The following is a 54,238-nucleotide window of genomic DNA, read 5'->3' as shown; positions in this document are numbered from 1 at the left end:
GGGCGGGGCTCGGGGGGGGGGGGTGCCGGTGTTTGGGGTGGTGGTGGGCGGGGGGGCCCCCCGGCCCCCCCCCGACGAGGGCGCTCACTTCGGGGGCATCCGGATGCCGCCGTCGACGCGGACCGTCTCGGCGTTCATGTAGGAGTTGGTCAGGCACTCGACGACCATCGACGCGAGCTCGTCGGGGGTGCCGAGCCGCTTGGGGAACAGCACGCTCTCGCCGAGCTTGGCCTTGAACGCCTCCGACTCCGGGCCCTCGCCGTAGATCGGGGTCTCGATCAGGCCCGGGGCGACGGTGTTGAGACGGATCGCGGCAGCGGAGAGGTCGCGGGCGACCGGCAGGGTCATCCCGACGACGCCCCCCTTCGAGGCGGAGTACGACGCCTGCCCGATCTGGCCGTCGAACGCGGCGACGCTGGCCAGGTTGACGATCGCGCCGCGGTCGCCGGACTCGGTCGGCTCCTGGGTGCTCATCACGGTGGCGGCCTGGCGGACCACGTCGAAGGTGCCGACCAGGTTGATCGCGACGACCCGCTTGAACGAGTCCAGGTCGTGGGCGGACTCCAGCTGGCCGTCGCGGCCGATGGTGCGCTGGGCCCAGCCGATGCCGGCGGAGTTGACCACCGAGCGCAGCGGCGCGATCTCGGCGGCCGCCTTGACGGCCGCGGCGATCTGCTCGGTGCTCGTCACGTCGACCTGGGCGAACACGCCGCCGATCTCCGCGGCGAGCGCCTCGCCCTTCTCGGCCTGCAGGTCGGCGACGACGACGATCGCCCCGTGCGCGGCGAGCTGGCGGGCGACCGCGGCGCCGATGCCGGAGGCGCCGCCGGTGACGATGGCACTGGTTCCCTTGATGTCCATGCCGCGGAGCATAGCCACCGCGACAGTGATGCTGTCAGGGTCGCGATCGCGGCGGGCCGTCGTACTTCTCGGGGGATCCCGGACGTTCCCGGGGGATGCTTTGCCCAGGAACGTCCTACTTACCCGGTGATCCGGGGAAGTAGGACACCCCCCGGCTCAGAGGTCCGTGACGCCCCGCGCCACGATGACGGCCGGCCCGGTGAGCAGGACCCGGTTGGCGGCGGTCCAGGTCACGGTGAGGGTGCCGCCGGGCACGTCGACCCGGTACGACGTGTCGCCGGCCGGGGCGTCCCCGGCGACCAGCCCGTCGCGGAGCGCCGCTGCGACCATCACGGCGCACGCGCCGGTGCCGCAGGACCGGGTCTCGCCCGAGCCGCGCTCGTGGACCCGCATGGCCACGTGCCGTTCGTCCCGCTCGACGACGAACTCGACGTTCACGCCGTGCGGGTAGACCGCCGCGTCGTGGACCGGCGCCTCCAGCAGCGGCCCGGCGTCGTCGAGCGAGGACACGAACGCGACGGCGTGCGGGTTGCCCATGTCGACGTGCCGGGCCGTCCAGGTGCTCGGCCCCACCGAGACCGGGGACTCCCCCAGCACCCGCGGTGTGCCCATGTCGGCGGTGACGAGCTCACCCTCGACGCGCAGCACCTTCACCCCGTCGCGGGTGCCGACGGCGAACGGCTGCGAGCCGTCGACCAGGCCCTCGTCGACCAGGTGGCGGGCGAAGACCCGGATGCCGTTGCCGCACATCTCCGAGAGCGACCCGTCGGAGTTGCGGTAGTCCATGAACCACTGCTCGCCCTCGCGCACGACGCGCAGCACGCCGTCCCCGCCGATGCCGGCCCGGCGGTCGCACAGTGCGCGCACCCGCTCGGGCGACAGGTCGCCGTGGACGCTGCCGTCGTGGTCGGGCAGCAGCACGAAGTCGTTCTCGGTGCCGTGCCCCTTCAGGAACGGGTAGTCAGGCATAGAGGCCCTTGCTGTACGTCGCGTCCGAGTAGTAGTCGTCGAGCTGCTCCAGGCTCATCCCGGTCGGCTCGACCCGCTGGGTCACCACCGCCCGCCGGGGCACGACGCCCTCCGGGTCCCAGGTCTCGGGCCTCCACAGGCCCGAGCGCAGGAACGCCTTGGCGCAGTGGAAGAACAGCTCCTCGATCTCCACGACCACCGCCAGCACCGGCCGGTGGCCCTTGACCACCATCTCGTCGAAGAACGGCGCGTCGCCGACCAGCCGCGCGCGGCCGTTGACGCGCAGGGTGTCGCCCCGCCCGGGGATGAAGAAGTTCAGCCCCACGTGAGGGTTCTGCAGGATGTTCTTGTAGCCGTCGGCCCGGCGGTTGCCGGGCCGCTCGGCCAGCGCGATGGTCCGGTCGTCGAGCACGTGCACCAGCGACCCGGCCGGGTCGCCCTTCGGCGAGGCGTCGCACTCGCCGGACGCCGAGGCGGTGGCCAGTACGCAGAACGGCGACGCCGCGAGCCAGTCGCGGTCGACGTCGAGCAGGGCCGGGCGGGCCTTGTCGCGGGCCCGCTCGGTGGGCAGGCCGAGCAGCGTCACGAGCTCGTCGACGGTCGTGATCTCGGTCCAGGCGGTGGTGGTCGACACCCCCCAACGATACGTGGGATGCCGCCGCTCCCGTTGGTTGAGGAGGGACGAAGTCCCGTCTCGACACCTCGTCAGCCGGGAGTCGGCCTCGATCGACGCCGACTCCTGGCATGACGGGTTTCGAGACGGTTGCTGCGCAACCTCCTCAACCACCGGGAGGGGTGGTCAGCGCTTGCGGGGTCTCACGACCCCGGCCGCACCGCCGCCGCGTCGGTCCGGCTCGGCGACCGCGACCAGCCGACGGCCGCGGATGCCGATCGCGGTCGCGGCCCCGATCTCGGCCTGGCTGGTGAACGCGTCGCCGGCGGGCACCAGCGAGTGGCCGTAGGCCTCCAGCGCGGCGCCGTACCGGGTGATGAAGGCCGGCTCTGCCGTCACGTCCGCGGTGTTGCGCTGGGCGGCCCGCGGGGCGGCGATGGCCTGCGGCAGGCTCATCCCGAGGTCGAGCCGGTTGACGAGCATCTGCAGCACCGTCGTGATGATCGTCGAGCCACCGGGCGAGCCGAGCGCGAGGACCGGCCTGCCCTTCTTGGTGACGATGGTCGGCGACATCGACGAGCGCGGGCGCTTGCCGGGCTGGATCCGGTTGGGGTCGTCGGCCTCGTAGACCGTCGAGAAGTCGGTCAGCTCGTTGTTGAGCAGGAACCCGCGTCCCGGGACGACGATGCCGGAGCCGCCGGTCTGCTCGATGGTGAGCGTGTACTCGACGACGTTGCCCCACTTGTCGACCACGGTGAGGTTGGTCGTGGAGATGTTCTCGGTGTCCTCGGCCGGCTCGGCGGTGGCCGGCGCCGACGGCCCGCACTTCCCGTCGTACGACGAGACGTCGCCGGCCGCGGTCGGCTTCGGCAGCGCCTGGTCGGCGTCGATCGCGCAGGCCCGCTCGCGGGCGAACCGCTGGCTGAGCAGGTCCTTCAGCGGGACCTTCGTGAAGCGCGGGTCGCCGACGTACTCGCCCCGGTCGGCGAACGCGAGCGCACTGGCCTCCAGGTAGCGGTGCAGGGCGGCGGGCCGCTGCAGCTTCGCGAGGTCGGAGCCCTCGAGGATGTTGAGCGCCTCGCCGACGGTCGAGCCGCCGCTGGACGACGGCGGCATGCCGTGCACCTGGTAGCCGCGGTAGGCGACCCGGGTGGCCCGGCCCGCGACGGTGCGGTAGCGCTTCAGGTCGCGGGCCGTCATGAAGCCCCGCGGGACCGGCAGCGTCGTGCCCGTGGTCTTCGGGGGCTTGCGGACGGTGCGCGCGATCTGCCGAGCCAGCTTGCCCTCGTAGAACGCCCGGGTCCCGCGCTTCGCGAGCAGGTCGTAGGTGTCGGCGAGGTCGGGGTTGCGGAACGTCGAGCCGACCCGCGGCGCCCGACCCTTCTTCAGGAACAGCCGCTTGGTCGTTCGGAATGCTGCGAAGCGCTCCTGGTTGTCGACCGTCTGGTCGCGGAACGTCTTGTCCACACGGAAGCCCTTCCGGGCGATCCGGGTGGCCGGCGCGAGGGTCTCGGCCAGCGACCAGGTGCCCCAGCGGTCCAAGGCCCGCTCCCAGGTGGCCGGTGTCCCGGGCACGCCGACCGAGACGCCGCTGGTCACCAGGTCGGGGGTGAACGGGTACGGCTCGCCGGTCTTCGGGTCGACGAAGGCGTCGCGCGGCATCTTCCGCGGAGCGGTCTCGCGGCCGTCGATCGTGCGGACCTGGCCGGTCTTGGCGTCGTACACGACGAAGTAGCCGCCGCCACCGATGCCGGCGCTGTAGGGCTCGGTCACGCCGAGCGCGGCGGCGGTCGCGACCGCGGCGTCGACGGCGTTGCCGCCGGCCTTCAGGACGCGGAGGCCGACCTGCGTGGCGTACGGGTCGACGGACGCGACCGCGCCGCCGGACCCGCGCGCGGTCGGCTTCTTGGGTACGGCGGCCGCGGGCGCGGCGCTCGTCGCCACGAGCGCGCCCGCGGGCAGGGCGAGGGTGAGGAGTACGGCGGGGAGCCGCCCGAGAGAACTGGTCATCTGTCGCCGTTACCCCGCAACCCGGGGTCCCACCACCTCGTAGCGTGCGCACAGGAAGGCCCCGTTCACGCCGTGCTCGACCAGCCGCAGGTCGAACGGCCGGGTGAACAGGGGCCGCCCGGAGCCGAGGGTGACCGGCGCGATCGACAGCACCAGCTCGTCGAGGAGCCCGGCCGCCGCGAACTGCGCGGCCAGGTCGCCGCCGCCCACGACCCAGAGGTCCTTCCCGCCGGCGGCCTCGACCATCGCCGTGTGCACCTCGCGCACGTCGCCCTGCGCGAACCGCACGTCGGCACCCTCGATCACCGGCAGGTCGGCGTGCGTCATCACCCAGGCCGGCATGTCGTAGGACCAGGACTCGCCCTCGCTCTCGAGGTGGTCGCGGACCCACTCGTAGGTGGTACGCCCCATCACGATCGCGCCGACGTCCTGGATGAACTCGTCGTAGCCCATCGGGCCGTCCTCGTCCTGGGGCTGGCTCAGCAGCCAGTCCAGCGAGTCCTGCGCGTCGGCGATGAACCCGTCGAGGGTGGTCGCGGTGTAGAAGGTGGTCCTCACTGGTCTCCTCCGCTGCGCTGCCGCAGCCACATGATCGGATCGCCCGCCGGCCACTCGCTGCCGAGCAGCCGCCGAGCCTGGAGCCGCCCGTGGGCGGCGTAGGTGAGCACGTGCGCGAGCACGCTGCCGAGCACGAAGCTCTCGGGCGGGTCGCAGAGCGCGTCGACGAGCCGGTCGCCCCAGGCGCCCCGGCGGTCGACGTCGCGGACCATCGCCAGCCACCGGGGCGCGACGGCGTCGTACCGCTCAAGGAGGGCCGGTACGTCGCCGCCCGCCATGCTCGGTTGGTCGTGGCCCTCGATCGCGGCGAGCCAGACCTCCTTGCTGCCGACCAGGTCGGTCAGCAGCCCGAGGAGCTCCGCGGTGACCTCGGCCCCCTTCGCCAGCTCCAGCAGCTCCCGGGTGTCGTCGAGGTCGTGCTCGACCATCAGCGCCGTCACGGTGCCCGCGGCCGGCTGGGCGGCCGCCCCGGTCCCCTCGATCCACAGCGAGGTCGGCGGGTGGAAGTGGATGCCGTTCGGGGCCGGCAGCCAGTGCTGGCCGGGCCCGCGCGGGACGGAGCCGGGCGACTCGCCGTACGCCCGCTGGAAGGCGCGGCCGAACCCCTCGACCGACTCGTAGCCGGCCGCGAACGCCGCGTCCGTCACCGAGCTGCCCTGCCGCAGCTGCCAGGCCGCCCGCTCCAGCATCACCCGCCGCCGCATCGCCACCGGCGGCTCGCCCGTGCCCCGGCTGAGCTGACGGCTGAAGTGGTACGGCGACGCGTAGGCCCCGCCCGCCATGTCTCCCAGCGTGCGGTGGTCCTCGTCGAGCACCGCGTCGAGCAGCTCGCGCAGCCGGTCCCTCCCGGTCTCGGTCATGGCTCCAGTCTGGACCGGCGGACCACCGCGACGCCCGACCGATCTTGCTCCGATGAGTCTCGTCCGTGGTCCCGGTCGGTCTCGGTATGGGTCGGATCATCGGAGACATGACCCTCTCGCTCGACGGCTTCGTCAGCGGCGAGGGGGCTGCCGTGGAGACCATGCACGCCTGGGCGCTCACCAGCGAGGACCCGGTCGACGCCGCGGTGCTCGCGTCGGTCGCGGCGGCCGGGGCGGTGGTGATGGGCCGCGGCACCTTCGACGTGGTCGACGGGCCGGACGGCTGGCGTCCCGGTCACGGGTACGGCGCCCGCCACGACACCCGGCCGCCCTTCGTCGTGGTCACCAGCAGCGAGCCGGCGCTGGTGCGGCTGACCGAGACCCACCGCTTCTCGTTCGTGGCCGAGGGTCCGGCGGCTGCCCTGGCCACCGCGCGCGAGGCCGCGGACGACGGCGACGTGCGCGTGATGGGCGGTGGGATGCTCGTCGGCTCCTGCCTCGGTGCCGGGCTGCTCGACGTGCTCCAGGTGCACGTGGCGCCGGTCCTCCTCGGACACGGCACCCCGCTCTTCGAGGGCTCCGCCCACCGGCTCGCCCGGCGCAGGGTGGAGGTCGGTGCCGAGGCCGTCCACCTGACCTACGACGTGCTCAGCTGAGCGCCCGCACCAGGCGCAGCCCGAGGTCGTCGACACTGCGGGCGCGCGCCGACAGCACGACGACCGCGTCGCCGGTCTCGGGCAGGACGGCGGCGAAGCTCCGGTGGCCACCGGTGCCTCCGTTGTGCCACAGCACGTCGTGGTCGAACCGGAAGCGGGCCGGCCCCGCGCCGCCCGCGATCCGCAGCCAGGCCAGGCCGACGCCCATCACCGGGTTGGCTCGGTGTCTCGCCACTGCCGTCTCGGCGGCGGCCTCGGCCAGCGGACCACGGGCGTCGGGACCCCAGAGCGCCAGCAGCCCGAGCAGGTCCGTCGCGGTCGAGACCAGGCCCCCGGCCCCGGCCAGCGAGGCCAGGTCCCACCTCTCGGTGCGCCGCCCCCAGCGACTGCGACCGGCGGCGAGCCGGTCCGCTGCCCCGACCGGCGTCGAGACCGCGGTGTCGAGCAGACCGAGCGGGCCGGCCACCCGCGCGGCCACCAGCTCGTCGTACGACGTGCCCGCGGAGCGGGCCAGCGCGTACCCCAGCAGACCGGCGCCGTAGTTGGAGTACGCGAACCGCTCCCCCGGCGGCCGGGTCGGCCGGGTCTCACGGATTGCCTGCATCATGCGGTCGTCGTCGAGGCGGGCGTAAGGGTTGCCGCGGTCCCGGGTCATCCCGGCGAGCAGCATCCCGGCGGGCAGCCGGGGCAGCCCGGAGTGGTGGGTAGCGAGGTCGACGAGAGAGATCGGGCGACCCACGATCGACGGGGCCACCGGCAGCAGGTCGGCCACCGGGTCGTCGTACCGCGCCGGACCGGAGCGCACCAGGTCGGCCAGCAGCAGAGCGGTGACGACCTTGGTCACCGAGCCGATCTCGAACAGCGACGACTCCCCGTCGGGCAGCTCACCTCGCGCCCAAAGCCGGGTCGAGCCCCCGCTCCGCACGCCCACCACCGTCGGCCGACCCCGGAGACGGGAACCGGCCAGCACCTTCTCGATCTGCTCCATGCCGCCAGCCTGCCGGTCACGCCGACGCGTGCCATCGGACGCCGGTCGATCCGGACACCCGACGAAAGTCGCTGCTCCGGTCAGAGGTCCGTGATGGCCGCCAACGACCGCTCCACCCGGTCTGGGTCGTCGTAGTCGACCCAGACGATCCGCGGGTCCTTGCGGAACCACCCGTCCTGGCGCCGGGCGAACCGGCGGGTCGCGAAGACCGTCCGGTCCCGCGCCTCGGCGAGCGTGAGCTCGCCGCGCAGGTGAGCCGCCACCTCCCGGTAGCCGATCGCCACGGACGCCGTCCGGCCGTCGGCCAACCCCTCGGCGAGCAGCCGCTCGACCTCGGCGACGAACCCGTCGGCGAACATCGCGTCGACCCGCTGCTCGATCCGCGCGTCGAGGGTCGGCCGGTCGATGTCGACGCCGATCTGGACGGTGCGCGGATCGGCGTACTCCAGGGTCGGGAGGGAGGCGCTGTAGGGCCGACCGGTGAGCTCGATGACCTCGAGCGCGCGGACCGTACGGCGACCGTTCTCGACGAGCATCCGCGAGGCCGCCTCCGGGTCGAGCGAGCGCAGCCGCTCGAAGAGGACCGCCGGCCCGACCGCGGCGAGCTCCGCCTCCAGGCGCGCCCGGACCCCCTCGTCGGTCGCGGGGAACTCGAAGCGGTCCAGGATCGCCCGGGTGTAGAGCGCCGAGCCGCCGACCAGCACCGGCGTCGTGCCGCGGCCGCGCAGGTCGGCGACGCAGTCGCGCGCCCACCCCTGGAACTCCGCGACGGTCGCCGAGTCGCGCACCGAGCGGGTGTCGAGCAGGTGGTGCGGGACGCCCCGACGCTCGGCCGGCGGCAGCTTCGCCGTCCCGACGTCCATGCCGCGGTAGACCTGCATCGCGTCGGTGTTGACCACCTCGCCACCCAGCCGCTCGGCCAGGTCCAGCGAGAGCGACGTCTTACCCGACGCGGTCGCGCCGACGACGGCGACGATCGGCACGTCGACGGGGTTCGGCACGTGGCTAGTGTGGCAAGACGGGTACGGGACCCGCACACCGACCGTTCAGCGACAGGGGAGGGAACGATGAGCTTCTTCGACAAGGCCAAGGACAAGCTGTCCGACGCCGTGGACAAGCATGGCGACAAGATCAGCCAGGGCATCGACAAGGCGGCCGCCGAGGCCGACAAGCGCACCGGCGGCAAGCACGCCGACAAGATCCGCAACGCCTCCGCCAAGGCCAAGGACGCGCTCGACAAGCTGGACAAGAAGGACGACGGCGACCTCGGACCCGGCAGCACCCCGGGGAACCCTGGGACGCCGCCGCGATGAACCAGAAGCAGCACGACGACCTCGACGCGCCGACCCCGCCGGGCGGGCCGCAGCGCACCGACGCCCCCGACGGCCGTGACACGCCCGGCGAGGCCGCGACCGCGCCCGCACCGAGCACGCCCGCCGCCGGCACCGACGTGCCCGAGCCCTCCGGCGACCGTCCCGAGCAGGACGCCGCCGAGCGCGACGCGCAGGAGGAGAACGCCGAGACCTCCCTGGACCAGCCGTCCCAGTGACCGACGAACCAGTGACCGAGGAGCGTTTCGTCGTCGTCCCGGCGGCCTACGTCTACCTGCTCCGCGACGGGGTCGGCGGCCCCGAGGTGCTGCTCCAGCTGCGCCAGGGCACGCCGTACATGGACGGGCACTGGGCCGCGGCCGCCGCCGGCCACGTGGAGCGCGGGGAGACGGCGTACGACGCCGCGCACCGCGAGGCGCTCGAGGAGATCGGGGTCCGCGACCTCGACCTCCGGTTCCTGACCACCATGCAGCGCACCCGCGGCGGCGAGGCCATCGACGAGCGGGTCGACTTCTTCTTCACCGCCCGCTCCTGGACGGGCGACCCGCGGGTGGTCGAGCCGACGAAGTGCGCCGAGATCCGCTGGTTCCCCCTCGACGCCCTCCCGGAGCCGGTCGTGCCGCACGAGCGCGCCGTGTTGGAGCTGATCGGGCCGGGTACCGCTCCGGCGTACACCACGTTCGGCTTCTGAGGAGGATGCGTTGAGCGACGACACGACGACCGACCTGGGCCCGAAGCCCGAGGCCGAGATCGAGCCCGGCGAGCCCAACCCCGGCGGCGTCGACGCCGTCCCGGAGACCGAGGACGCGCTGCCCGCCGACCTGACGACCGCGCAGAACCCGGCGGTCGACACCGAGACGATGCCCGACGAGGTCCAGGCCGGCGAGGACACCTCCACCGAGGCCACCAAGGAAGGCCAGGAGGGCCAGGACGTCCCGGCCGAGGAGGAGTCCCCGGCGTGACGTCCGAGGAGCCGCGCGACGGCGACATGGGCGTCAGCAGCGAGCGGGTCGGCCCGACCGGACCCGGTCAGGTCGGCTCCAGCGGTGTCCGCGACGTGACCCCCGCCGAGCCCGCCGACGACGCTCCCCCGGAGCAGTCCTCCGGCGGCCCCGAGAGCAACCCGGATCCGCCGGTGCCGCCCCGGGGCGGCTACTCCAGCAAGGACCCGCGCTCGGGCTGAGCGCTCAGCGGCAGGCCGGCGCGTCCGGCAACGGCGCGGGGACGCCGATCGACGGCATGCCCAGCCCGACCCCGGCCGGGGTGGCGGGCGCGGCGTTCCGCTGCTCCCACGCGTCGCCCGACCGGGTACGCCGGACCGCGAGGACCGGCCCGTCCGCGACCAGGTGGTGCGGGGCGCCGTACGTGACCTGGACGGTGACCATGTCACCCGGCCGGACCCCGTCCGCGCCGTCGGGGTTGAAGTGCACGAGCCGGTTGTCGGGTGCGCGGCCGGAGAGCCGCAGGGTCGCGGCGTCCTTGCGGCCCTCGCCCTCGGAGACCATCAGCTCGAGGGTGCGACCGACGATCCGCTTGTTCTCCGCCTCGGCGATCTCGTTGACCAGGGCGACCAGCCGGCCGTAGCGGTCCTTCACGACGCCCGGCGGCACCTGCTCGTCGAGCGTCGCGGCCGGGGTGCCGGGGCGCTTGGAGTACTGGAAGGTGAAGGCGCTGGAGAAGCGGGACTCGCGCACCACCCGCAGCGTCTCGAGGAAGTCCTCCTCGGTCTCGCCCGGGAAGCCCACGATGATGTCGGTGGTGATCGCGGCGTCGGGCATCGCGGCCCGGACCCGCTCGATGATCCCGAGGTACTTCGACGAGCGGTAGGAGCGCCGCATCGCCTTGAGCATCCGGTCGGAGCCGGACTGCAGCGGCATGTGGAGCGAGGGCATCACGGTGGGCGTCTCGGCCATCGCCTCGATCACGTCGTCGGTGAACTCGGCCGGGTGCGGCGAGGTGAAGCGGACCCGCTCCAGCCCCTCGATCTCGCCGCACGCGCGCAGCAGTTTGCTGAACGCCTGCCGGTCACCGAACTCCACGCCGTAGGCGTTCACGTTCTGACCGAGCAGCGTCACCTCGGTGACGCCCTCGGCGACCAGCGCGCGGACCTCGGCCAGCACATCGCCCGGGCGGCGGTCCTTCTCCTTGCCGCGCAGCGCGGGGACGATGCAGAAGGTGCAGGTGTTGTTGCAGCCGACCGAGATCGAGACCCACGCGGCGTACGCCGACTCGCGCTTGGTCGGCAGCGTCGAGGGGAAGACGTCGAGCGACTCGAGGATCTCGACCTGCGCCTCCTCCTGCACCCGAGCCCGCTCCAGCAGCACCGGCAGCGACCCGATGTTGTGGGTGCCGAAGACCACGTCGACGTACGGCGCCTTCTGGGTGATCGTCGAGCGGTCCTTCTGGGCCAGACAGCCCCCGACGGCGATCTGCATCCCGGGGTTGGCGGCCTTGACCGGCGCCAGGTGCGACAGGTTGCCGTAGAGCTTGTTGTCGGCGTTCTCGCGCACCGCGCAGGTGTTGAACACGACCACGTCGGCCTGCTCACCCGCGGGCGCGGCGGCGTACCCCGCGTCCTCCAGCAGGCCGGTGAGCCGCTCGGAGTCGTGGACGTTCATCTGGCACCCGTAGGTGCGGACCTCGTACGTGCGCGCCATGACCCGACGAGGGTACGGCTCCGTCCCCGGACGAGTGAAAAGCAGAGCCGGCCGCTAGCCGGGTCCGATCAGCTCGTCGACCGCGGTGGCCACCTGCGGACGCAAGGACCGGACGAACGTCGCCGTCAGGTGGTGGGTGTCCCACAGCGTGATCACCCCACCGACCGCCGCACGGCAGATGTCGTCGGGGCACAACCAGGGCCGGAGGTCGAAGACGCCCACCCCGTCGTCGGTCCTGGCCATCTCGGCGGCGACATCGCCCTCCGGGTCCCAGACGTCGGCCTCGGCGAGTGGGCGGTCGCAGGCGGCGAGGTCGTCCGGGTGGAGGTCGATGCACTGCGGGACGGTCTCCTTCTCGTGGCGTCGGGGGTTGTCCCGCATCACCAGGACCCTGCTCCCGGCGTCCCGCCACGTGGTGATGATCCGGCGGTACGACGCCTCGGTCTCGCGCTGGTTCTCGTCCTCCTGGTCGTCGCCGTCCAGTCCGACGAGCGGGATGAGGGTGCGGTTGGCCAGGACCACCAGGTCGAAGTCCTGGTCGGCGACCTCGGAGATCGCTCGCTGGTTGAACGTCTCGCAGTTGTCGGTCTGGACCTTCTCCGGGAAGGCCACCGGCCGGTCCGAGGTGTGGCACTCGAAGGCGAAGTACGTCGTGAGGCTCCACCCCCGCTGCCGGGCGATGGCCCGGAAGACGGGCAGCCAGTGCGCCCCGTGGGAGTTGCCGACCATCGCGACCTGGAGGGCGCCCGGGTCGTCGCTGCCGTAGTGGCAGGCCGGGTCGGCCAGCAGCCCGGTGGTGCTGGACATGCAGTTCCGGTCCCGGACGGCCTTGTTGTCCTCGGACGCGAAGACGGTCGAGGTCGCCAGCTCCTGGCCGTCCAGGTCACACTCGTTGGTCACGGCGCGAGCCCCGAAGCACGGGTCATCGCGGTCGGCGCTGGCCGGCGGCCGCACGGCCTCCTGGGCCTGGTCCCGCAGCGCGACAGCACCGCCGGTGACCAGCAGCGCCCCGACCAGCGCGAAGACGAAGCTGCGGCGCAGCGGAAGCCCGAGCGGTCGCTGACCACGCAGGGGGTCCTCCACGAGCACCTTGGTCAGCTGGGAGAGCAGCAGGACCACCGCCAGCGCCACCACCAGCTGCCAGGTCGCCGGCTCGCTCTCGAGTGCGAACGGGAGCAGGACCACGACGGGCCAGTGCCAGAGGTAGACGGCGTACGACACGTCGCCGAGGGCCTGCACGGGTCGAAGTCCCATCACCCTGAGCGGCGACAGCGGGCCACGTGGGACCGCGGCCGCGATCACTAGGGCCGCGCCGAGCACCGGGAGCAGGGCGGCGAAGCCGGGGAAGGCCGTGGCACCGTCGTAGGTGACGGCCGCGACCGCCATCATCGCGAGGCCCGACCAGACAGCGACGATCCGCACCGTCCGGCCGAGTCCGCCGAGCAGAGGAAGGACCACGGCCACCAGGCCACCGACCCCGAGCTCCCAGATCCGGGTCCAGGTCACGAAGTACGACGCAGCGTCGTCACGGCCCAGGACCGACCAGACGAGCGACACCCCGAGCACGACCGCCACCGCGACCCCCACGCACGCCCTGACGCTGCGGCCGGAACGCCGGGCCACCAGGGCGGCCACCAGGACGAGGACCGGCCACCCCAGGTAGAACTGCTCCTCGATCGACAGCGACCAGTAGTGCTGGACCGGGGTGGCGACGTTGTCCGCGGCGAGGTAATCCACCGACTCCTCCGCCAGCACCCAGTTCTGCACGTAGAGCGCCGATGCCACGGCCTGCTTCGCGGTCGCTGCCCACATGCTCGCCGGCGCGAGCCACCAGGTGGCGGCCAGGGTCGTCAGGAGGACGGTGAAGGCGGCGGGGAGCAGCCGCCGGATCCGGCGCCCCCAGAAGGCGGCGAGGTCCCTGACGCTCGTCGGCGGCCGCTGGAGCAGGTGGCTGGTGATCAGGAACCCGGAGATCACGAAGAACACGTCGACCCCGACGTAGCCACCGGTGAGCGACGACGGCCAGAAGTGGAAGACCACGACCAGGGCGACCGCGATCGCTCGCAGCGCCTGGATGTCCTGACGGAGCCCTCGCGAGGGCGCTTCCCTCGTCGTCACGGTGTCCCGGGGACGCGGGTCCGTTGCGTGCGCAGATGCCGAGGTCACTGGCAGAAGTATCCACACCGGGTCGCCCAGACGGGATTTCTGGTGCCCGAGGCGGATCGCGTCCTACGCTGCCGCCATGTCCTCGCACCTGTCGGTCGGTTCCCGACGCTCGGTGCTGTCCTTGTGGTCCGACGGCTCGGCTCTCTCGATCGCGAGCACCGGGTCGGTCCTCTCGGTCGGGAGCGTGGGCTCGTACGCCTCGTTCTTCTCGATCGGCTCCTCGATGTCGCTCGGGTCGGTGCTGTCACACCAGAGCTCGTGGTCGGTCCTGGCCCACCAGAGCTCGTGGGCGGTGCTGGTCCGCCCGGGACGTCGTACGGCGGCGGTCGTCGCCACCGCCGCCGTCCTTCTCGCGGTGCGCGCCCGCCGCTGACCTGCCACTGACCCGGTTGGTCACAGGTCGGTCTCAGTCCGGCCACCCCAGGTCGGGGATGGTTCAAGTGGGTCAGGTCGGGATAGGTTCCCCGGTCATGACGGGTGCACCGCTGGTCGTTCTCGACCATGTCGACAAGTGGTTCGGGGACCTGCACGTCCTGCAGGACATCAACCTCACGGTGGACCGCGGCGAGGTCGTGGTGGTGATCGGACCGTCCGGCTCCGGCAAGTCCACGCTCTGCCGGGCGATCAACCGGCTCGAGGTGATCCAGCAGGGCTCGATCACCCTCGACGGCCAGCCGCTCCCCGCGGAGGGCAAGGAGCTGGCCAACCTGCGCGCCGAGGTCGGCATGGTCTTCCAGAGCTTCAACCTCTTCGCCCACAAGACGATCCTCGAGAACGTCACCCTCGGCCCGATCAAGGTCCGCGGCGTCAAGAAGGAGGCGGCCGAGACCCGCGCCCGCGAGCTGCTCGACCGGGTCGGCGTCGGCCACCAGGCCGCCAAGTACCCCGCCCAGCTCTCCGGCGGCCAGCAGCAGCGCGTGGCGATCGCCCGCGCGCTGGCCATGGAGCCGAAGGTGATGCTCTTCGACGAGCCGACCTCCGCCCTCGACCCCGAGATGATCTCCGAGGTCCTCGAGGTCATGGTCGACCTCGCCGAGCGCGGCATGACCATGGTCGTCGTCACCCACGAGATGGGCTTCGCCCGCACCGCGGCCGACCGGGTCGTCTTCATGGCCGACGGCGCCATCGTCGAGGAGAACACCCCCGACGAGTTCTTCACCAACCCCCAGAGCGATCGGGCCAAGGACTTCCTCGGCAAGATCCTCAAGCACTGAAGGAGACAGCATGCGCAGGACGAGATTCGGGATCGCCGCGGCAGGAGTGCTCCTCGCCGGGATGCTCACCGCGTGCGGTGACGCCGGCAGCGACGACGAGGGCCGCGACGTCGAGGCCAAGGAGAACGCCGCCGACGAGTTCGACGCCGGCACCCGCATGAAGGAGCTCGCCGAGGCGGGCAAGATCACCGTCGGCGTGAAGTACGACCAGCCCGGCCTCGGCTTCAAGGGGGCGAACGACGACATCCCGTCGGGCTTCGACGTCGAGATCGCCAAGCTGCTGGTCGCCGACCTCGGCATCGACCCCGCCGACACCAGCGTCGTGACCTACGAGGAGACGATCTCCGACAACCGGGAGCCGTTCCTGGAGTCCGGCAAGGTCGACCTGGTCCTGGCGTCGTACTCCATCACCGACGACCGGCGGAAGGTCGTCGGCCAGACCGGACCGTACTTCGTGACCGGCCAGCAGCTGCTGGTCCCCGCTGACAGCGACGTCGCGAGCATCGACGACCTGAAGGGCCAGGAGGTCTGCTCGGTCACCGGCTCGACCTCGATCGACCGGATCAACGAGGCCGGTGCGAAGGGCGTCGGCTTCGACAGCTACTCCGAGTGCGTCCAGAAGGTCCTCGACGGCACCGTCCAGGGCATGTCGACCGACGGCTCGATCCTCGCTGGCTACGCGGCCGAGAACGAGGGCCAGCTGAAGGTCGTCGGCGACGAGTTCTCCGAGGAGCTGATCGGCGTCGGGTACTCCAAGGAGCACCCGGAGATGTGCGAGTGGATCAACGACGTCCTCGAGGACTCTTTCGAGGACGGCTCCTGGGCCGAGGCGTTCGAGCTGACGCTCGGCCCCTCGGGCGTCGAGACGCCGGACCCGCCGCAGCTGCAGGACTGCGTCGCCTGATCGTCGTGACTCCCGTCCGGGGCGGCCGTCCGGCCGCCCCGGACCCACTCCCACGAGCTGAGGAAGGATCCCCGCCGTGAACGCGGTCCTCGACAACCTCGACGCGTACTTCAAGGCCTTCGGCTACACGTTCTTCCTGTTCTTGGTGGCGGGCGTGCTGTCGACCGTCCTCGGCACGGTCCTGCTCGCGATGCGGGTCGGGCCGGTGGCGGTGCTCCGGGGCGCGGCGGCGACGTACGTCACCGTCGTGCGCAACACCCCGCTCGTGATCATGTTCGCGTTCTTCTCGTTCGCGGCGCCGATCTTCGGCATCAAGTTCAACTGGCTGCAGGTCCACGTCGGGACCTTCGACTTCACGGCACTCTTCGGGGCCGCCGTCGTCTCCCTGACTCTCTACACCTCGGCCTTCGTGTGCGAGGGACTGCGCGCCGGCGTGAACGCCGTCCCCCTCGGCCAGGTCGAGGCGGCCCGGGCGATCGGACTGCCGTTCGGCGGCGTGATGTCCCAGGTCGTGCTGCCGCAGGCCTTCCGGGCCGCGCTGCCCCCGCTGGCCAGCGTGCAGATCGCACTGATCAAGAACACCTCCGTGGCTGCGGTCTTCGGCGTCGCCGAGGCTACCGCGCAGATGCGCACGTTCACCAACAGCTTCTCCTCCGAGCGGCTCGGCATCTTCGTCTGTTTCGCCGTCGGCTACATCGTCCTGGTCGAGGCCTTCTCGTTCCTCGCCACCCGCACCGAGCGTCACTGGAGGGTCGCCCTGTGAGCGCGAGTGTGCTGTTCGACGCCCCGGGCCCACGCACCGTCGCCCGGCACCGCACGTACAACGCCGTCGCCGTCGTCCTGGTCGCCGCGGTGGTGGCCTGGGCGCTGTGGCGCCTCTACGACGACGGCCAGTTCGAGGCCGACAAGTGGGAGGTCTTCACCACCCCCGACTACGTCCGGGTCCTGCTCGTCGACGGACTCCTGAACACGCTGAAGATGGCGTTCCTCGCGATCCTCGGAGCCGTGGTCCTGGGCTTCGTCCTGGGCGTCGGCAAGCTGTCCGACCTGGCCGTGGTCCGCTGGCCCGCCTGGGCCATCGTCGAGCTCTTCCGGGCCGTCCCGGTGCTGCTGCTGATGGTCTTCACCTGGTACGCCATCGGCATCAACAAGGACGGCAGCCCGTTCTGGGCCGTGGTCATCGCCCTGACGCTCTACAACGGCTCGGTCTTGGCCGAGGTGCTGCGCGCCGGCGTGCTCGCCGTACCGTCCGGCCAGGCGGAGGCGGCGTACGCCATCGGGATGCGCAAGACCCAGGTCATGAACATCATCCTCATGCCGCAGGCGGTGAAGATCATGCTGCCCGCGATCATCAGCCAGTGCGTGGTCGCTCTGAAGGACACCGCCCTCGGAATCTTCGTCACCGCCCCGGGACTGACCTTCGTCTCGAAGCAGATCTACCTGGAGTTCAGCAACCGGGTGCCGACCATGATCGTGGTCGCGGCGCTCTACATCGTCGTGAACCTGCTCCTCACCCTGCTCGCGGGCTGGGTGCAGCGACGCTACGTCGGGGAGAAGAGCCCGCTCGACCCGACCCGGGTCGGCAACATGGACGGCGGCCAGAGCACCGCCGTCTGAGCGGCTACTTCCGCGGCGTCACCCAGAGCCGGATGACGCCCTCGATCACCACCGTGCCGTCGTCGCGTACGCCGCGCACCCGCACGGGGAGGTCAGGGTCCTCGGACGTCCACTGCTCGGGGTCGGTCTCGGCGACGCAGGTGATGTCGCTGGTGGCCTTGGCGGTGTAGCCGACCTCCATCCCCTTCGGGATCCACCGCTTGTCCGCGGGGATGGTCGCCTCGGCGAGCGCGCCCATGGCGGCCTCGAGGCCGTTGCACAGCGCGATGGCGTGCAGCGTGCCGAGGTGGTTGTGCACGCGACGGCGCTTCGGGATCACCAGCTCGACGTGGTTCGGCTCGAGCACCGTGAAGCGCGGACGGATCGAGGCGAAGTACGGCGCCTTCTGCGCGAAGGCCACCGAGAACACGCGCGTCCCGATCACCGGGACGGCACTCATCTTCTGCCACAGGGCGAGGACCTGGCTCATACGAGCAACCTTACCGGCCGGTAACTTTCACCGCTACTGACACGTGTCAAGTCCGTTGCTAGCGTCCCGGCGCGTGACCATCGATCCCCAGGGCCAGGCGTTCCCCGAGCTCGGCTGCTACGGCCTCGCCGGCCACTCGGCCTCGCCGGCGGACCTCATCGACGAGGTCCGGCTCGCCGAGGACCTCGGCCTCGGGGCGGTCTTCCTCTCCGAGCGGTTCAACGTCAAGGACGCGGGCGTCCTGGCCGGAGCCGCGGTGGCGACGTCGAGCCGGATCGGCGTCGGCACCGCCGCCACCAATCACAACACCCGCCACCCGCTCGTCACCGCCACGATGGCCACGACGCTGCACCGGATGAGCGGCGGACGCTACGCGTTCGGCCTGGGCCGGGGCTTCGACCTGCTCTTCGACGTGATGGGCCTCCCCCGGGTCACCGGCGCGCAGCTCGAGGACGCGGTCGGGATCTATCGCCGACTCTGGCACGGCGAGGCGTTCGGCCACTCCGGGCCGGCCGGCGACTACCCCTACCTCTCGCAGGACCCGTCCTTCGACGAGGACGTCCCGGTGCTGATGATGGCGATCGGGCCGAGGAGCCTCGAGCTCGCCGGTCGGGTCGCCGACGGCGTCGTCCTGCACACCTTCCTGTCCGACGAGACCCTGGCCCGCTCGGTCGCGACCGTCCGGCGCGCGGCCGAGGAGGCCGGTCGCGACCCGGCCTCGGTCCGGGTCTGGTCGGTGCTGGCCACCGTGGAGGACTCGATCCCGGAGGAGCAACGGCTGCGCAAGCTGGTCGGGCGGTTGGCGACGTACCTCCAGGGGTATGGCGAGGTCCTCGTGCGGGCCAACGGCTGGGACCTCGCCGCACTCCAGCGCTTCCGCGAGGACCCGTTGCTGCAGGGCTACCCGGGCGCCCTCGACGCGATCGGGACGACCGACGAGCTCACCTACCTCCGCGACCGGGTGCTGCCTGCGGAGTGGCTGGCCGCCTCGGCCACCGGGTCCGCCACCCAGTGCGCGCAGCGGGTCCTCGACCAGCTGGCCGCCGGCGCCGACAGCGTCATCCTGCACGGCGCCACGCCGACCGAGCTCGCCCCCGTCGTCGAGGCGTACGGCGGACTGCGCCCCGACCTGCCCGCGCTCCCCGTCAACCCGGGCTGGACGCGATGAGCGTCCCGGCGCTGGTCGAGGAGCTCACGCCGGAGTGGCTGAGCGAGGCCCTCGGTCGTCGAGTGACGGCGGTGCGGAGCGAGCCGGTCGGCACCGGCCAGATCGGCACCTGCCACCGGCTCCACCTGGAGGGCACGGACGTCCCCGCCACCGTGCTGGCCAAGCTGCCCGCGGTCGACCCGGCGGCCCGCGAGCTGCTCGCGGGGGTCTACCGCACCGAGGCGCTCTTCTACGCCGAGGTCGCCCCGACGGTGGCGATCCGGGTGCCGGCCTGCCACCACGTCACCGCCCCCGGCGCCTCCGGCGACTTCGTGCTGCTGCTGGAGGACCTGACCCCCGCCGTGCAGGGCGACCAGCTCGCCGGCTGCACGGTCGACCAGGCCCGCGACGCCGTGGTCAACCTGGCCGGCCTGCACGGTCCGCGCTGGGGCGACTCGACGCTGCTGGACCTGGACGGGATCACCGCGACCGACGCCGAGGGCGCACGGCTGCTGGCCGAGCTCTACGGGCCGGCGGCCGAGATCTTCCTCGACGGCCTCGGCCACCTGCTGGCGCCCGAGGACCACGGCACCCTGCGCGACTGCGTCGCGGTGACCGAGGCCTGGGCCCTGGCCCGCTCCGAGCGGGTGGGGCTGGTGCACGGCGACTACCGGCTCGACAACCTGCTCTTCCCGCCGGGCGGCGGACCGGGCTCGGTCGCCGTCGACTGGCAGACCCTCTCGCTCGGCCTGCCGGCCCGCGACCTGGCCTACGTGCTCGGCACCGGGCTGGCCGTCGCCGAGCGGCGGGCGCACGAGCAGGACCTGGTGGCGGCGTACCACTCCGCCCTCGAGGGGTACGGCGTGGCGGCGTACCCGGGCGATCTCGCCTGGGACGACTACCGCTTCGCGATGCCGCAGGGTCCGTTGGTCGCGGTCTTCGGCTGCGCCTACGGGACCCGGACCGATCGCGGGGACCTGATGTTCGCCGCGATGGTCACCCGCGCGTGCGCGGCGATCCGGGACCTGGACTCGCTCGCGCTGGCCGCGGGATGACCGCGAGCGCTCAGCCGAGCGACAGGAAGGCGCGCTCCAGCTGAGCCAGCTCGTCGTCGGAGACCGTCCCGTCCTGGACGTGGCGGCGCAGCTCGGCGGCGATGATCGCGAAGCCGGCCTTGTCGACCGCGCGGGAGACCGCCTTCAGCTGGTTGACCACGCTCTCGGTCTCGCGGCCCTCCTCGATCATCCGCAGCACTCCGGCCAGCTGGCCCTGGGCTCGCTTGATGCGGTTGACCACCGCGGTCATCTCGTCGGTCGTGAGCGTCATCCGGGTGGTTCTCCAAGTTCGGCGAAGCGCACCCCATGGGTGCTAACGTGGCGCCCGTCGGATACCCCCGGAAGTATCGACGAGCAAGGATTCCGGCCACACGTGGACGGCCCCTCGGGAGGAGCTCCCCCCGCTTCGCCCGAGGGGTCGCCCATGTCTGGTCGTGACCGCGACCGAGGGTGTTGCCACCCCTGACGCGATGAAAGTGTCTCTTACCCGATCTGCGGGTCGGTGGAACTTGTGAGAGCACTCACAAGACCCAAGGATAGCCCGACTCGAGCCCATTTCGAGCCCTCGTGGACTCACCCGGGGACGCGGGCGACCACGAAGACCCGGCGGAACGGCAGCACCACACCCCAGGGCCGCTCCGGGTAGGCCGCCGCGAGCCGGCGCCGGAACTCCGCCTCGAAGGCCGGGCGCAGGTCGTCGGGCAGCGCCTGGAGCGTGGGGCGGGCGCCGGTGGCGGAGACCCAGGTGAAGACGGGGTCGGGCCCGACCAGCCGGTGCAGGTAGGTGGTCTCCCAGGCGTCGACCTCGCACCCGAGGGCGGCCAGCGCCTCCAGGTAGACGACCGGATCGTGACTGTCGGGCACGGCGACGCCGCCCAGGTGGTCCCGGTACGGCGCCTGCGCGGCGAGCTCGGTCCGCAGCGTGTGGCTGGGCTCGCCGAAGTTGCCCGGCACCTGGAAGGCGAGCCAGCCGCCGGGGCGGACCGCGCCGACCAGGCGCGGCAGCAGCTCCAGGTGGTCGGGAAGCCACTGGAGCGTCGCGTTCGACACCAGGACGTCGACCGGGCCACCGTCCCAGTCACGGAGGTCGCCGACCGTGAACCCGATGTCGGGCACGTCGCGCCGGGCGGCCTCGATCATCTCGGCACTGGCGTCGACGCCCTCGACCGTCGCGTCCGGCCAGCGCGCGGCGAGCAGGGCCGTGAGGTTGCCCGGCCCGCAGCCGAGGTCGACGACCCGGGTGGGCGCGCTCGCGGGCACCCGCGCCAGCAGGTCCAGGAAGGGACGGCCGCGCTCGTCGGCGTACGTCAGGTAGCGGTCGGGGTCCCAGGAGTGGGCCATCACGGCTCCAAGTCTCTTGACGTCAAGATAAACTCAGCCTGCGCCGAAACTGTCTCGATGTCAAGATTCTCGATCGATCCCGCTAGGCTGGGGGGTATGCAGGAGCCCAGGCGGGACGAGGTCGACGAGCTCGTCGAGGCGTGGGCGCGCGAGCGCTCCGACCTCGACCTGGCCCCCGTCGCCGTCTTCAGCCGGATCTCCCGGCTGGCCCGCCACCTCGACCTGGCCCGCCGGGCTGCCTTCACCACTCACGGCATCGAGTCGTGGGAGTTCGACGTGCTGGCCGCGCTCCGGCGCGCGGGAGCGCCGTACGAGCTCTCGCCGGGGCGGCTGCTCCGCGAGACCCTGGTGACCAGCGGGACGATGACCAACCGGGTCGACCGGCTCGCCGCCCGCGGCTTCGTCGAGCGCTCCCCCGACCCCGCCGACCGGCGTGGCGTCATCGTCCGCCTGACCGGCGAGGGCAAGACCGCCGTCGACGGCGCCTTCGAGGCGCTCCTCGACGCGGAGCGCGGCTTCCTGGCCAACCTCCCGGCCGCGGAGCAGGACCAGCTCGGCGGCCTGCTGCGCACGCTGCTGGCACCGTTCGCCGACTCCTAGTCGGCCACGCCGACCCGTCACTGGATGCCACTTCTTCCCGGCGTGTCGGTCTGAGATCGACGGCTCGACCGCACGCCTGCCGCCTTCCTGCCGAGGACGACCCGTCAACCCGTGCCCGACACGCCGCAGATCCAGGACATTCAGTGACGGGTCGGCGGCGGGGTCAGGCGGCCGTCGGCACCGGGAAGAGATGTTCGAGGGCCGCCTCGCGGCCGAGCGCGAGGTGGTCGCGGGTGCGGCTGAAGTCGCTCATCCGGGTGCCGAGGTCGGGGGCGCGGAGGTGGTGCACCTCGACGCCGGGTCCCGGGTCCACCGCCGCGCGGACCCGCATCGAGCAGGCCAGGCTGGCCAGCAGCACGTCCAGCGGCGAGCGCACCCGCCCCAGCCGCGCGGGGACGCTCGCGTCGAGCACGAAGATCCGGGTGGCGCCCAGGCCCGCCGTACCGGCGACGGGGACGAGGTCGGCGATGCCGCCGTCGACGTGGGTCCCGTCGTCGAGGCGCACAGGGTCGAAGATGCCGGGCAGTGCGGTCGAGGCGAGGAGCAGGCGGGCCAGCTCGCCCGAGGAGTGGTAGACCGCCTCGGAGGTGTCGAGGCGGGCGGTGACCACCCGGACCGGCACCGGGAGGTCCTCCAGCCGGGCGGTGGGGGCCCAGGCGGCGATCATCCGCTGCAGGCCGGCCGAGCTGTAGAGCGAGGCCGGGTTCCGGACGACGTGACCGAGCCGGGTCCAGGGACTTCCGGGGAAGACGTCGCGCCCGCTGAGCCCGGACCAGAGGGCGCCGAGCCGGGCGGCGCCGGTCGGCGTCGGATCGGCGGCCAGGTACGCCGCGTTCAGCGCCCCGACGGACGTGCCGACGAGGGCGGCGGGACGCACCCCCCGAGCGAGCAGGACCTCGGCCATCCCGACCTGCACGGCGCCTCGTGCGGCGCCGCCGGACAGGACGAGCACGTCCCGGTGGTTCGTGGTGGTCATGACCGCCTCCCTTCCCCGGGACCATCGGCCGGCCCGGCCCGGACGTGAGCGAGGTCACTCTGCTCAGGAGTCGACGGGACGCACCGATGGTCTCCGCATGACCACCTCGCTGCTCCACCCGGCGTCGGTCACCGTGCTGACGGTCGACGACGCCCCGTCGTACCGCACCGCCGCCTGGGGTGCCTGGCTGCACGGCAAGGTCGCCGCCGTCCTCGACGAGGACGGGCTGCGCCTGCTGGTGCCGACCCCGGCCTCGGCCGCGCTGGGCCGGCGGCTCTACGCCGTGGGCTCGGTCGAGCTGCTCGACTGAGCTACTCGACCGCCTCCGCCGCCTCGAGCCACTCCAGCTCGAGCTCGTCCTTCTCGGCCGCCAGCACCTCGAGCTCGCGGCTGATCTCGGCGAGACGCTCGTAGTCATGGGCGTGCTGGAGCACCTGCTCGTTGAGCCCGGTCTCCAGCTCGGCGATCTTCTCGAGCCGCTTGTCGATCCGCGCCAGCGTCTTGCGCGCCGCCCGCTCCTCGGCGCTCCCCGCCCGGGCCTTCGGGGTCGTGGTCGCGCCCGCTGCTGGGGAGGACCCCGCCGAGACGGCGCGAGTCTGCGCGGACTCGGCGACCTTCTCCACCGGGGCGAGGGAGGCCGCGCGACGCTCGAGGTACTCGTCCACGCCGCGGGGCAGCATCGAGATCTGGCCGTCGCCGAGCAGCGCCCAGGTGGAGTCGGTGACGCGCTCGAGGAAGTAGCGGTCGTGGGAGACGACCACCAGAGTGCCGGGCCAGCCGTCGAGGAAGTCCTCCAGGACGTTGAGGGTCTCGATGTCGAGGTCGTTGGTGGGCTCGTCGAGGAGCAGCACGTTGGGCTCGTCGAGCAGCAGCAGGAGCAGCTGGAAGCGGCGTCGCTCGCCACCGGAGAGGTCGCCGATCCGGGCGGTCAGCCGGTCGCCGGTGAAGCCGAAGCGCTCCAGCATCGCGCTGGCGGTGATCTCGCCGTCGGCGACCTTGGTGACCCGGCGGACCGACTCGACCATCGGCAGCACGCGAGCCTCGGGGTCGAGGTCGTCGAGCTGCTGGGTGAGCGCGCGGAGCGCGACCGTGCGGCCGGTGCGGACCCGCCCGGCGCTGGGCGCGATCGTGCCGGAGAGCAGGCCGAGCACCGAGGACTTGCCGGCGCCGTTGACGCCGACGATCCCGACCCGGTCGCCCGGTCCGAGCCGCCAGGTCGCGTGCCGCAGCAGCACGCGGTCGCCGCGGACCAGGTCGGCGTCCTCGACGTCGAGGACGTCCTTGCCGAGCCGCTGGGTCGCGAACCTCTGCAGCTCGAGACGGTCGCGCGGGGGCGGCACGTCCTCGATCAGCTGGTTGGCCGCGTCGATGCGGAACTTCGGCTTGGAGGTCCGGGCCGGCGGGCCGCGGCGCAGCCAGGCCAGCTCCTTGCGGACCAGGTTCTGCCGGCGGATCTCGGAGGCGGCGGCCTGCCGGGACCGCTCGGCCTTCGCGAGCACGAAGGCGGCGTACCCGCCCTCGTAGACGTCGACGGTGCCGTCGTGGACCTCCCAGGTCCACTGGCACACGGCGTCGAGGAACCACCGGTCGTGGGTGACCACGACGAGCGCGGACGGCCGGTTCGCGATGTGGTCCGCGAGCCAGGCCACCGCCTCGACGTCGAGGTGGTTGGTCGGCTCGTCGAGCACCAGCAGGTCGTGGTCGCCGAGCAGCAGCGCCGCCAGCGAGCAGCGCCGGCGCTCACCGCCGGAGAGGCCGAGGACCGGGCGGTCGAGGGCGACGCCGGCGAGCAGCACCTCCACCACCTCCCGGGTGCGGGAGTCGGCTGCCCACTCGTGGTCGGCCCGGCCGCCCAGCACCGCCTCGCGGACCGTGTGGGTGTCGACGAGCTCGTCGCCCTGGTGGAGGTAGCCGACCAGCAGCCCGCGGGTGCGGGACACCCGGCCGGTGTCGGGCTCCTCGAGCCCGGTCATCACCTCCAGCAGGGTGGTCTTGCCGTCGCCGTTGCGGCCGACGATGCCGATCCGCTCGCCCGCGGAGACGCCGAGGGAGACGTCGGTCAGGAGCGGGCGGACGCCGTAGGACTTCGAGACGCGCTCGAGGTTGAGGAGATTAGCCATAGGTCACCAGGTGGGCTCCCGCGACCGCGCCGTTGGCGACGAGTACGACGGGGTGCCGGTCGGAGTCGTCCGCGAACGCGCCGGCCACCGCGCGGGCGGCGTCGGCGGACTCGCAGAGGAACACGCAGGTCGGTCCGGAGCCGGAGATCAGCCCGCGCAGCGCGCCCTCGGCCTCGCCGCGGTCGAGCAGGTCGCCCAGCTCGGGCCGCAGGTCGATGGCGGGCGCCTGCAGGTCGTTGCGCAGGGTCGCGGCGAGGGCGTGCGGGTCGCCCGCGGCGAGCGCGGCGAGCAGGTCGTCGGCCGCCGGAGGCTCGGGCGCGGCGTCGGGGTGCAGCTCGTCGAAGTGGCGGTAGACGGCGGGCGTCGACAGCCCGTCCAGCGAGGGGACCGCGACCCACCACCAGGTTCCCGTGTCGGCGACGGGTGCGACCAGCTCACCGCGGCCGGTGCCCAGGGCGGTCCCGCCGACCAGGGCGAACGGGACGTCGCTGCCGAGCTCGCCGGCGATCCGCAGCAGGTCGTCGTCGGAGGTCTGGACCCCCCACAGCCGGTCGAGCGCGACCAGGGCGGCCGCGGCGTCGGCGGAGCCGCCGGCCATCCCGCCCGCGACCGGGATCGACTTCACGACGTGGACCGCCCCGGTCGGCTCGAGGCCGTGGTGGCGCGCCAGCAGCCGGGCGGCCCGGGTGACGATGTTGTCCTCGACGGTGGGCAGCGCGATGCCGCCCATCCAGTCCGGCACCTCGACCTCGACCGACCAGGTGTCGGACGGCCGCGCGGTCAGGTCGTCGTGCAGCCCGACGGCCTGGTAGACGGTCAGCAGCGGATGGTAGCCGTCCTCGCGGGGCGCGCCGACCCCCAGGTGGAGGTTGATCTTCGCGGGCGCCCGGACCGTGCGTTCGGCGCTCAACCCGGGGTCCCCGCGGAGACGTGGGCGGAGCGAACCGTTTGGTGGGAGCGGCTCATGCGTGGATCCCCTCCGCGATACGCACGAAGTCCTCGACCCGCAGCGACTCGCCGCGGGCCAGCGGGTCGACACCCGCCCCGGCCAGGGCGGCGTCGACGACCTCGCTGGGGGCGAGCGCGCGCAGCACCCCACGCAGCGCCTTGCGCCGCTGGGCGAAGGCCGCGTCGACGACGGCGAAGACCTGCGCGCGAGTGGCCGAGGTCGCCGGCGGCTCACGGCGGGTCCAGGAGACCAGGCCGGAGTCGACGTTGGGGGCCGGCCAGAAGACGTTGCGGCCGACGGCGCCGGCCTTGCGGACGTCGGCGTACCAGGCGGCCTTGACCGACGGGACGCCGTACACCTTGGAGCCGGGGGCGGCGGCCAGCCGGTCGGCGACCTCGGCCTGCACCATCACCAGCCCCCGCTCGAGGGACGGGAGCAGCTGCAGGAGGTGCAGCAGCACCGGCACGGAGACGTTGTAGGGCAGGTTGGCGACCAGCGCGGTCGGGGGCGGGCCCGGCACCTCGGTGACCCGCATCGCGTCGGTCAGCACGACCTCGAAGCGATCGGCCTGCTCGGGCGCGTACTCGCCGATCGTCGCCGGCAGCCGACCGGCCAGCAGCGGGTCGACCTCGAGCGCGACCACCCGGCCGGCGGCCTCCAGCAGGGCCAGGGTCAGCGAGCCCAGGCCCGGCCCGACCTCGACCACGACGTCGTCGGGCCCGATCCCGGACTCGCGCACGATCCGGCGGACCGTGTTGGGGTCGATGACGAAGTTCTGGCCGCGCTGCTTGGTGGGGCGCAGGTCGAGCTCGGCGGCGAGCTGACGCACCTCCGCCGGCCCCAGCAGACGGGGACCGGCGGACGTGGACATGCTCTGAAGGCTAGTGGTCAGGGCGCGAGCCTCATCGCGGCAGCCCCAGCTTGGCCGCACAGCCGGGCCAGGCGCCGTAGCCGCCGGCGGCGTCGCGGACCTTGGTCGCGATGGCGATCTGGGCCTCGCGGCTGTTCTCGCTGGGCAGGCCGCTGCCGCCGTACGACTGCCAGGTGCCGAGGTTGAACTGCAGGCCGCCGTAGTAGCCGTTGCCGGAGTTGATGGCCCAGTTGCCGCCGGACTCGCACTGGGCGAGCCGGTCCCAGACCGTGCCGCCACCCGAGAAGTCGGGGGCTGGCTGCTCCTTGGTGCCGATCTCGACGACCTCGTCGACGGGGTCGCGGAGCACCCGCTGGCGCAGCACCTTGCGAGCGGTGAGCTCGCCGTTGCGGTAGACCAGCCGGTAGACGACGTCGCGAGCGCCCTCGCGGCCCTCGCGGACGACGGTCTCGTCGCCCTCGTAGGCCTCGTCGTCCTCGCGCTCGACGGTGTCGAACGGCAGCGCCTCGGCGCGGACCTTCTTGGACGCGACGCGGATGTCGGTGAAGACCAGGGTGTCGCCGTCCTGGAGCTCGTGGTCGAGGGCGGGTCGGGTCCGGTCGTGGCGGTCGACCTCGACGCCGAGCTGCTGGAGCGCCTCCTCGACGGTCAGGGCGAGGACGGTGCGCTGGCGGGCCTTGCGGCCCGCGATCTTCACCTCGACGGTCTTGGGCGTGACGACCTCGAGGTCGAGCCCGCCGCGGCCGATGGTCGCGCTGCGGCTGCTGGAGAGGCGGGCGTCGCCGTACGACTGGCCGAGCTCGCCGAGCGCGTCGTCCACGTCGGTGGAGGTGACCCAGTGGGTCTGCTCCTCGCCGTCGACGGTGAGCGACAGCGGCCGGCCGTACTTGACGTTGATCCGGCTGCCGTCGGCGACCTGCTCGTCGAGGCCGGGCGCGACCAGGTCGTGGCTGCCGACCTCGATGCCCTCGGACTCCAGCACGTCCTCGACGGTGCCGCCCATGGCCCGGACCTCGCGGTCCTTCCCGTCGACGCTCACGACGACGGTGGTGCTGAGCGCCCGGTAGCCGAGCGCACTGCCCGCGACCGCGAGGACCACGACGGAGGACAGCGCCACGAGGGCGGTCCTGCTGCGGGTCAGGCGGGCGAGCGCGGAGCGCAGGCGCTGGACGGTGCTGGGGTGGTCAGGCGTGGAAGCCACACTTCTCCGATGGTCGTGCTCCCCGGGCCTCGGGCGGCGGCACGGACCCTGGATCGGGCCCTGGTGCGCAGGTCAGATCGTCCCGATCCCGGCTTTCTCGACGTCCAGAACAACAGTGAACCGGTGCGGAAATCAAACCCGCACCGACCCCTGTGGGCAGCGACACGTAGTTCCACCGGTGTCACCAGGCGCCGCCGAAGGCCCGTTCCGTGTTGCCGTCGAGAGCCGCGCAGAGGCCCTCCAGGTCGTCGCCGCGGACCTCCGCCATCGCCCGCACCGTCAGCGGGACGAGGTACGACGCGTTGCTCCGACCGCGGTGCGGCGACGGGGTGAGGTACGGCGCGTCGGTCTCCACCAGGATCCGGTCGAGCGGAGCCACGACCAGGGCGTCGCGCAGCGGCTGGACGTTCTTGAAGGTGACCGTGCCGGCGAAGCTGAGGTGCGCGCCGCGGTCCAGGCAGGCCCGTGCGAAGGCGGCGTCGCCGGAGAAGCAGTGCATCACCCAGCGCTCGGGCGCCCCCTCCTCGTCGAGCACGCGGAGCACCTCGTCGTGGGCGTCCCGGTCGTGGATGACCAGCGTCTTGTCGACCCGCTTGGCCAGGTCGATGTGCCGGCGGAACGACTCCACCTGGACCGCGCGGCCGTCCTCACCGGTGCGGAAGTGGTCGAGGCCGGTCTCGCCGACCGCGCGGACCTTGTCGTGCGCACCGGCGAGCTGCTCGATCTCGGCCATGGCGGCGTCGAGGTCCGGCAGGCGGGGCGCCTCGTTGGGGTGCAGGGCGACCCCGGCCACGAGGGCGTCGTGCGCCGCCGCGGCCTCGACGGCCCAGCGGGCGCCCGGCAGGTCGCAGCCGATCTGCACGATCCGGGTCACGCCGACCGACGCGGCCAGGGCCAGCGCCTCCGGGACCGCGAGCGGGTCGTCGTCCCCGTGCCGGGTGATGTCGAGGTGGCAGTGGTTGTCGACCACCGGCAGCGGGAGCGGCTCGGGAACGGGCGGACGGTCGGCCAGGGTGCTCACCGGACGATCGTGCCAGGACCAGACCAGTGGACGCCGTTCCCGGGGTTCGGCTCCCCCGCGGGCCGCCGGTGCCGACCATGACGACTGTGACCACCCGTCGTACGACCACCGCAGCGCTGGGCGCGCTGGCCCTGCTCCTGGCCGGCTGCTCCAGCAGCGCCGATCCCGACGAGCCGGGTGAGCCCGACGCCGGCGGCGAGTGGACCGTGCTGCACTACTCGATGGCCGACACCAACCTCGAGCCGTTCATGGTGAGCGACGTCAACGAGCTCGGCGAGGTCGGCTCCACCGGTGCGCTGCAGGTTCGCGAGTTCATGGACCGCTCCGCGGAGTACGGCGACGACGAGCTGCTCGACCAGGGCAGCTGGGTCGGCGCGCGCGTGCTCGACATCAACCCCGGCTCGGCCGAGCTGGTCGACGACCTCGGCGACGTGAACTCCGCCGATCCGGAGGTGCTGGCGTCCTTCGTGGCCCAGGGCATCGCCGACCACCCGGCGGGCCACTATGCGCTGATCATCTCCGACCACGGCGCCTCCTGGCCGGGCGTCGGCCCCGACGAGGGCTCCGACGACGACGTGCTCGACCTCGCCCAGATCGTCGAGGGCGTCTCGGCGGGCCTGGAGGAGGCCGGCGTCGACAAGCTGGACCTGCTCGGGTTCGACGCCTGTCTGATGGGCAGCTACGAGGTCGCGAGCGCGGTCGCCCCGCTCGCCGACCGACTGGTCGCCTCGCAGGAGCTGGAGCCCGGCCACGGCTGGACTACCGCGCGCTGCAGGTGCTCGCCGACGACGAGGCCGCGACGGCCGACGAGCTCGGGGCCGCGATCATCGACGGCTTCGAGGCGCAGGCCGTCGAGTCCGGCACCGACGACTCGATCACCCTCGCGATGATCGACCTCACCCGGATGGCCGCCGTCGACGAGGCGCTCGGCGACTTCAGCGGGGCGCTGGCCGAGCGCGCCGCGACCGTCGCCCCGGCCGTGGGCCGGGCCGGCGAGTCCACCCTCGGCTTCGCCCGCAGCCCCAACCCGGAGGAGGACAGCCAGATGAAGGACCTCGGCATGCTGGCCGCCACGATCGGGGTCGAGGCGCTCGACGTCTCCGACCAGGCCGACACGTTGGTCCGGGCGATCAATGACGCCGTCGTCGACTCGGTGACCGGCCAGGCCACCCAGGGGGCGACCGGCCTCTCGATCTACTTCCCGCCGACCCAGGAGCTCTCGAACGGCGCGTACGGCGACGTCTCCAGCGCCGCCTCGTGGGTCGACTTCCTGGTCTCGTACTACGACGCCGGCGCGGCTATCCCGGCGGAGGAGCAGGCGGCGTTCGTCGACCCGGAGAGCGGCGCCGAGATCGAGTACGACGGCGAGGGCTTCTCGATCACCGGCGTCTACGACGAGGTCGGCGAGGGCAACCTGACCGGCGCGTCGATGAGCTACGCCGTCGTCGGCGAGGACGGCACGCTGACCTACCTCGGCGAGCAGGACGCGGTCATCGGCGAGGACGGGGCGCCCGTCGCGGCCGGCTACTACGACATGACGGCGCTGACGGTCAGCGACGGCGAGGACTCGTCGTACGCGTATCTGGCACTGGGCTACCAGGAGGGCGACGAGGTGATCAGCATGGACGTGCCGATGGCCTACTACGCCCCGGGCGACGTCGACGGCGAGACCTACCAGGACGTCCTGCTCTCGCTGGTCCTCGACGCGGAGAGCGGCGACATCGTCAGCGAGCAGTACTACGTCTTCGACCCCGACAGCGGTGGGTACGGCGAGCTCACCGCCGACCCGGAGGGCATCATCGTCCCGGAGACCCTCACCGTCGCCGCCGACGGCTCCCAGGAGTGGACGGCCAGCTCCGACACCGGCCTCTACGCCGACCTGGAGAACCTGACCTACGACCTGGAGCCGCTCGACCCCGGCAGCGTCGTCCAGCTGGACCTGACCGTCACCGACTTCGGCGACAACGCGACCACGATCAGCGGGACCGCCGAGATCCCGTGACGGCACCGCGGGTGGTCGTGGCCCCCGTTGGTTGAGCCCCCGACGCTGGTTGAGGTGCGAGCGAAGCGAGCCTCGAAACCCGTCTTGCCAACAGTCGCCCTCGATCGAGCCCGACGCTCGGCTCACCGGGTTTCGAGGCTCGTCGCTAGCGCTCCTCACACCTCAACCAGCGAGAGCCACCCGTCGCTGGGCGCTCCTCACACCTCAACCAGCGAGAGCCACCCGTCACTGGGCGCTCCTCACACCTCGACCAACGTCAGTCGACTGAGGCGATCCGGGCGAGGATCGCGTCGGCGAGGGGCTCCGGCGCGTGCGTGGGGATCCAGTGGCTGACATCCTCGAGGACGACCAGCTCGTACGGCGCGTCGACGTACTGCTCGCACCAGTCGACGCCGGGGCGGACGATGGCGGAGTCGCCGGTGCTCCAGACCAGGGTGGTGGGGACACGGACCCGGCCGCCCATGCCGCGACCACGGCTGAGCGGGAGGGCGCGGTACCAGCCGAGGGCGCCGGGCAGCGCGCCGTGCTCGACGATCTCGGTGCGGAAGCGGGCCACCTCGTCGCGCGACATGCCGGTGCGGCGCAGGCCCTGGTCGACCGGGCCGCCGGCCCAGCGGGCCAGGCCCTCGACCACCAACGGGACCTGGAAGAGGCCCATGTACCAGCTGTGCAGTCCCTGCCGGGTGGTCTTCATCGCCTTCACGAAGGCGGCCGGGTGCGGGACCGAGACAGCCGTCCAGCTGCGCACCAGCTCGGGGTGGCGGGCCGCGACCGACCAGCCCACGTTGGCGCCCCAGTCGTGACCGACCAGGTGGACCGGACCGCCGATGGCCTCGATCAGCGCGACGACGTCGGCGACCAGCTCGCTGACGACGTACGACGAACGCCCGCGCGGCCGCGCCCCCGGGGAGTAGCCGCGCTGGTCGGGCGCGTAGGTGCGGAGGCCCTGCGCGTGCAGGAGCGGCGCCACCTCGCGCCAGCAGGACGCCCGCTCGGGGAAGCCGTGCAGCAGCACGACCGGCGTGCCGTCCTCGGGCCCGGTGTCGGTGACGTCGAAGAACAGCGGCCCGCGGGCGTACGTCGTCAGCCGGGTCACGACTTGTGGACCAGATCGTAGACGTCGCGCTTCGGGACGCCGGCCAGCCGGGCCACCTCCGCGATCGCCTCCTTGCGAGTCATGCCGTCCTCCTCGCGCTCGGCCACCGCGGACCGCAGACCGTCCGGGTCGGTGGCGATGTCGGCGCCGGGGACCGCTCCCGCGACGACGATGGTCACCTCGCCCCGTACCCCCTCGGCGGCCCACGACACGAGCGCGTCGAGCGGTCCGCGCCGTACCTCCTCGTGGGTCTTGGTCAGCTCGCGGCAGACCGCGGCGGGCCGGTCGTCGCCGAACGCCGACGCCATCGCCTCCAGGACCGTCTCGGTGCGGTGCGGAGCCTCGAAGAAGACCATGGTGCGCTCCTCGCGGGCCAGCGCCTGCAGCCGCCGCGACCGCTCCCCCGCCTTGCGCGGCAGGAAGCCCTCGAAGCAGAACCGGTCGACCGGCAGTCCGCTCACGGCCAGCGCGGTCAGCACGGCGCTCGGCCCGGGGACGGCGGTGACGAGCACGTCGTGCTCGACCGCGGCGGCGACCAGCCGGTAGCCCGGGTCGGACACGCTGGGCATCCCCGCGTCGGTCACCAGCAGCACCCGCTCGCCGGCCAGCAGCGCCTCCAGCAGCACCGGGGTGCGCGCCGACTCGTTGCCCTCGAAGTACGACACCACCCGCCCGGAGACGGTGACCCCGAGGTCGGTGGTCAGCCGCTTGAGCCGTCGGGTGTCCTCGGCCGCGACCACGTCGGCCGTCGCGAGCTCCTCGGCCAGCCGGGGCGGTGCGTCGGCCACCCGTCCGATCGGCGTCGCCGCGAGCACCAGGACGCCGGTCATGGGGCCGATCATGTCAGGCCGCGATCCACCCGGTGGTGAGGCCTCGGTGGTTGAGGAGGGACGAAGTCCCGTCTCGAACCCTGGTGAGCCGTCGGTCGGCCCGACGTCCACGCGGTCGAGCGGCTCACCGGGTTTCGAGACGGTCGCTGCGCGACCTCCTCAACCACCGGTGACCGGGGCGCTGCGTAGAGTTCGCGCCGTGCCGACGTCCGCCCCGACCCCTGCGCGCGAGCGCGGTGTCGCGGGAGAGGTGACCGGTCTCGCCGTCCCCACCGCCTGGCAGCGGGCGACCGGGCGGGTGCGCGGCGAGGACCCGCTGGTCGGGTGGACGGCGAGCATCGGGATCGCGCTGCTGGCGCTCTTCCTGCGGCTGTGGCACCTCGGCTCCCCGAAGGAGTTCGAGTTCGACGAGACCTACTACGCCAAGGACGCCTGGTCGCTGCTGCACCACGGCTACGTCCGGTCGTACGTCGAGGACGCCAACGAGCAGATCCTCGCGGGTCAGACGGGCGGCCAGTGGAAGGACGACCCGTCGATGGTCGTGCACCCCGAGGTCGGCAAGTGGCTGATCGCCCTCGGCGAGAAGGCCTTCGGCATGGACCCCTTCGGCTGGCGGGTCTCCGCGGCCGTCGCCGGTGCGCTGATGGTGCTGGTGATGTGCCGCCTGGTGCGTCGGATGACCGGCTCCACCCTGCTCGGCTGCACGGCCGGGCTGCTGCTCAGCCTCGACGGGCTGCAGTTCGTGCTCTCCCGGCTGGCCCTGCTCGACATCTTCCTGGCGCTCTTCACGCTGATGGCGGTCACCTGCCTGGTCAACGACCGCGACTGGTTCCGGGCGCGGCTGGCCCGCGAGCTGACGGCGCCGGTCACCGACGGCTGGGGGCCGGTGCGCGCGGTGCTGTGGCGGCCGTGGCTGCTCGCCGGCGGCGTCTGCTTCGGGCTGGCGATCGGCACCAAGTGGACCGCTCTCTACCCGCTGGCCGCGTTCGGCCTGCTGGCCTGGCTCTGGAGCGCCGGCGCCCGTCGTACCTTCGGGGTGCGGTGGGCGGTGCTGCGCTCGGCCGTCGTGGACGGGCTGCCGGCGTTCGGCTACCTCGTCGGCGTCGGCCTGGTCGTGTACGTCGCGACCTGGACCGGCTGGCTGGTGCACGCCGACCAGTACGAGGAGCACCTGTCGCAGACCCAGTACACGACCTTCGTGAGCGGCCACTGCGCCGACGGCGACCTCGTGGTCGACGAGAAGAACGACGACCAGTGGCCGACGGCCACCGAGCCGGACGCCAGCGGTCTCGGGGAGGTCCGCCAGTCCCTGCACTCGCTGTGGAACTACCACCAGGACGTGTTCACCTTCCACACCCACTTCCTGAACTGCAGCAGTCACCAGTACGCCTCCAAGCCGTCCGGCTGGCTGCTCCTCAACCGCCCGGTCGGCGTGGCCGCCGACACCGGCATCCAGCCCGGCACCCGCGGCTGCGACGCGCCCGCGGGCAGCGACTGCCTGCGCCAGGTGCTGCTCCTCGGCACCCCCACCATCTGGTGGGGCGGCATCCTCGCCCTGCTGTTCGCGGTCGTCGCCTGGGTGGGCGGGCGGGACTGGCGCTTCGGCGTCGCCGTCGTCGGTACGGCGTCGACCTGGCTGCCCTGGCTGCTGTACGACGACCGCCCGATCTTCCTGTTCTACGCGGTGGTGACGCTGCCGTTCGTCGTCCTCGCGCTGACCCTGACCATGGGCTGGCTGATCGGACCGGACCGGGTGCCGACGCGTCGTCGTACCGTCGGGGTCGTGGTGTCGGGGTCGTTCGTCGTGCTGACCCTGCTGAACTTCGCGTGGTTCTGGCCGATCTTCACCAACGGCCTGCTCACCCACGGCGAGTGGCTCGACCGGATCTGGTTCGCGCGCTGGATCTGACGGGTACCGCGCGGCCATGGACCTCGCCCGTCGCGTCACCGTCACCCTCGCCGAGATCTTCTGCGTCGTCGGCACCCTGGTCGGGACGGGGGTGATCGGCACCCGCGTCGCGGAGTCGTCGGGCGGCGCGCTGGCGGCGGACGCCACCCTGCTCGCCCCGGCCGGCCCGGCGTTCTCGATCTGGTCGGTCATCTACCTGGGCCTCGCGGCCTACACCGTCTGGCAGTGGCTGCCCGCGAAGGCCACCGACGAGCGGGCCCGCGCGACCGGGTGGCTCGCCGCCGCGTCGATGGTCCTCAACGCGGCCTGGCTGCTGGTCACCCAGGCCGGCTGGATCTGGGTCAGCGTGCTGGTGATCCTGGCCCTGCTGACGACGCTGGTGCTGCTGGTCGCGCGGCTCGCGCGCCGGCCGGCCCGCTCGCTCGGCGACCGGATCGTGCTCGACGGCACCTTCGGGCTCTACCTCGGCTGGGTCGGCGTCGCGACCTGCGCGAACGTCGCCGCGGCGCTCGCGGTCGACATCACCGTCGATCGGGCCGTCGCCGAGGCGGGCGCGGTGCTCGCCGTACTCGTGGTGTTGGCGGGCGGCGCCTGGCTCGCGAGGTCGTACGGCGGCCGCTGGCCGGTCGCGCTCGCGAGCGCCTGGGGTCTGGCCTGGATCGCGGTCGGGCGGCTGGGCGACTCCCCGGAGTCCGTCGTGACCGCCGTGGCCGCGATCACCGGGGCGATCGCGATGATCGCGCTCGTCGCCCGGTTCCGGAGCCCTACGCTTCCCGCGTGAGCATCTTCGTCCCCGGCTGGGACGCCCTCCCCCACCCCCTGACCGACTTCTGGACCGAGCGACACCTCTGCACGCTGACCACGCTGCGGCCCGACGGCCGTCCCCACGTCGTACCGGTCGGCGCGACGATCGATCCGGAGCGCGGCTGCGCCTGGGTGATCACCAACGCCGGCTCCCGCAAGGCGGTCAACCTGGCCGGGGGCGGCCACGTCGCCGTCTGTCAGGTCGACGGCGGCCGCTGGTCGACGATCGAGGGCCGGGGCACCGTCCACGACGACCCCGACACCGTGGCCCGCGCGGTCGAGCGGTACGCCGGCCGCTACCGCCAGCCCCGCGAGAACCCGACCCGGGTCGCCATCCGGATCGAGGTGGACCGGTTCGTCTTCGGCCCGGGCCTCCTCCGCACCACCCCGTAGATCGCCGAGTCAGCACAACTGGTGCTGACTCGGCCCACCACTTCTGCTGACTCGGCGGGAGGCGGGGTCAGACGGAGGCGGTCTCGCGCTCCTCCAGGGCCTCGGTGAGCAGGGCGACCAGGGCCTCGAGCTGGATGTCGGCGGAGGAGCCGATCTCCTCGTCGGAGCCGTCGAGCGCGCGGGCGGCGAGGCCGGCCTTGCTGTCGATGAGCTCGGCGATCTTGGTGTCGATGGTCTGCGAGGCGATGATCCGCCAGGCGGTGACCGGAGTGTCCTGGCCGATGCGGTGGATCCGGTCGATGGCCTGGGTCTGCTCGGCATCGGTCCACGAGAGCTCGGCGAGCACCAGGTTCGAGGCCACCTGCAGGTTGAGGCCGACACCGGCCGCGGTGAGCGAGCAGACGACGACCGCGACCTCGGGGTCGTTCACGAAGGCGTCGATGTTCTTCTGCCGGTTCTTGGGCGTCTGGTCACCCCGGATCGAGGCGTACTTCAGGCCGCGACGCTCGAAGGTCTCCTCCGCGACGTCCATGACGTCGACGTGCTTGGCGAAGAAGACGACCTTGCCGACGTTGCGTGCCAGCTGGGCGGTGTAGTCGGCGGCGAGTCCGGCCTTGGCCTGGCCGATCCGGCGCATCATCCCGAAGACGTTCTCTCCGGTCGACGTCGTCGTCGTGTCCTCGCGCTCCCAGGTCGCGACCCGGCGCACCAGCTCGTGGTCGATGCCCTCGACGGTGCGGCCGGAGGTGCGGGTGGCCAGCGCCATCTCGTAGCGCTCGACGAGCCGGCGGGCCAGCTCGCGCTCGGCCTCGCGGATCGAGCGGCCCATCTCGCCCTCGAGCTCGACCGGCAGGTCGGCGACCCGGCGGGCGGGGATGTCGGCGGCGACGTCGACCTTGCGGCGGCGCACGATGCCCATCTCGATCACCCGGCCGCGGGCGGCCGGGTAGAAGACCGGGTCGGCCGGGGTCAGGCCGATCTCCTCCAGCTTGTCCATCAGCTCGCGGCGCGGCCTCTTGTCGTCGATCCAGCCCAGGAACTCCCAGATCGCCTGGAAATCCTCGATGTCGTTGATCAGCGGCGTGCCGGTGAGGGCCATCAGCAGCGGTCGCGCCGTACGGGTCCGGATCCGGTCGGCGAGGTGCAGGACGTGCTGGGAGCGCTGCGAGCCCTTGTTCTTGATGAAGTGGGCCTCGTCGACGACCATCCCGCGGAAGCCGTGGTCGCCCATCCACCCGACGTGGCGGTCGAGGATCTCGTAGTTGACCACCACGATGTCGGCGAACCCGTCGACGTCGTGACCGTCGCCGTGGATGACCGTGACCGTCTTCTCCGGGGTCCACAGAGCGGCCTCACGGGCCCAGTTGGTCTTGACGACGTTGGGGACGACGACCAGCAGCGGGTAGGCGTCGGCGGCGCGGGCGGCCAGCAGCGACTGGGCCGTCTTGCCGAGTCCGGGCTCGTCGGCGAGCAGGTAGGTGCGGTGCCCGTCGGCGGCCGAGGCGACCAGCTCGCCCTGGTGCCTCATCAGCTCCAGCCCGGCCGGCAGCCGCAGCGGCTGGGGCTCCGGGAGGGTCATCGAGGAGGACTTGCCGCCCTGCTCGAAGGAGCGGAAGAGCGGGCCGAGCAGCTCCCAGGTCGCGAGTCGGCGCGGCCCGTCGGTGCGCGGCGGGGTGGCGCTGAAGTCGGGGACCAGGAACGGGTTCGAGAGCTGGCGCTGCCGCACCGAGACGGGCAGCACCCGCCGGGAGGCGGGGACGCCGAGCGGGTCCGGCTCCGGGTCCGGCTCCGGCTCGGGCTCCGGCTCGGCCCCGGCGGCGCGGAGCATCTCGTTCTTCAGCTCGCGCGCGGAGTCGGACATGGTCGCGTCCTCGGCGAGCAGGACGAGCATCGAGGTGTCGCGGGCGGCGGTCTTGGCCAGGATCGTGGCGATCCCGTCGAGGCGCTTGAGCTCCTCGCCGCGCTGGGACTCCGACAGCTCCTGGTCGGCCTTCAGCCGGTGCCGTTCCTCGCGCACCAGCAGGGCCACGACCTGGAACTTGGTCCGGGTGGACCCGTCCACCCGTCCCCGCTGCACGGCGGTCTCCACCTCGCGCACGGCGCGGGCGAGCACGGGGATGATCCCCTCGTTGTCCAGCGCACGACCGCGCTGGCGCGCCGCCGGACGGCGAGCGCCGTTCTGGCGCTGGCCTCGTCGAGCCACAGACCCCTCCTCGGTGCCGGGCTGACCCGCCCGGCCTGGTGACGCGGTCACGCACGACGCCCCGGCACGAGGCGTCAGGACCCGGCCGGGGCTGCGAGAACCGCGGGACCGACCGGAGGTGCGTGGGGTGGTGATCGGCTGCGCCGCCCGAAGAGCCGAGGGCGCGGACCACCTCTCCTGCCGTCGAGGGTACCAACGCCCCCGTCGCCCGGGCGAACCGGTGGGACGGGCCGCCGGCTCGACGTCTTCTCAATGTCGTCGCGCCCCGCGCCACGGGTTAGGTTCCCCAGGTGCCCGACAGCCGCCCCCGCCGTACCTTCGCGGTGATCAGCCACCCCGACGCCGGCAAGTCCACCCTGACCGAGGCCCTGGCCCTGCACGCCCGGGTGATCACCGAGGCCGGCGCCGTGCACGGCAAGGGCGGGCGCCGCGCCACCGTGTCGGACTGGATGGACATGGAGAAGGCCCGCGGCATCTCCATCACCTCCGCGGCCCTGCAGTTCGTCTACCGCGACCACGTCGTCAACCTGGTCGACACCCCCGGCCACAGCGACTTCTCCGAGGACACCTACCGGGTGCTCTCAGCGGTCGACTCGGCCGTGATGCTGGTCGACGCCGGCAAGGGGCTGGAGCCGCAGACCCTGAAGCTGTTCAAGGTCTGCGCGCTGCGCGGCATCCCGGTCATCACCGTGATCAACAAGTGGGACCGCCCGGGCCTCGCGGCGCTCGAGCTGATGGACCTGATCGAGCAGAAGATCAAGCTTCGGCCGACGCCGCTGACCTGGCCGGTCGGCGAGGCGGGCGACTTCCGCGGGGTGCTGGACCGTCGTACGGGCGAGTTCGTGAAGTACACGCGCACCGCCGGCGGCGCGACCCGCGCGCCCGAGAAGCGGATGCCGGCGGGCGAGGTCGGCGAGGCCGACCGGCCGGTCTGGCAGGACGCCGTCGAGGAGCACGAGCTGCTCGAGGCCGACGGTGCCGACCACGACCAGGAGCTCTTCCTCGCCGGTACGACGACGCCGGTGATGTTCGCGTCCGCGCTGCAGAACTTCGGCGTGGCCCAGCTCCTCGACCTGCTGCTCGACCTGGCCCCGGCCCCGCACGCGACGCCGGGCGTCGACGGCTCGGTCCGCGAGGTCGAGGACGAGTTCAGCGCCTTCGTCTTCAAGGTGCAGTCCGGCATGAACGCCGCCCACCGTGACCGGCTCGCCTACGCCCGGGTCGTCTCCGGCACCTTCGAGCGCGGCATGGTGGTCACCCACGCGACCACCGGCAAGCCGTTCGCGACCAAGTACGCGCAGGCGGTCTTCGGCCGCGAGCTCTCTTCGATCGAGGAGGCCTCCCCCGGCGACATCATCGGCCTGGTCAACGCCCAGGCGCTGCGCGTCGGCGACACGGTGTACGTCGGGGAGCCGATCGAGTTCCCGCCGGTGCCCTCCTTCGCCCCCGAGCACTTCATGGCCGCCTCCGCGGCCGACGTCGGGCGGTTCAAGCAGTTCCGCAAGGGCATCGAGCAGCTGGACCAGGAGGGCGTGGTCCAGGTGCTCCGATCGGACCTGCGCGGCGACCAGAGCCCGGTGCTGGCCGCGGTCGGCCCGATGCAGTTCGAGGTCGTCCAGGAGCGGATGACCAACGAGTTCAACTCGCCGATCCGGCTCTCGCGGGTCGACTACTCCGTGGCCCGCCGTACCGATGCCGAGGGCGCCGCCGCGCTGGCCGGCGGCCGGGGCACCGAGGTGCTGCAGCGCTCCGACGGCACCTACCTGGCCCTCTTCGTCGACCAGTGGCGGGCCTCCGCCACCGCCCGCGACAACCCCGACGTGATGCTGGAGGAGCTGCCGGCCGGCGGTGCGTGACCTCGCGCACGTCGACTGGACCTCAACCGCGGTTGAGCTCCTAGCCTCAGGTCCATGGCGTACGACGAGCTGCCCGACCGGTTCCGCTCCGGCTTCCGCCGGCACGCGGCCGGGGTGACCATCGTGGCCGCGGCCACGCCGACCGGTCCGGTCGGCGCCACCGTGTCCAGCGTGGCCTCGGTCAGCGTGGAGCCCCCGCTGCTGTCGTTCTCCCTGCTGCGGTCGAGCACCACGGCCGGTGCCCTGGTCGACGCCGGACGGCTCGTCGTCCACCAGCTGGCGGCGGACCAGGTGGAGGTCGCCGCCGCCTTCGCCTCCCGGACGGCCGCCCGGTTCACCGCGGAGCAGGGGTGGAGCCGGGCGGCTGACGGGACGCCGCTGCTGGCGGGCGCGACGGCGTCGTACGGCGGGCGGGTGGAGCAGGTCATCCCGGCCGGCGGGTCCTGGCTGGTGCTGCTGCGCGTGGACGACGTCACGCTCGGCCCCGAGGCCGCGCCGCTGCTCCATCACGACCGGCGCTACTGGTCGGTCGCACCGGTCGTCGAAGGGGCCGAGCGCGTCGGCTGAGCCGCCCCGTCACGGGTCCCGGCCCGCAGGAACTCCTCGAGCACGAAGCGCGGCAGCGAGCCCTGGTCGGCGAGCACCAGGCCGGCCTCGCGCGCCCAGCGGCGCACCTCCGCCGGGTCGCACGCCGCCCGCAGCTCGGTGTGCGGGATGCGGGTCATCGCCGCCCTCCTCCTCGACACGACGGGAGGGGGCGGCGACCGGGATCCCCGGCCGCCGCCCCCTGGTCGGTCAGCGCCTCGCGCGGACCTTGACCCTCACCGCGGTCGCCCTGCTCGGCGCCACCTGGGCGTCACCAAGGTAGGACGCCGCGATCCGGTAGGTGCCGCGCCGCAGCTTCGGCAGCCGGACGGTGACCACCCCGCGGTCGGCCGCCCGCAGCGCCACGGTGCGGACGACGGCACCGTTGCGGGTCACCCGCACGGTCCCGGTCGGTCCGGCCAGGCCCGGGGCGGCGACCCGCACCGTGACCCGGACCGCCTGGCCCGCGGTGATCTTCCGCGCGCTCAGCGCGACCCGGGCGGTGGAGCCCAGCCGGGCCACCGTCGCGGTCCGCGAGGCCGCGACCCCCGGCCCGTAGCCCGCCTTGGTGGCGGTCACCCGGACGGCGAGCGCCCGACCGGCGTCCGCCGTCACGACCCGGTACGACGCCCCGGTCGCCCCGGCGATCGGCGTACCGCCGCGCAGCCACTGGTAGGCGAAGCCGACGCCGGCGACGTCCCAGGTGCCCGGGTCGGCGGTCAGGGTGCGGCCGACGACGGGCGTGCCGGTGATCCGAGGTGCCGTCACCGCCGCCGGGCTGGTCGCGGCGAGGGGCGAGACGTCGAGCGTCAGCGGACCGACGAGGCCGGCGTCCTGCGGAGCGGCCATGGAGTACTGGCCGTTGGTGTTGGTCGCCGCCGGGAAGTACCGGTTCTTCTTCCGCGGCGTGACGGCGATCTCGACCTGGTTGGCGCCGGCCTTCAGCAGCGACGTGACGTCGAGCTCGTACGGCGCGAAGATCACGCTGCCCGCGTCCTGGCCGTTCACCGTGACCCGGGCCGCGGTGTGCACCTCGCCCAGGTCGAGCACGTAGCGCCGGCCCTTCTCGGGCGTGACGTCGACCGTCGCGCGGTAGACGCCGTCGGACACCACCGAGCGCAGCGTGCCGCCCTGGTAGGTTGCGTCCTTCCAGTTGCCCAGCACGCTCTCCGTGAACGTCTGCGTCTGGACCGGCCCGCCGAGCACGCCGTCGAGGTTGTCGTCGGAGACGGTCAGCGACTGCGCGGTCACGGGCAGCGTCGAGGCCGGCGCGACCCGGTCGACCCCGTCCGGGAGACCCGGGGTGAGGTCGGCGGCGGGGATGGTGACCCCGGCCGGCTCGGCCAGCAGGGCGATGCCGTTGCTGGGCTTGGACGGCGTCGAGCCGCGGCCCAGCGGGTCCTTGCCCGCGTCGAGGGTGAAAGTCACCGCGCCGTCGCGGACGTCGGCGTCGTGGATCTCCCCGGTCTTCTGGTCCAGCCAGTAGAAGTTCTCGTACTTCTCGTCGACGCGGACGGTGATGGTGTTGGCGGTCGTGCTGGTGTTGCGCAGGTAGGTCAGCTCGCCGCCGTCGTCCAGGGTCCGACGGGTGAAGCGCACCTCGGTGTTGGTGTCGTAGGTGAGCTCGGGGGTGACGACCCGCTTCAGGGTCGAGGCCAGCGAGGCCTCGCTGGTCGGGTTGTACGCCGCGTCCCCCTTCAGCAGGACCTGGTTGGCGAGCGTGGCGACCTGGCGGTCGAGGGCGGCGTACCGGCCGTCGGCGTACCCGGCCTGCGCGTTCGGCAGGGCTCCGTAGAAGACGATCGGCGCGCCCTGCTCGGCCAGCCGGAGCAGGCTCTGCATGGTCTCGACCGGCACCGTCGAGGTGTGGACGACCAGCGCGTCGTACGACGCCTTGCCGCCGTTGACGCTCAGCCGCCCGTCCGCGAACGTCGTGTCCGCCGCCTGGATGCTCTTGTCGTTGATGACGTCCCAGGCGTAGCCGTTCGCGTTGAGCGTGGGCGTGGCGCCGGTGGCGACCGCCCGGGTGTTGTACGGCGCGTAGACCGCGACGTCGCGGCTCGGGTCGCCCTGCTGCATCAGGTAGTTCAGCCGGGACGCGTAGGCGTTGAGCTGGCCGAAGTACGGCGCCAGCGTGTTGTCCTCGGTCATGTTCACGCCGATGGTCGGGAAAGCCGCCCAGCCGTTCTCGCCGTACTGCGCGCTGCCCTTGCCGTAGGGGTAGCTGAGACCGTGGTAGAAGAAGTTGTTCACGCCGCCGGTGGCCATCAGGTCGAAGCCGACCCTCAGGGTGTCGAGGGTGTTCTGCATCGGCGTCAGGCCGAGGGTGAACTGCTCCGCGGTGACCAGGTTCCGGTCGTGCAGGTTGGCGCCCGACGACGCGGTGATCAGCCGGTACTCGTCGTGCTGCTCGTCCTCGGGGATGTCGACGTACTCGGCCGAGCCGATGATGTCCATCGGCGGGTTGTAGGCCTGCTGCCGGAAGAGCAGCCCGTGCGAGTTGCTGCCCTTCTGGAAGCCGCGCAGGCCCTCGGCCATCTTCACGCCGACGAGCGTGCGGTAGTCGGCCAGGATCCGGTTGGTCGTGGCGCTGTCGGTCGTGTAGGTCAGGTAGGAGTCGGCCGAGCCGCCCATGGTGTTGGGCCGGTAGGCCGCCGTGTTGAGGTTCTGTCGGTAGACCGTCGGCAGGTACTTGCTGAAGTCGTAGCCCAGGCCGTTGTGCTCGGCGTCCTTGGCCAGCGCGGAGATGCCCTCGTTGTAGTAGAGGTCGGTGTGCAGCTCCAGGCTGTCGTTGAACAGCGCACGGACGTTGTCGTACGTCGAGACGATCCGGCTGAGGTTGGCCTCCCCCACCCACTGGTTGACGTAGCGCAGCGTCTTGGCCGCGTCCATGTGGTCGACGGTGAACCAGTCCGGCCGGGCCGTCGTCGTCCCGGCCCCGCTGGCGCCGGCGGGCAGCGACCAGAGCGCCACGACCTCGTAGCTGTCCCCGTCGGCCATCGCGGTCGTGACGGCGGGGTCGAGCCGGAACGAGGTGCCGCCGATCTCGCTGGCGTCGACGAAGTGGCTGTCGTTCACGTCCAGGGTGACCCGCTGGTCCCAGACCGTCGCGCCGTCGTCGAAGAGGCGGGCGTCACCCGTGACCGCGCCGGCGGTGCCGGTGCGCTTGGCGACCACGACCCCCTGCAGACGGGCCAGCTCGGGGGCGAACCTCGGGGTCACGGCGGCGCCGTACTGGAGGCTCTTGGTCAGCGCGGGTACGGCGATGCCGCCGGCCTTCACCTGCGCGCCGGTGAGCGTCGCGCGGCCCAGCGAGAGGTTGCCCTCGCTGTCGGCGATGGTCGTGAACTGGCTGTTGGCGTTCCAGCCCGAGCCCATGTTGAGGTCGACGGTGATGCCGAGCTCGTCGGCCTTGGCGACGGCGAACTCCAGCTTCTCGTAGAACGCCGGCGTGTAGATGTCCTGCAGCTGCGCGTCGGGCACGTTCGGCACGACGCGGTAGGGGTTGATCTCCACGGTGCCGAAGCCGTGCGAGGCGAGGTACTCCAGCTGCTCGGCGAGCACGTCGGTCTTGATCGACCCGCCGGACCACCACCACCGCACGCCCGGGCGGTAGGTCATGTCGGGCGTCGAGAACTCGTCCGCGGAGATGCTGGACGAGGCGCCGTCCGCGGCGGCGGACGCGGCGGGAGTACCGGTCGTCGTCGCCAGGGTGATCGAGCCGAGGCCCACCACCGCGGCGGCCGCGAGGGAGATCGACCGCTTGCGGAGCCGCCTCATCGAGCGCCGTCCTGGTTGAAACGCATCACAGTTCCTCTTTCCGTGCGCACCTGCTCGGGGCAGGGCTGTCCGGCCCGTTCACCTGCTGGTGAAGGGCAACCGTCGGTCCGCACCGCGAGCTGGGACCGGGAGGGTTCACGTCTGGACGTGCCGACCTTGAATCGTTTCACGTGACGTGACGCACAACTCTCACCCGAGAACTGTGACGACCGCAACACTCGTCGACGGCGAAGTCGGTATGGGCTCCATGGCGTTCGCTTATAGGTGCACGTCAGAGCGCTGCGGGCGCAGGACGGGCGCGGAGCCTGCCGTCCGGCGTCGTCCGGTGGTCTCGACCACGGCCCGGCCGAGTCGTCGAGCCTCGCCCATAATCCGGTGGTGGGCACCTACCGGAACCTCGACCTGCACCTGCTGACGACCCTCGACCACCTGCTGCGGGAGCGTTCGGTGACCGGTGCCGCCCGGCGCCTGGGGGTGAGCCAGCCCGCCGTCAGCTCGTCGCTGGCCAAGCTCCGCCGCCACTTCGACGACGAACTCTTGGTGCGGCACGGCACCCGGTACGTCCTGACCCCGCTCGCGACCGGCCTCGCGGCCCGCACCCCGGCGGCTCTCGCGGAGATGCGCAGCCTCTTCGACCTCGCGGACGCCTTCGACCCGGCCACGACGACCCGCCGCTTCGACCTGGTCACCTCCGACTACCTGACCACGGTGCACGGCGCCGCGATCGCGGCGCGGGTGGCCAGCGAGGCGCCATCGGCCGTCCTCCGGTTCCTGCCCATCGCCTCCAGCACCCTGACCGAGTTCGACGGCCAGCTGCTCGGGGTCGACGGCCTGGTCCTCCCCCGGGCCTCGATCCCGGACTACCCGTACGTCGACCTGGTGCCGGACGAGTGGGTCCTCGTCGGGTCGGCCACCGGCGCCCACGCGGCCACCCGGCTGACCGAGGAGGCGCTCCGGGGCGCGGCCTGGGTGGCCTTCCGCCTCCAGCAGGGCGGGCACATCCCGCCCGTCGAGTCGCTGCACGGGCGTGGGATCGAGACCCGCACCGAGATCGTCACCGGGGACCTGGTCAGCGTGCCCTTCCTGGTCGCCGGGACCGACCGCCTCGGCTTCGTGCCCCGGGCCCTCGCCGAGCTGATGGCCGACGCCTCCGGGACCGTGGTCCTGGACTCGCCCGTCCCGCTCCCGCCGCTGACGATGACCATGCTCTGGCACCCGGCGAAGGAGTTGGACGCCGGCCACGCCTGGCTGCGCGGGGTGCTCGCCACGCTGGCCCCCTGAGCCGACCCGTCACTCAGGACCCCATTTCTGCGGCGTGTCGGTCGCAGATCGACGGGTCGCCCGCTAGGTCGGGTGGCGGGTCGGCGTCGGACCTCAGGCCAGCGGCATCTGCGCGACCTGCATGAAGTGGTCGGAGGCGATGCGGGACGGCTTGCGGTAGATCTGGTTGCGGTAGCCGCACGACCCCTTCACCGGCCCCAGCGACAGGATGTAGTCGCGCCGCAGCGGGGTCTTGTACAGCGGGAACTTCGAGTCCTGCGTGGTGGGGAACTTCGAGCCGGAGATCCGGGTCGTCGCGTAGGCGTCGTAGTAGCCGGCGCGCATCAGCATCTGGTGCACGTTGTTGGACGGCTTGGTGTTGTTGGTCGAGTTCAGGTCGCCCGCGAGGAAGACCTGGCCGCCGAAGCGCCGCTGCAGGCCGCCCAGGACCTCGATGGTCTTCCGGGTCTGGCGCGCCCGGATGCGCCACTCCTTGACGCTGCCGACCACGCCGACGCGCAGGTGGTTGGAGCTCAGCACGAACGGCGCCTGGTCGCCGCGCACGGACTGCAGCCGGGCCCAGGCGATGAGCGAGTCCTTCTTGAACCCGGGGTCGACGATCCGGGCCAGCCCGGCGTCGAGCTTGCGGTACTTGCTGGCGTCGTAGAAGACCCGGGTGCCGACCAGGCCGGGGACGCGACCCGTCGGCGGACGGTAGGCGTCGTCGCTGAGCGCGTCGACCCAACGGGCGCCCTTGTCCGGGTCGGTGGCGTTGAGCCGGTCGAGGATCCACCGCTTCTGCGGCTTCTTGCCGAAGCCCAGCCGTTCCGACCCGCTCGCCTCCTGGATCGCGATCGCGTGCGCGCCGCTGCGCAGGATCTCGCGGATCGCGTTCGGCCCGCGGTGGGTCCAGTTGCGGCGCGGGCCGAGGTTGCGGTCGGCCGCCCAGGTCCGGACGTTGAACAGGCCGATGGTCACCTGGTCGCGCGCCGCCGCCGTGCAGCGGCTGGTGATCGGCGCCTGGATCCACTTGGTCTGGCTCGCGGTCTTGGAGCCGTTGCGGCGTACGCCGTAGACCTTGATGAAGGAGTAGTTGCCCGAGGCCGGGGTGGCGCCGATCGCTCGGTCGACGACGAGGGCGCTGCGCTTGCGGCTGACCCGGTAGGCCTTGACCTGGGTCCGCATCTGCCGTCCGGGGCTGACCAGCACGGTGTAGCGCTTGAACTGCTTGGCCCGGCTGCGGTCCCAGCCCACCCGGATCCGGCCGTCGGACGTCGCGGCCAGGCGTACCTTCAGGTTGCCGGCACCGTTCGGCAGGCTGCCCGAGCGGGTGCCGGTGGGATTGGTGTTACGGCGCTCGGCGGCCTCGGACGCCCCGGCGGGAGCAGCCAGCAGGGTGCTCGTCAGGAGTACGACGACCCCGGCGACGAGCGCCCGCACGAGACGGATGGGGGCGGGACGGGCGGACATGGGCTCTCCGGTTCCGAGACGGTGGCGCGTACGCCGGACGGACTGCGGAGGTACCCGTCGTCGTACCCCGGAAACGGCCCGTAGGGGTGAACCGAGCGCCTCAGAGCGGCGGCAGCGGCAGGACCGCTACCTGCAGGAAGTGGTCGGAGGCGACCCGGGACGCGCGGGCGTAGGTCTGGTTCCGGTAGCCGCAGGAGCCCTTCGCGGTGCCCAGCGACAGGAGGTAGTCGCGGCGCAGCGGCGTCCGGTGGACCGGGAACCGCGAGTCCTGCGTCGTCGGGTACTGACCGCCGACGATGCGGGTCGTCGCGTAGGCGTCGTAGAAGCCGGCGGCCATCAGCGCCTGGTGGACGTTGTTGGACGGCAGGGTGCCGCTCGTGGAGTTCAGGTCCCCGGCCAGGAAGACCTGGTCGCCGTACGCCTGGCGCAGCGCGCGCATGACGGCGATGGTCCGGGCGGTCTGGCGGGCCCGGATGTGCCACTCCGTGGTGCTGCCGACGACGCCGACGCGCAGGTGGTTGGAGGTCAGGACGAAGGGCGCCTGGTCGCCGCGGACCGACTGCAGCCGGACCCAGGGGATCAGCGAGTCCTTGTCGAAGGCGGGGTCGATGATCCGCTCGAGGCCCGCGTCGAGCGCGTCGTACTTGCTGGCGTCGTAGAACACCCGGGTGCCGACCAGGCCGGGGACGCGGCCCTCCGGCGGCCGGTAGTACTCGTCGTCGACCGCGTCGACCCAGTGCGCGCTCGGGTCGGGGTCCACCTCGTTGAGCCGGTCGAGGACCCACTGCTTCTGGGGCCGGTCGCCGAACCCGACCCGGGTCGAGCCGCTGGCCTCCTGGATCGCGATCGCGTGCGCGCCGCTGCGGAGGATCTCCCGGACGACGTTGTCGCCGCGCCGAGTCCAGTTCCGGCCGGGACCCAGGTGGCGGTCGGCCGCCCAGGTCTGCATGTTGAACGATGCGAGGGTGACCCGGTCCCGCGCGGCGGCCGTGCACCGGCTGCCGAGCGGCGCCTGGATCCACCTGGTCTGACTGGCCGTCGTCCCGCCCCCGCGCAGGTGGGCAACCACCCTGACGAAGGAGAAGTTGCCCGACGCGGGGGTGGCGCCGACGGCCCGGGGCACGACCAGCGAGCCCCGGGTGCGACCGACCCGGTAGGACCGCACCTGCGCCTCCATCCGACGCCCCGGGCTGACCTGGACGACGTACCGCTTGAGCTGCCGGGCCCGGCTGCGGTCCCAGGTCACCCGGATCCGGCCGTCGGCGGTCGCGGCCAGTCCGACCCGCAGGTTGCCGACCCCGTTGGGCGGGCTCCCGGCGGCCGTGCCGGTCGGATTGGCGGTCCGGGCCGCCTGGGCGACCGAGGCCGGCCCCTGCCCGACGAGGACGGCGACGAGTCCGACCACGAGGACGGCGACCGTCGCGACGACGGCCCGGGAACGGTGGCGGGCGGGGCGAGCGGGCATGGGTGCTCCGGACAGGGCGATGGGAGGACCTCTCCTTCTTCGGCCGGTCCGGCCGATCGCGCAGGTTTTCTCGAGGGTGGACTCGCCGGTTAGTGTTCGGGCGCGTGAGTGCCGCGAGCCGCCATCGGGAGAGCCCGGCCACGCCGAAGGGCTTCCGGCCCGACATCGAGGGCCTCCGGGCCGTCGCCGTCCTCTCGGTGCTGATCTACCACGCCGGGCTGGCCTGGGTCCCGGGCGGCTACGTCGGCGTCGACGTCTTCTTCGTCATCTCGGGCTTCCTGATCACCTCCCTGATGGTGCGCGAGGTCGAGCGACGGGGCCGGCTCGGGCTCGCCGACTTCTGGGCCCGGCGCGCCCGCCGGCTGCTGCCGGCGAGTACCCTGGTGCTGGTCTTCAGCGCCGTCGTCGCGCTGGTCTGCCTGCCGGTCAACAACCGCAAGGACTTCGGCGGCGACATCGTCTCGGCCGCCCTCTACGTCGTGAACTGGCGCCTCGGCGCGCGCGAAGTGGACTACCTGGCCGAGAACGTCGGGTCCTCGCCCGTGCAGCACTACTGGTCGCTGGCCGTCGAGGAGCAGTTCTACGTCGTCTGGCCGCTGCTGATCGCCGCGGTGGTCGCGCTCGCGCGGGCGCGGTGGCGCACCGGCCTGCTGGTCACGATCACCGCGATCTCGGTCGCGTCCTTCGTCTTCACCCTGTCGTACGCCGTGGCGCAGCCGGGCCTGGCCTTCTTCGTCTCCACGACCCGGATCTGGGAGCTGGGGGTCGGCGCGCTGCTCGCGATCGCCTTCCCGACGCTGGTGCGCCTGCCGTCGGCGCTGCGCGCGGTCCTCGGCTGGGCGGGCCTGGCCCTGGTCGCCTACAGCGTGCTCGAGCTCGGGTCCACGACCGTGTGGCCCGGGACGGCGACCTTGATGCCCGTCCTCGGTACGGCGGCCGCGATCCTGGCCGGCGGCGGTCTCACGGTGCGCTGGGGGCCGGGTCTGCTGCTCGGCCTGCGCCCGGCGGTGTGGATCGGCGGGCTGTCGTACTCCCTCTACCTGTGGCACTGGCCGTTCCTGGTCGCGGCGGAGGGGCTGTGGGGCCACCTCCGGGTCCGCGAGGGCCTGCTGGTCGTCCTGGCGTCCGCGATCCCGGCCTGGCTGTCCTACCGCTACGTCGAGACGCCGTTCCGGCACCTGCCCCGCTTCGCGCTGCCGCGACCCGCGCTGCTGGCGGGCGCCGCCGGGATGGTGGTCTCGACGGTGGCCGGTCTCGCGCTGGTGGCGTCGTTCTCCCTGGTCGACACCGTCGACGAGGCGTCCGCCGACGAGGCGATCGGGGCCCGCGCGCTGCAGGATCCGCGCTTCGCCGACACCGACTGGGCGGCCCTGAGGTCGGTCGACGCGATGCGCCCCTCGCCGCTCGACGCCTACACCGACTACCCCGGCATCAACACCGACGGCTGCGTGGTCAAGCGCGAGACCGAGGCCTACGAGACCTGCGAGTACGGCGACCCCGACGCAGAGCGGACCGTGGTCCTGGTCGGCGACTCGAAGGCCGCGCAGTGGTTCAGCCCGGTCCGCACGATCGCCGAGGACGCGGGCTGGCGCCTGGTCGTGGTCGCCAAGAACGGCTGCCCCTTCGCCGCGTCGACCCTGCTGAAGGACAACAAGCGCAACCCCTCCTGCGAGTCCTGGCAGCCCTGGGCCCTGCAGACCATCGAGGACCTCGCCCCGGACGTCGTCGTGACCGTCACCCGGCACAGCCGCGCGCTGCCGCCGGGCGGGACGTCCACCGACGACTACACCCAGGCCGCCATGGTCGACGGGATCGTGGAGTACTGGGAGCAGCTGGTCGGCGACGGCATCACCGTCGTCCCGATCCTCGACACCCCGCCGCCCGTCAGCGCGACCGTGCCGGACTGCGTCCAGGAGCACCTCGACGACCTCACGCAGTGCGTCTCGCTGAAGGAGCGGAGCGTCCCCCGCTCGGGCGCGCCCCGCCAGCTGGAGGCGGCCCGCCGCGTGCCCGAGGTCAGGATCGTCGACATGTCCGACGTGCTCTGCCCCGACGGCGTCCGCTGTCCCCCGGTCATCGGCAACGTGCTGGTCTACCGCGGCGGCAGCCACCTCACCGACACCTACGCCCGGTCGGCGACCTCCGCCCTCTCCGCCCGGCTGGCCCGCGCCACCGACGGGCTGCTCGGCAGCGCGTAGCGGGCGCGCTGCGCGCGGATCGTGGCAACGCGCCGAGGTCGCGGTGAACCGTCCACCTGCCGACCCAGCAAGACGGTGGGCAGCTCACCGTCCACTCGCACCCATTTCGTTCGCAGCCCCACGAGCCGACCGGGCCGGCGCGCGGTCCGCGCGGGCCGGCGCGCGGGCCGGCGGTGACCTGTCCACCGATCTCCGACCACAGTCGGCGGCCGTCACACCGCCGACTCGGCGGGTCGTCGCGACACGCTGAGGTCGCGGTGAAGCGTCCACCTGCTGCGCCACCCAGGAGGTGGACAGCTCACCGCCCGCTCGCAGCCGCTGCTGCCTCCGGGATCCCGCGGTGATCGGTCAGGCCGCCGGACCGGCCGCCTCGGCCACGTCGGCGGGCGCGATGAAGAAGTTGTCGCGAAACAGGCCGGTGGGGTCGTAGCGGAGCTTCAGGTCGCGCAGCCGGGCGAGGTGGGCCGGCGGGAACGCCCGCTCGAGCCACGGAGAGCCGGTGCCGGTCTCGAAGCTGAGGTAGCTGCCGGACAGGTGCGGGACCAGCCGCTCCCAGGCGTCGTCGAACCGGGCGCTGGTGCCGAAGCCGGACAGCGAGAAGGCCGCGCTGCGGCCGGCGTACGCCGTGGCCTCGCTCGCGACGTCGGCGACCGCTCCCCCGACCGCCCGGACCGAGAAGAAGTACGACGTCCCGGCGTCCAGCAGGCCGGCCACCTCGGCGGCGAGCGCGGGCGTCAGGTGGTCGGCGAGCCCGGAGTGGGTGTGCGGCTCGCCGCGCCCCTGCTGCGGCTCGTCGCTGCTGAACAGGCCCATCACCTGGTCGTAGGTCGTGAGGACGACCTGCTGCTGCAGCAGCGGCGCGATCCCGGCGATCGGCTGCAGCCGCTCGACGACGGTCTCCGGGTCGTCGGACTCGACGACGAGCATCGCCTGGGCGACCCGCTGGCCGCCGCGGCGCGCGCCGAGGATCACCTGGCCTGTGACGCTGCGGTCGGCGGCCTCGATCTCGCGGCCCCACCCCTCCAGGAAGGTCGCGGTGTCGCTCGCGTCGAAGGCCAGCTGGGCGAAGCCGATCGTGCCGACCCGGGCGGCGGTGAGCTCGAAGGACGTGGCGATCCCGAAGTTGGCCCCGGCGCCGCGCACCGCCCAGAACAGGTCGGGCTCCTCGGTGGCGCTCGCCCGGACCGCGCGGCCGTCGGCCAGCACCAGGTCGACCGCGGTCAGGTGGTCGATGGTGAGGCCGTGGCTGCGGGCGAACCAGCCGATCCCGCCCGCGGTCGCGAGACCACCCACCCCGACGCCGCCGTAGTCACCGCTGCTGACCGCAAGGCCGTACGGCGCGAGCACGCGGGCGACGTCCGCCCAGCGGGCACCCGGGCCCAGGCGGACCCGTCCGGACTCGGGGTCGAGGACCTCGACGGCGTCCAGGGCACTGACGTCGAGGACCAGGCCGCCGTCGTTGAGCGAGCGCCCCGAGATGCCGTGACCGGCGCTCAGGACGCCCAGCGGCAGGTCGCGGTGCTCGCGGGCGACGCCCACCGCCGCCTGCACCTCGGCCACGCTCTGCGGGCGCAGCACCAGCCCCGGCGCGCCGCCGCGCAGGTAGCTCGACGTGTAGCGCGCGTACGCCGGGTCGCCGGGCTCGACCGCGCGCTCGGCCAGGGCGGCCGGCAGGTCGTCGTACCGGATGCCGGGGCGGCGGCGGGCCAGGGCGGACGCTCCGCGGACCCGGGAGCGCTCCTGCACGCCGGCGCTCGCCCGCGCCTCCGCGACCCGGTCGCGCACCTCCCCCGCGAGGCCGGCGAAGCGGCGCAGCCCGCCCTCGTCGTCGCCCATCACGATGAACGTGCTGACGCCGTCCTCGACCGCGAGCCGGACCAGGTCGTCGGCCGTCGCGTCCGCGCCGACGTTGAGCAGCCGGACCACCTCGGCGGGGTCCCGCCCGGCCGCGACCGCGGCCTCGTCGATGACCTGCATGCCCCGCTGCAGGTCGCCGGGCTGCAGGTAGGGCAGCGAGGGCAGCCAGCCGTCGGCCGCGCGGCCGATCAGGCGCAGCATCCGGGGCTTGTAGGCGCCCAGCCAGATCGGGACCTGGTGCGCCGGCGCCGGGCCGCGCTTGGCGCCATGGATGCGGTGGTGGGTGCCGTCGACGGCGAGGACGGACCGGTCCGCGGTGTCCCAGACGCCGCGGATGATCCGGATCGCCTCGTCGAGGGCGTCGATGCTCTCGCCCGGCGTGAGCCGCGTGCCGCCGTACGCCTCGATCGCGTCCCAGAACCCGCCGGCACCCAGGCCGAGCGCGACCCGGCCGCCGGAGAGCAGGTCCAGGCTGGCCACCGACTTCGCGAGGACGGCGGGCTGGCGCAGCGGCAGGTTGAGCACGTTGCCGGAGAGGTGGATCCGCTCCGTGCGCGCCGCGGCGTATGAGATCAGGGTCCAGGTGTCGAGGAACGACGGCTGGTACGGATGGTCCTGGAAGGTGACCAGGTCGTAGCCGAGCTCCTCGCTGAGCACCGCGAGCTCGACCGGCCGCTGCGGCGGCGCGGCCGTGGGGGTGACGAAGGATCCGAAGCGCAGGGGGTGGCCGTAGTCGGGCATGCCTCCAGGATCCGCCGTCCACCGACGCGGGACAACCGGGCGTAAGCGAGTTACTCTGAGTAAGTGACAACCGCCCCCGCCCGCCACCTGATCGACGACGCCACCTGCCGCGAGGCCACCCCTGCCCTGGAGTTCGTCGGCCGGCGCTGGACCGGCGCGATCATGCTGGCCCTGGGACGGGGCGCCAGCCGGTTCGGCGAGATCCAGGGCGCCGTCGACGGCCTCTCGGCCCGCCTCCTCACCGCCCGCCTGCGCGAGCTCGAGGCGCACGACCTCGTGGAGCGCGAGGTGATCCCGACGACGCCGGTCTCGGTCCGCTACCGGCTCACCCCGCGCGGGCGCGACCTGCTCGCCGCGATCCAGCCGCTGGTGGCCTACCACCTACGCTGGGGGTCGTAGAAACGACGAAGCGGCAGGTCATCCGACCTGCCGCTTCCCTGTCACCTGGTGGAGCTGAGGGGATTCGAACCCCTGACCTTCTCATTGCCCACCAGCACGGTGCGCTACCAACAACGCCACACCCACCCCACCGGGCCAGCCCGGGAAAAGCACGAAGCGGGGGGGGCGGCGGCCCCACCCGAGTCAGGGACCCGGGGGGGGGGTGGGGGGTGGGCACCCCGACCGCGCGAAAGAGC

The 54,238-nt window shown here is 72.7% G+C and carries 52 protein-coding genes; 25 read left to right on the top strand and 27 right to left on the bottom strand.

Annotation, left to right across the window (positions count from 1 at the left end; translation table 11 throughout):
• Window positions 1–84 precede the first annotated feature (84 nt).
• The 6 genes from V7S47_RS25105 to V7S47_RS25080 form a co-directional block, all read right to left on the bottom strand.
• Window positions 85–861, bottom strand: coding sequence for an SDR family NAD(P)-dependent oxidoreductase (locus tag V7S47_RS25105; RefSeq protein ID WP_336564161.1), 777 nt, complete (start codon window positions 859–861; stop codon window positions 85–87).
• Window positions 862–1,017: 156 nt separating this feature from the next.
• Window positions 1,018–1,830, bottom strand: coding sequence for a diaminopimelate epimerase (dapF, locus tag V7S47_RS25100; protein ID WP_336564160.1), 813 nt, complete (start codon window positions 1,828–1,830; stop codon window positions 1,018–1,020).
• Window positions 1,823–2,464: an MSMEG_1061 family FMN-dependent PPOX-type flavoprotein gene (locus V7S47_RS25095; RefSeq protein WP_336564159.1), complete on the bottom strand. Its 642-nt coding sequence runs from the start codon at window positions 2,462–2,464 to the stop codon at window positions 1,823–1,825. The genes dapF and V7S47_RS25095 overlap by 8 nt, the downstream gene beginning before the upstream one ends.
• 165 nt (window positions 2,465–2,629) lie before the next feature.
• Complete coding sequence (ggt, locus tag V7S47_RS25090; protein WP_336564158.1) at window positions 2,630–4,453, bottom strand: gamma-glutamyltransferase; 1,824 nt, start codon at window positions 4,451–4,453, stop codon at window positions 2,630–2,632.
• A 9-nt stretch (window positions 4,454–4,462) separates the two neighbouring features.
• On the bottom strand, window positions 4,463–5,011 hold the full coding sequence (locus tag V7S47_RS25085; RefSeq protein WP_336564157.1) for a dihydrofolate reductase family protein: 549 nt from the start codon (window positions 5,009–5,011) through the stop codon (window positions 4,463–4,465).
• Window positions 5,008–5,871 (bottom strand): helix-turn-helix domain-containing protein, encoded by an 864-nt coding sequence (locus V7S47_RS25080; protein ID WP_336564156.1) that lies wholly within the window; start codon window positions 5,869–5,871, stop codon window positions 5,008–5,010. The genes V7S47_RS25085 and V7S47_RS25080 overlap by 4 nt, the downstream gene beginning before the upstream one ends.
• 107 nt (window positions 5,872–5,978) lie before the next feature.
• Between V7S47_RS25080 and V7S47_RS25075 the strand changes: the two genes are divergently transcribed.
• Window positions 5,979–6,527: a dihydrofolate reductase family protein gene (locus V7S47_RS25075; protein ID WP_336564155.1), complete on the top strand. Its 549-nt coding sequence runs from the start codon at window positions 5,979–5,981 to the stop codon at window positions 6,525–6,527.
• On the opposite strand, the gene V7S47_RS25070 is transcribed toward V7S47_RS25075, so the two are convergent.
• Together V7S47_RS25070 and miaA are read right to left on the bottom strand one after the other, a co-directional pair.
• A complete protein-coding gene (locus tag V7S47_RS25070) occupies window positions 6,520–7,515 on the bottom strand; it encodes a serine hydrolase domain-containing protein (RefSeq protein ID WP_336564154.1) in 996 nt (331 codons plus the stop codon). The two genes, V7S47_RS25075 and V7S47_RS25070, sit on opposite strands and share 8 nt — an antisense overlap.
• Window positions 7,516–7,595: 80 nt before the next feature.
• Window positions 7,596–8,516, bottom strand: coding sequence for a tRNA (adenosine(37)-N6)-dimethylallyltransferase MiaA (miaA, locus tag V7S47_RS25065; RefSeq protein ID WP_336564153.1), 921 nt, complete (start codon window positions 8,514–8,516; stop codon window positions 7,596–7,598).
• 66 nt (window positions 8,517–8,582) lie between these two features.
• Between miaA and V7S47_RS25060 the strand changes: the two genes are divergently transcribed.
• Genes V7S47_RS25060 through V7S47_RS25040 form a run of 5 tightly spaced genes read left to right on the top strand, consistent with a single transcriptional unit; the run spans window position 8,583 to window position 10,029 of the window.
• Window positions 8,583–8,828, top strand: coding sequence for an antitoxin (locus tag V7S47_RS25060; protein ID WP_090860275.1), 246 nt, complete (start codon window positions 8,583–8,585; stop codon window positions 8,826–8,828).
• Window positions 8,825–9,064, top strand: coding sequence for a hypothetical protein (locus V7S47_RS25055; RefSeq protein ID WP_336564151.1), 240 nt, complete (start codon window positions 8,825–8,827; stop codon window positions 9,062–9,064). The genes V7S47_RS25060 and V7S47_RS25055 overlap by 4 nt, the downstream gene beginning before the upstream one ends.
• An 11-nt stretch (window positions 9,065–9,075) precedes the next feature.
• Window positions 9,076–9,537, top strand: coding sequence for an NUDIX hydrolase (locus V7S47_RS25050; RefSeq protein ID WP_336564150.1), 462 nt, complete (start codon window positions 9,076–9,078; stop codon window positions 9,535–9,537).
• 10 nt (window positions 9,538–9,547) lie between these two features.
• Window positions 9,548–9,808 (top strand): hypothetical protein, encoded by a 261-nt coding sequence (locus V7S47_RS25045; protein WP_336564149.1) that lies wholly within the window; start codon window positions 9,548–9,550, stop codon window positions 9,806–9,808.
• Complete coding sequence (locus V7S47_RS25040) at window positions 9,805–10,029, top strand: hypothetical protein (protein WP_336564148.1); 225 nt, start codon at window positions 9,805–9,807, stop codon at window positions 10,027–10,029. Before V7S47_RS25045 ends, V7S47_RS25040 begins: the two co-directional genes overlap by 4 nt.
• A gap of 4 nt (window positions 10,030–10,033) precedes the next feature.
• Here V7S47_RS25040 and miaB read toward each other — a convergent pair whose 3' ends face one another.
• Both miaB and V7S47_RS25030 read right to left on the bottom strand, forming a co-directional pair.
• The gene (miaB, locus tag V7S47_RS25035) at window positions 10,034–11,503 is read right to left on the bottom strand and encodes a tRNA (N6-isopentenyl adenosine(37)-C2)-methylthiotransferase MiaB (RefSeq protein WP_336564147.1); all 1,470 of its coding nucleotides are present in this window, start codon (window positions 11,501–11,503) and stop codon (window positions 10,034–10,036) included.
• 54 nt (window positions 11,504–11,557) lie between these two features.
• Window positions 11,558–13,621, bottom strand: a complete 2,064-nt coding sequence (locus V7S47_RS25030; protein ID WP_336564146.1) for an acyltransferase family protein — start codon at window positions 13,619–13,621, stop codon at window positions 11,558–11,560.
• A gap of 124 nt (window positions 13,622–13,745) precedes the next feature.
• Here V7S47_RS25030 and V7S47_RS25025 point away from each other — a divergent pair, with 124 nt between their 5' ends.
• The 5 genes from V7S47_RS25025 (at window position 13,746) to V7S47_RS25005 (ending at window position 17,404) form a co-directional block, all read left to right on the top strand.
• Window positions 13,746–14,042: a hypothetical protein gene (locus tag V7S47_RS25025; RefSeq protein WP_336564145.1), complete on the top strand. Its 297-nt coding sequence runs from the start codon at window positions 13,746–13,748 to the stop codon at window positions 14,040–14,042.
• A 97-nt stretch (window positions 14,043–14,139) separates the two neighbouring features.
• Window positions 14,140–14,883 (top strand): amino acid ABC transporter ATP-binding protein, encoded by a 744-nt coding sequence (locus V7S47_RS25020; RefSeq protein ID WP_442945380.1) that lies wholly within the window; start codon window positions 14,140–14,142, stop codon window positions 14,881–14,883.
• 10 nt (window positions 14,884–14,893) lie between these two features.
• The gene (locus V7S47_RS25015) at window positions 14,894–15,787 is read left to right on the top strand and encodes a glutamate ABC transporter substrate-binding protein (protein WP_090860266.1); all 894 of its coding nucleotides are present in this window, start codon (window positions 14,894–14,896) and stop codon (window positions 15,785–15,787) included.
• A 76-nt stretch (window positions 15,788–15,863) separates the two neighbouring features.
• Window positions 15,864–16,550 carry an amino acid ABC transporter permease gene (locus V7S47_RS25010; RefSeq protein WP_336564144.1) on the top strand — a complete coding sequence of 229 codons (687 nt, stop codon included), beginning with the start codon at window positions 15,864–15,866 and terminating at the stop codon, window positions 16,548–16,550.
• A complete protein-coding gene (locus V7S47_RS25005) occupies window positions 16,547–17,404 on the top strand; it encodes an amino acid ABC transporter permease (protein WP_336564143.1) in 858 nt (285 codons plus the stop codon). The genes V7S47_RS25010 and V7S47_RS25005 overlap by 4 nt, the downstream gene beginning before the upstream one ends.
• Before the next feature lie 4 nt (window positions 17,405–17,408).
• On the opposite strand, the gene V7S47_RS25000 is transcribed toward V7S47_RS25005, so the two are convergent.
• Window positions 17,409–17,873, bottom strand: coding sequence for a hotdog fold domain-containing protein (locus V7S47_RS25000; protein WP_336564142.1), 465 nt, complete (start codon window positions 17,871–17,873; stop codon window positions 17,409–17,411).
• Between the two features lie 73 nt (window positions 17,874–17,946).
• Here V7S47_RS25000 and V7S47_RS24995 point away from each other — a divergent pair, with 73 nt between their 5' ends.
• Both V7S47_RS24995 and V7S47_RS24990 read left to right on the top strand, forming a co-directional pair.
• Window positions 17,947–19,041 (top strand): TIGR03857 family LLM class F420-dependent oxidoreductase, encoded by a 1,095-nt coding sequence (locus V7S47_RS24995; protein WP_336564141.1) that lies wholly within the window; start codon window positions 17,947–17,949, stop codon window positions 19,039–19,041.
• Window positions 19,038–20,075 (top strand): phosphotransferase family protein, encoded by a 1,038-nt coding sequence (locus V7S47_RS24990; RefSeq protein WP_336564140.1) that lies wholly within the window; start codon window positions 19,038–19,040, stop codon window positions 20,073–20,075. Before V7S47_RS24995 ends, V7S47_RS24990 begins: the two co-directional genes overlap by 4 nt.
• 10 nt (window positions 20,076–20,085) lie before the next feature.
• Here V7S47_RS24990 and V7S47_RS24985 read toward each other — a convergent pair whose 3' ends face one another.
• Both V7S47_RS24985 and V7S47_RS24980 read right to left on the bottom strand, forming a co-directional pair.
• Entirely contained in the window at window positions 20,086–20,346 is a 261-nt protein-coding gene (locus V7S47_RS24985) for a metal-sensitive transcriptional regulator (RefSeq protein ID WP_336564139.1), read from the bottom strand.
• A 302-nt stretch (window positions 20,347–20,648) separates the two neighbouring features.
• A complete protein-coding gene (locus tag V7S47_RS24980) occupies window positions 20,649–21,416 on the bottom strand; it encodes a methyltransferase domain-containing protein (protein ID WP_336564163.1) in 768 nt (255 codons plus the stop codon).
• Between the two features lie 96 nt (window positions 21,417–21,512).
• Between V7S47_RS24980 and V7S47_RS24975 the strand changes: the two genes are divergently transcribed.
• Window positions 21,513–22,016: a MarR family winged helix-turn-helix transcriptional regulator gene (locus tag V7S47_RS24975; protein WP_336564138.1), complete on the top strand. Its 504-nt coding sequence runs from the start codon at window positions 21,513–21,515 to the stop codon at window positions 22,014–22,016.
• A 163-nt stretch (window positions 22,017–22,179) separates the two neighbouring features.
• On the opposite strand, the gene V7S47_RS24970 is transcribed toward V7S47_RS24975, so the two are convergent.
• The gene (locus tag V7S47_RS24970; protein WP_090860257.1) at window positions 22,180–22,992 is read right to left on the bottom strand and encodes a patatin-like phospholipase family protein; all 813 of its coding nucleotides are present in this window, start codon (window positions 22,990–22,992) and stop codon (window positions 22,180–22,182) included.
• A gap of 97 nt (window positions 22,993–23,089) precedes the next feature.
• On the opposite strand from V7S47_RS24970, the gene V7S47_RS24965 reads away from it, so the two are divergent.
• On the top strand, window positions 23,090–23,302 hold the full coding sequence (locus tag V7S47_RS24965; RefSeq protein WP_090860256.1) for a hypothetical protein: 213 nt from the start codon (window positions 23,090–23,092) through the stop codon (window positions 23,300–23,302).
• A 1-nt stretch (window position 23,303) separates the two neighbouring features.
• Here the strand turns inward: V7S47_RS24965 and V7S47_RS24960 are convergent, their stop codons facing one another.
• The 5 genes from V7S47_RS24960 to V7S47_RS24940 all read right to left on the bottom strand — a co-directional run bounded on the left by V7S47_RS24960 (window position 23,304) and on the right by V7S47_RS24940 (window position 29,145).
• On the bottom strand, window positions 23,304–25,112 hold the full coding sequence (locus tag V7S47_RS24960; protein WP_336564137.1) for an ABC-F family ATP-binding cassette domain-containing protein: 1,809 nt from the start codon (window positions 25,110–25,112) through the stop codon (window positions 23,304–23,306).
• Entirely contained in the window at window positions 25,105–26,022 is a 918-nt protein-coding gene (locus V7S47_RS24955) for a 4-(cytidine 5'-diphospho)-2-C-methyl-D-erythritol kinase (protein ID WP_336564136.1), read from the bottom strand. The genes V7S47_RS24960 and V7S47_RS24955 overlap by 8 nt, the downstream gene beginning before the upstream one ends.
• A 52-nt stretch (window positions 26,023–26,074) precedes the next feature.
• Window positions 26,075–26,932, bottom strand: a complete 858-nt coding sequence (gene rsmA / locus V7S47_RS24950) for a 16S rRNA (adenine(1518)-N(6)/adenine(1519)-N(6))-dimethyltransferase RsmA (protein WP_336564135.1) — start codon at window positions 26,930–26,932, stop codon at window positions 26,075–26,077.
• A gap of 31 nt (window positions 26,933–26,963) precedes the next feature.
• Complete coding sequence (locus tag V7S47_RS24945; RefSeq protein WP_336564133.1) at window positions 26,964–28,133, bottom strand: ubiquitin-like domain-containing protein; 1,170 nt, start codon at window positions 28,131–28,133, stop codon at window positions 26,964–26,966.
• Window positions 28,134–28,314: 181 nt separating this feature from the next.
• Entirely contained in the window at window positions 28,315–29,145 is an 831-nt protein-coding gene (locus tag V7S47_RS24940; protein ID WP_336564162.1) for a TatD family hydrolase, read from the bottom strand.
• An 86-nt stretch (window positions 29,146–29,231) separates the two neighbouring features.
• On the opposite strand from V7S47_RS24940, the gene V7S47_RS24935 reads away from it, so the two are divergent.
• On the top strand, window positions 29,232–30,044 hold the full coding sequence (locus V7S47_RS24935; RefSeq protein ID WP_336564132.1) for a clostripain-related cysteine peptidase: 813 nt from the start codon (window positions 29,232–29,234) through the stop codon (window positions 30,042–30,044).
• Window positions 29,930–31,156 (top strand): hypothetical protein, encoded by a 1,227-nt coding sequence (locus tag V7S47_RS24930; RefSeq protein WP_336564131.1) that lies wholly within the window; start codon window positions 29,930–29,932, stop codon window positions 31,154–31,156. The genes V7S47_RS24935 and V7S47_RS24930 overlap by 115 nt, the downstream gene beginning before the upstream one ends.
• A gap of 256 nt (window positions 31,157–31,412) precedes the next feature.
• Here the strand turns inward: V7S47_RS24930 and V7S47_RS24925 are convergent, their stop codons facing one another.
• The gene (locus tag V7S47_RS24925) at window positions 31,413–32,252 is read right to left on the bottom strand and encodes an alpha/beta fold hydrolase (RefSeq protein WP_336564130.1); all 840 of its coding nucleotides are present in this window, start codon (window positions 32,250–32,252) and stop codon (window positions 31,413–31,415) included.
• Window positions 32,249–33,082 (bottom strand): 16S rRNA (cytidine(1402)-2'-O)-methyltransferase, encoded by an 834-nt coding sequence (gene rsmI, locus V7S47_RS24920; RefSeq protein WP_336564129.1) that lies wholly within the window; start codon window positions 33,080–33,082, stop codon window positions 32,249–32,251. Before rsmI ends, V7S47_RS24925 begins: the two co-directional genes overlap by 4 nt.
• Window positions 33,083–33,281: 199 nt before the next feature.
• On the opposite strand from rsmI, the gene V7S47_RS24915 reads away from it, so the two are divergent.
• Genes V7S47_RS24915 through V7S47_RS24905 form a run of 3 tightly spaced genes read left to right on the top strand, consistent with a single transcriptional unit; the run spans window position 33,282 to window position 36,188 of the window.
• Entirely contained in the window at window positions 33,282–34,991 is a 1,710-nt protein-coding gene (locus V7S47_RS24915; protein ID WP_336564128.1) for a dolichyl-phosphate-mannose--protein mannosyltransferase, read from the top strand.
• Between the two features lie 16 nt (window positions 34,992–35,007).
• Window positions 35,008–35,772, top strand: a complete 765-nt coding sequence (locus V7S47_RS24910) for a tryptophan-rich sensory protein (RefSeq protein ID WP_336564127.1) — start codon at window positions 35,008–35,010, stop codon at window positions 35,770–35,772.
• Entirely contained in the window at window positions 35,769–36,188 is a 420-nt protein-coding gene (locus V7S47_RS24905; protein ID WP_336564125.1) for a pyridoxamine 5'-phosphate oxidase family protein, read from the top strand. Before V7S47_RS24910 ends, V7S47_RS24905 begins: the two co-directional genes overlap by 4 nt.
• 67 nt (window positions 36,189–36,255) lie before the next feature.
• Here the strand turns inward: V7S47_RS24905 and V7S47_RS24900 are convergent, their stop codons facing one another.
• Window positions 36,256–38,391, bottom strand: a complete 2,136-nt coding sequence (locus tag V7S47_RS24900) for a DEAD/DEAH box helicase (protein ID WP_336564124.1) — start codon at window positions 38,389–38,391, stop codon at window positions 36,256–36,258.
• Window positions 38,392–38,681: 290 nt separating this feature from the next.
• Here V7S47_RS24900 and V7S47_RS24895 point away from each other — a divergent pair, with 290 nt between their 5' ends.
• Both V7S47_RS24895 and V7S47_RS24890 read left to right on the top strand, forming a co-directional pair.
• Window positions 38,682–40,247, top strand: coding sequence for a peptide chain release factor 3 (locus V7S47_RS24895; RefSeq protein ID WP_336564123.1), 1,566 nt, complete (start codon window positions 38,682–38,684; stop codon window positions 40,245–40,247).
• 54 nt (window positions 40,248–40,301) lie between these two features.
• Window positions 40,302–40,814 (top strand): flavin reductase family protein, encoded by a 513-nt coding sequence (locus V7S47_RS24890; protein WP_090860245.1) that lies wholly within the window; start codon window positions 40,302–40,304, stop codon window positions 40,812–40,814.
• Here V7S47_RS24890 and V7S47_RS24885 read toward each other — a convergent pair.
• Together V7S47_RS24885 and V7S47_RS24880 are read right to left on the bottom strand one after the other, a co-directional pair.
• Window positions 40,766–40,972, bottom strand: a complete 207-nt coding sequence (locus V7S47_RS24885) for a hypothetical protein (protein WP_336564122.1) — start codon at window positions 40,970–40,972, stop codon at window positions 40,766–40,768. The genes V7S47_RS24890 and V7S47_RS24885 overlap by 49 nt on opposite strands.
• Before the next feature lie 70 nt (window positions 40,973–41,042).
• Window positions 41,043–44,612: a glycosyl hydrolase gene (locus V7S47_RS24880; RefSeq protein ID WP_336564121.1), complete on the bottom strand. Its 3,570-nt coding sequence runs from the start codon at window positions 44,610–44,612 to the stop codon at window positions 41,043–41,045.
• Between the two features lie 378 nt (window positions 44,613–44,990).
• Here V7S47_RS24880 and V7S47_RS24875 point away from each other — a divergent pair, with 378 nt between their 5' ends.
• Window positions 44,991–45,893 (top strand): LysR family transcriptional regulator, encoded by a 903-nt coding sequence (locus V7S47_RS24875; RefSeq protein ID WP_336564120.1) that lies wholly within the window; start codon window positions 44,991–44,993, stop codon window positions 45,891–45,893.
• Between the two features lie 93 nt (window positions 45,894–45,986).
• Here V7S47_RS24875 and V7S47_RS24870 read toward each other — a convergent pair whose 3' ends face one another.
• Window positions 45,987–47,342 carry a hypothetical protein gene (locus tag V7S47_RS24870; protein ID WP_336564119.1) on the bottom strand — a complete coding sequence of 452 codons (1,356 nt, stop codon included), beginning with the start codon at window positions 47,340–47,342 and terminating at the stop codon, window positions 45,987–45,989.
• Window positions 47,343–47,442: 100 nt separating this feature from the next.
• Window positions 47,443–48,807, bottom strand: a complete 1,365-nt coding sequence (locus V7S47_RS24865) for a hypothetical protein (protein WP_336564118.1) — start codon at window positions 48,805–48,807, stop codon at window positions 47,443–47,445.
• Window positions 48,808–48,911: 104 nt separating this feature from the next.
• Here V7S47_RS24865 and V7S47_RS24860 point away from each other — a divergent pair, with 104 nt between their 5' ends.
• Window positions 48,912–51,005 (top strand): acyltransferase family protein, encoded by a 2,094-nt coding sequence (locus tag V7S47_RS24860; RefSeq protein ID WP_336564117.1) that lies wholly within the window; start codon window positions 48,912–48,914, stop codon window positions 51,003–51,005.
• 348 nt (window positions 51,006–51,353) lie between these two features.
• On the opposite strand, the gene V7S47_RS24855 is transcribed toward V7S47_RS24860, so the two are convergent.
• Window positions 51,354–53,603, bottom strand: a complete 2,250-nt coding sequence (locus V7S47_RS24855) for an LLM class flavin-dependent oxidoreductase (protein WP_336564116.1) — start codon at window positions 53,601–53,603, stop codon at window positions 51,354–51,356.
• A 63-nt stretch (window positions 53,604–53,666) separates the two neighbouring features.
• Between V7S47_RS24855 and V7S47_RS24850 the strand changes: the two genes are divergently transcribed.
• Window positions 53,667–54,002, top strand: coding sequence for a winged helix-turn-helix transcriptional regulator (locus V7S47_RS24850; protein WP_336564115.1), 336 nt, complete (start codon window positions 53,667–53,669; stop codon window positions 54,000–54,002).
• The last annotated feature ends 236 nt before the right edge of the window (window positions 54,003–54,238 follow it).

Source organism: Nocardioides sp. CCNWLW216 (genome assembly GCF_037120545.1).
In the GTDB taxonomy this organism is placed as follows: Bacteria; Actinomycetota; Actinomycetes; order Propionibacteriales; family Nocardioidaceae; genus Nocardioides; species Nocardioides lianchengensis.
The sequence above is the reverse complement of the archived record's forward strand: the minus strand, read 5'-3'. Positions and strand labels throughout refer to the sequence as shown.

Excerpts from the sequence above, each read along its gene's own strand:
- V7S47_RS25105 (WP_336564161.1), bottom strand. The coding sequence starts at position 861 with ATGGACATCAAGGGAACCAGTGCCATCGTCACCGGCGGCGCCTCCGGC.
- dapF (WP_336564160.1), bottom strand. The coding sequence starts at position 1,830 with ATGCCTGACTACCCGTTCCTGAAGGGGCACGGCACCGAGAACGACTTC.
- ggt (WP_336564158.1), bottom strand. The coding sequence starts at position 4,453 with ATGACCAGTTCTCTCGGGCGGCTCCCCGCCGTACTCCTCACCCTCGCC.
- V7S47_RS25080 (WP_336564156.1), bottom strand. The coding sequence starts at position 5,871 with ATGACCGAGACCGGGAGGGACCGGCTGCGCGAGCTGCTCGACGCGGTG.
- V7S47_RS25075 (WP_336564155.1), top strand. The coding sequence starts at position 5,979 with ATGACCCTCTCGCTCGACGGCTTCGTCAGCGGCGAGGGGGCTGCCGTG.
- V7S47_RS25070 (WP_336564154.1), bottom strand. The coding sequence starts at position 7,515 with ATGGAGCAGATCGAGAAGGTGCTGGCCGGTTCCCGTCTCCGGGGTCGG.
- V7S47_RS25060 (WP_090860275.1), top strand. The coding sequence starts at position 8,583 with ATGAGCTTCTTCGACAAGGCCAAGGACAAGCTGTCCGACGCCGTGGAC.
- V7S47_RS25055 (WP_336564151.1), top strand. The coding sequence starts at position 8,825 with ATGAACCAGAAGCAGCACGACGACCTCGACGCGCCGACCCCGCCGGGC.
- miaB (WP_336564147.1), bottom strand. The coding sequence starts at position 11,503 with ATGGCGCGCACGTACGAGGTCCGCACCTACGGGTGCCAGATGAACGTC.
- V7S47_RS25025 (WP_336564145.1), top strand. The coding sequence starts at position 13,746 with ATGTCCTCGCACCTGTCGGTCGGTTCCCGACGCTCGGTGCTGTCCTTG.
- V7S47_RS25020 (WP_442945380.1), top strand. The coding sequence starts at position 14,140 with ATGACGGGTGCACCGCTGGTCGTTCTCGACCATGTCGACAAGTGGTTC.
- V7S47_RS25015 (WP_090860266.1), top strand. The coding sequence starts at position 14,894 with ATGCGCAGGACGAGATTCGGGATCGCCGCGGCAGGAGTGCTCCTCGCC.
- V7S47_RS25000 (WP_336564142.1), bottom strand. The coding sequence starts at position 17,873 with ATGAGCCAGGTCCTCGCCCTGTGGCAGAAGATGAGTGCCGTCCCGGTG.
- V7S47_RS24990 (WP_336564140.1), top strand. The coding sequence starts at position 19,038 with ATGAGCGTCCCGGCGCTGGTCGAGGAGCTCACGCCGGAGTGGCTGAGC.
- V7S47_RS24985 (WP_336564139.1), bottom strand. The coding sequence starts at position 20,346 with ATGACGCTCACGACCGACGAGATGACCGCGGTGGTCAACCGCATCAAG.
- V7S47_RS24980 (WP_336564163.1), bottom strand. The coding sequence starts at position 21,416 with ATGGCCCACTCCTGGGACCCCGACCGCTACCTGACGTACGCCGACGAG.
- V7S47_RS24975 (WP_336564138.1), top strand. The coding sequence starts at position 21,513 with ATGCAGGAGCCCAGGCGGGACGAGGTCGACGAGCTCGTCGAGGCGTGG.
- V7S47_RS24970 (WP_090860257.1), bottom strand. The coding sequence starts at position 22,992 with ATGACCACCACGAACCACCGGGACGTGCTCGTCCTGTCCGGCGGCGCC.
- V7S47_RS24965 (WP_090860256.1), top strand. The coding sequence starts at position 23,090 with ATGACCACCTCGCTGCTCCACCCGGCGTCGGTCACCGTGCTGACGGTC.
- V7S47_RS24960 (WP_336564137.1), bottom strand. The coding sequence starts at position 25,112 with ATGGCTAATCTCCTCAACCTCGAGCGCGTCTCGAAGTCCTACGGCGTC.
- rsmA (WP_336564135.1), bottom strand. The coding sequence starts at position 26,932 with ATGTCCACGTCCGCCGGTCCCCGTCTGCTGGGGCCGGCGGAGGTGCGT.
- V7S47_RS24935 (WP_336564132.1), top strand. The coding sequence starts at position 29,232 with ATGACGACTGTGACCACCCGTCGTACGACCACCGCAGCGCTGGGCGCG.
- rsmI (WP_336564129.1), bottom strand. The coding sequence starts at position 33,082 with ATGACCGGCGTCCTGGTGCTCGCGGCGACGCCGATCGGACGGGTGGCC.
- V7S47_RS24910 (WP_336564127.1), top strand. The coding sequence starts at position 35,008 with ATGGACCTCGCCCGTCGCGTCACCGTCACCCTCGCCGAGATCTTCTGC.
- V7S47_RS24890 (WP_090860245.1), top strand. The coding sequence starts at position 40,302 with ATGGCGTACGACGAGCTGCCCGACCGGTTCCGCTCCGGCTTCCGCCGG.
- V7S47_RS24885 (WP_336564122.1), bottom strand. The coding sequence starts at position 40,972 with ATGACCCGCATCCCGCACACCGAGCTGCGGGCGGCGTGCGACCCGGCG.
- V7S47_RS24880 (WP_336564121.1), bottom strand. The coding sequence starts at position 44,612 with ATGAGGCGGCTCCGCAAGCGGTCGATCTCCCTCGCGGCCGCCGCGGTG.
- V7S47_RS24870 (WP_336564119.1), bottom strand. The coding sequence starts at position 47,342 with ATGTCCGCCCGTCCCGCCCCCATCCGTCTCGTGCGGGCGCTCGTCGCC.
- V7S47_RS24865 (WP_336564118.1), bottom strand. The coding sequence starts at position 48,807 with ATGCCCGCTCGCCCCGCCCGCCACCGTTCCCGGGCCGTCGTCGCGACG.
- V7S47_RS24855 (WP_336564116.1), bottom strand. The coding sequence starts at position 53,603 with ATGCCCGACTACGGCCACCCCCTGCGCTTCGGATCCTTCGTCACCCCC.